57 protein-coding genes and 1 pseudogene are annotated in these 56452 nt (G+C 75.8%); 24 read left to right on the top strand and 34 right to left on the bottom strand.

Annotated elements, in window-relative coordinates:
- The first annotated feature begins 283 nt into the window (after window positions 1-283).
- Window positions 284-2794, top strand: coding sequence for an HAD-IC family P-type ATPase (locus LY71_RS10725; RefSeq protein WP_106277563.1), 2511 nt, complete (start codon window positions 284-286; stop codon window positions 2792-2794).
- Window positions 2795-2797: 3 nt separating this feature from the next.
- On the opposite strand, the gene LY71_RS10730 is transcribed toward LY71_RS10725, so the two are convergent.
- The gene (locus LY71_RS10730) at window positions 2798-3382 is read right to left on the bottom strand and encodes an AAA family ATPase (protein WP_170121309.1); all 585 of its coding nucleotides are present in this window, start codon (window positions 3380-3382) and stop codon (window positions 2798-2800) included.
- A gap of 185 nt (window positions 3383-3567) precedes the next feature.
- Here LY71_RS10730 and LY71_RS10735 point away from each other — a divergent pair, with 185 nt between their 5' ends.
- Complete coding sequence (locus LY71_RS10735) at window positions 3568-3858, top strand: DUF1540 domain-containing protein (RefSeq protein WP_106277242.1); 291 nt, start codon at window positions 3568-3570, stop codon at window positions 3856-3858.
- 37 nt (window positions 3859-3895) lie between these two features.
- Here LY71_RS10735 and LY71_RS10740 read toward each other — a convergent pair whose 3' ends face one another.
- Both LY71_RS10740 and LY71_RS10745 read right to left on the bottom strand, forming a co-directional pair.
- Complete coding sequence (locus LY71_RS10740) at window positions 3896-4252, bottom strand: hypothetical protein (protein ID WP_245887826.1); 357 nt, start codon at window positions 4250-4252, stop codon at window positions 3896-3898.
- 233 nt (window positions 4253-4485) lie between these two features.
- On the bottom strand, window positions 4486-5067 hold the full coding sequence (locus tag LY71_RS10745; RefSeq protein ID WP_106277246.1) for a hypothetical protein: 582 nt from the start codon (window positions 5065-5067) through the stop codon (window positions 4486-4488).
- 298 nt (window positions 5068-5365) lie between these two features.
- On the opposite strand from LY71_RS10745, the gene LY71_RS10750 reads away from it, so the two are divergent.
- Window positions 5366-6097 carry a PadR family transcriptional regulator gene (locus LY71_RS10750; protein WP_106277248.1) on the top strand — a complete coding sequence of 244 codons (732 nt, stop codon included), beginning with the start codon at window positions 5366-5368 and terminating at the stop codon, window positions 6095-6097.
- 48 nt (window positions 6098-6145) lie between these two features.
- On the opposite strand, the gene LY71_RS10755 is transcribed toward LY71_RS10750, so the two are convergent.
- The 4 genes from LY71_RS10755 to LY71_RS10770 form a co-directional block, all read right to left on the bottom strand.
- Window positions 6146-7468 (bottom strand): ATP-dependent 6-phosphofructokinase, encoded by a 1323-nt coding sequence (locus tag LY71_RS10755; RefSeq protein ID WP_106277250.1) that lies wholly within the window; start codon window positions 7466-7468, stop codon window positions 6146-6148.
- A 58-nt stretch (window positions 7469-7526) separates the two neighbouring features.
- Window positions 7527-9056, bottom strand: coding sequence for an L-piperidine-6-carboxylate dehydrogenase (gene amaB, locus LY71_RS10760; protein WP_106277252.1), 1530 nt, complete (start codon window positions 9054-9056; stop codon window positions 7527-7529).
- Window positions 9057-9074: 18 nt separating this feature from the next.
- Window positions 9075-10232: an NAD(P)/FAD-dependent oxidoreductase gene (locus LY71_RS10765; protein WP_211297260.1), complete on the bottom strand. Its 1158-nt coding sequence runs from the start codon at window positions 10230-10232 to the stop codon at window positions 9075-9077.
- A gap of 195 nt (window positions 10233-10427) precedes the next feature.
- Complete coding sequence (locus LY71_RS10770; protein ID WP_106277254.1) at window positions 10428-11066, bottom strand: cysteine hydrolase family protein; 639 nt, start codon at window positions 11064-11066, stop codon at window positions 10428-10430.
- A gap of 100 nt (window positions 11067-11166) precedes the next feature.
- On the opposite strand from LY71_RS10770, the gene LY71_RS10775 reads away from it, so the two are divergent.
- Both LY71_RS10775 and LY71_RS10780 read left to right on the top strand, forming a co-directional pair.
- Entirely contained in the window at window positions 11167-12129 is a 963-nt protein-coding gene (locus tag LY71_RS10775; RefSeq protein ID WP_106277256.1) for a quinone oxidoreductase family protein, read from the top strand.
- Complete coding sequence (locus LY71_RS10780; RefSeq protein WP_211297261.1) at window positions 12126-13787, top strand: CocE/NonD family hydrolase; 1662 nt, start codon at window positions 12126-12128, stop codon at window positions 13785-13787. Before LY71_RS10775 ends, LY71_RS10780 begins: the two co-directional genes overlap by 4 nt.
- 169 nt (window positions 13788-13956) lie before the next feature.
- On the opposite strand, the gene LY71_RS10785 is transcribed toward LY71_RS10780, so the two are convergent.
- From LY71_RS10785 to LY71_RS10805, 5 genes are read right to left on the bottom strand one after another with little or no spacing between them, the layout of a single operon-like run.
- On the bottom strand, window positions 13957-15171 hold the full coding sequence (locus LY71_RS10785) for an ABC transporter substrate-binding protein (protein WP_245887827.1): 1215 nt from the start codon (window positions 15169-15171) through the stop codon (window positions 13957-13959).
- 29 nt (window positions 15172-15200) lie between these two features.
- Window positions 15201-16451: a branched-chain amino acid ABC transporter permease gene (locus tag LY71_RS10790; protein ID WP_106277260.1), complete on the bottom strand. Its 1251-nt coding sequence runs from the start codon at window positions 16449-16451 to the stop codon at window positions 15201-15203.
- Entirely contained in the window at window positions 16444-17334 is an 891-nt protein-coding gene (locus LY71_RS10795) for a branched-chain amino acid ABC transporter permease (protein WP_106277262.1), read from the bottom strand. The genes LY71_RS10790 and LY71_RS10795 overlap by 8 nt, the downstream gene beginning before the upstream one ends.
- Window positions 17331-18317 carry an ABC transporter ATP-binding protein gene (locus LY71_RS10800; RefSeq protein ID WP_245887828.1) on the bottom strand — a complete coding sequence of 329 codons (987 nt, stop codon included), beginning with the start codon at window positions 18315-18317 and terminating at the stop codon, window positions 17331-17333. Before LY71_RS10800 ends, LY71_RS10795 begins: the two co-directional genes overlap by 4 nt.
- Window positions 18305-19120: an ABC transporter ATP-binding protein gene (locus LY71_RS10805; RefSeq protein ID WP_245887829.1), complete on the bottom strand. Its 816-nt coding sequence runs from the start codon at window positions 19118-19120 to the stop codon at window positions 18305-18307. The genes LY71_RS10800 and LY71_RS10805 overlap by 13 nt, the downstream gene beginning before the upstream one ends.
- Before the next feature lie 264 nt (window positions 19121-19384).
- Here LY71_RS10805 and LY71_RS10810 point away from each other — a divergent pair, with 264 nt between their 5' ends.
- From LY71_RS10810 to LY71_RS10825, 4 genes are all read left to right on the top strand, one after another.
- Entirely contained in the window at window positions 19385-20977 is a 1593-nt protein-coding gene (locus LY71_RS10810; RefSeq protein ID WP_106277264.1) for an acyl-CoA synthetase, read from the top strand.
- A gap of 40 nt (window positions 20978-21017) precedes the next feature.
- Window positions 21018-22301: a polyhydroxyalkanoate depolymerase gene (phaZ, locus tag LY71_RS10815; protein ID WP_245887830.1), complete on the top strand. Its 1284-nt coding sequence runs from the start codon at window positions 21018-21020 to the stop codon at window positions 22299-22301.
- 79 nt (window positions 22302-22380) lie between these two features.
- Window positions 22381-22884, top strand: a complete 504-nt coding sequence (locus LY71_RS10820; RefSeq protein WP_106277574.1) for a VOC family protein — start codon at window positions 22381-22383, stop codon at window positions 22882-22884.
- Window positions 22885-22928: 44 nt separating this feature from the next.
- Window positions 22929-23333 carry a hypothetical protein gene (locus LY71_RS10825; RefSeq protein WP_106277268.1) on the top strand — a complete coding sequence of 135 codons (405 nt, stop codon included), beginning with the start codon at window positions 22929-22931 and terminating at the stop codon, window positions 23331-23333.
- Between the two features lie 13 nt (window positions 23334-23346).
- On the opposite strand, the gene LY71_RS10830 is transcribed toward LY71_RS10825, so the two are convergent.
- The 7 genes and pseudogenes from LY71_RS10830 to LY71_RS10855 all read right to left on the bottom strand — a co-directional run bounded on the left by LY71_RS10830 (window position 23347) and on the right by LY71_RS10855 (window position 29813).
- On the bottom strand, window positions 23347-24849 hold the full coding sequence (locus tag LY71_RS10830) for a mannitol dehydrogenase family protein (protein WP_106277270.1): 1503 nt from the start codon (window positions 24847-24849) through the stop codon (window positions 23347-23349).
- Between the two features lie 34 nt (window positions 24850-24883).
- Entirely contained in the window at window positions 24884-25999 is a 1116-nt protein-coding gene (locus LY71_RS10835) for an ABC transporter ATP-binding protein (RefSeq protein ID WP_106277272.1), read from the bottom strand.
- A gap of 26 nt (window positions 26000-26025) precedes the next feature.
- Entirely contained in the window at window positions 26026-26184 is a 159-nt protein-coding gene (locus LY71_RS24670) for a hypothetical protein (protein WP_245887831.1), read from the bottom strand.
- Window positions 26185-26300: 116 nt separating this feature from the next.
- A pseudogene (locus LY71_RS24675) lies at window positions 26301-26507 on the bottom strand (alcohol dehydrogenase catalytic domain-containing protein); the annotation flags it as partial.
- Between the two features lie 24 nt (window positions 26508-26531).
- Window positions 26532-27425 (bottom strand): carbohydrate ABC transporter permease, encoded by an 894-nt coding sequence (locus LY71_RS10845; protein WP_106277275.1) that lies wholly within the window; start codon window positions 27423-27425, stop codon window positions 26532-26534.
- A complete protein-coding gene (locus LY71_RS10850; RefSeq protein ID WP_106277277.1) occupies window positions 27422-28387 on the bottom strand; it encodes a carbohydrate ABC transporter permease in 966 nt (321 codons plus the stop codon). Before LY71_RS10850 ends, LY71_RS10845 begins: the two co-directional genes overlap by 4 nt.
- Before the next feature lie 70 nt (window positions 28388-28457).
- The gene (locus LY71_RS10855) at window positions 28458-29813 is read right to left on the bottom strand and encodes an ABC transporter substrate-binding protein (protein WP_245887832.1); all 1356 of its coding nucleotides are present in this window, start codon (window positions 29811-29813) and stop codon (window positions 28458-28460) included.
- 164 nt (window positions 29814-29977) lie between these two features.
- On the opposite strand from LY71_RS10855, the gene LY71_RS10860 reads away from it, so the two are divergent.
- Both LY71_RS10860 and LY71_RS10865 read left to right on the top strand, forming a co-directional pair.
- Window positions 29978-30925: a sugar-binding transcriptional regulator gene (locus tag LY71_RS10860; RefSeq protein WP_106277281.1), complete on the top strand. Its 948-nt coding sequence runs from the start codon at window positions 29978-29980 to the stop codon at window positions 30923-30925.
- A gap of 64 nt (window positions 30926-30989) precedes the next feature.
- The gene (locus LY71_RS10865; RefSeq protein ID WP_106277283.1) at window positions 30990-31787 is read left to right on the top strand and encodes a phosphotransferase; all 798 of its coding nucleotides are present in this window, start codon (window positions 30990-30992) and stop codon (window positions 31785-31787) included.
- On the opposite strand, the gene LY71_RS10870 is transcribed toward LY71_RS10865, so the two are convergent.
- From LY71_RS10870 to LY71_RS24470, 6 genes are read right to left on the bottom strand one after another with little or no spacing between them, the layout of a single operon-like run.
- The gene (locus tag LY71_RS10870; RefSeq protein ID WP_106277285.1) at window positions 31780-32961 is read right to left on the bottom strand and encodes an FAD-dependent monooxygenase; all 1182 of its coding nucleotides are present in this window, start codon (window positions 32959-32961) and stop codon (window positions 31780-31782) included. The genes LY71_RS10865 and LY71_RS10870 overlap by 8 nt on opposite strands.
- Window positions 32958-33203 (bottom strand): helix-turn-helix domain-containing protein, encoded by a 246-nt coding sequence (locus tag LY71_RS10875; protein ID WP_106277287.1) that lies wholly within the window; start codon window positions 33201-33203, stop codon window positions 32958-32960. Before LY71_RS10875 ends, LY71_RS10870 begins: the two co-directional genes overlap by 4 nt.
- Window positions 33203-33682 carry a DUF2975 domain-containing protein gene (locus LY71_RS10880; protein WP_106277289.1) on the bottom strand — a complete coding sequence of 160 codons (480 nt, stop codon included), beginning with the start codon at window positions 33680-33682 and terminating at the stop codon, window positions 33203-33205. Before LY71_RS10880 ends, LY71_RS10875 begins: the two co-directional genes overlap by 1 nt.
- A gap of 21 nt (window positions 33683-33703) precedes the next feature.
- Window positions 33704-34753, bottom strand: a complete 1050-nt coding sequence (locus LY71_RS10885; RefSeq protein WP_106277291.1) for a 1-acyl-sn-glycerol-3-phosphate acyltransferase — start codon at window positions 34751-34753, stop codon at window positions 33704-33706.
- 1 nt (window position 34754) lies between these two features.
- The gene (locus LY71_RS10890) at window positions 34755-35618 is read right to left on the bottom strand and encodes a patatin-like phospholipase family protein (protein WP_106277293.1); all 864 of its coding nucleotides are present in this window, start codon (window positions 35616-35618) and stop codon (window positions 34755-34757) included.
- Between the two features lie 12 nt (window positions 35619-35630).
- Window positions 35631-35765 carry a hypothetical protein gene (locus LY71_RS24470; RefSeq protein WP_281261600.1) on the bottom strand — a complete coding sequence of 45 codons (135 nt, stop codon included), beginning with the start codon at window positions 35763-35765 and terminating at the stop codon, window positions 35631-35633.
- Between the two features lie 162 nt (window positions 35766-35927).
- Between LY71_RS24470 and LY71_RS10895 the strand changes: the two genes are divergently transcribed.
- Both LY71_RS10895 and LY71_RS10900 read left to right on the top strand, forming a co-directional pair.
- Complete coding sequence (locus tag LY71_RS10895; RefSeq protein WP_106277295.1) at window positions 35928-36950, top strand: zinc-dependent alcohol dehydrogenase family protein; 1023 nt, start codon at window positions 35928-35930, stop codon at window positions 36948-36950.
- A gap of 5 nt (window positions 36951-36955) precedes the next feature.
- Complete coding sequence (locus tag LY71_RS10900; protein ID WP_245887833.1) at window positions 36956-37789, top strand: HAD family hydrolase; 834 nt, start codon at window positions 36956-36958, stop codon at window positions 37787-37789.
- Window positions 37790-37809: 20 nt separating this feature from the next.
- On the opposite strand, the gene LY71_RS10905 is transcribed toward LY71_RS10900, so the two are convergent.
- Window positions 37810-38373: a DoxX family protein gene (locus tag LY71_RS10905; RefSeq protein ID WP_106277297.1), complete on the bottom strand. Its 564-nt coding sequence runs from the start codon at window positions 38371-38373 to the stop codon at window positions 37810-37812.
- A 223-nt stretch (window positions 38374-38596) separates the two neighbouring features.
- Between LY71_RS10905 and LY71_RS10910 the strand changes: the two genes are divergently transcribed.
- Complete coding sequence (locus tag LY71_RS10910; RefSeq protein ID WP_106277578.1) at window positions 38597-39355, top strand: SDR family NAD(P)-dependent oxidoreductase; 759 nt, start codon at window positions 38597-38599, stop codon at window positions 39353-39355.
- 22 nt (window positions 39356-39377) lie between these two features.
- Here the strand turns inward: LY71_RS10910 and LY71_RS10915 are convergent, their stop codons facing one another.
- Window positions 39378-40004, bottom strand: coding sequence for a sensor histidine kinase (locus LY71_RS10915; protein ID WP_106277299.1), 627 nt, complete (start codon window positions 40002-40004; stop codon window positions 39378-39380).
- A gap of 165 nt (window positions 40005-40169) precedes the next feature.
- On the opposite strand from LY71_RS10915, the gene LY71_RS10920 reads away from it, so the two are divergent.
- The 4 genes from LY71_RS10920 to LY71_RS10935 all read left to right on the top strand — a co-directional run bounded on the left by LY71_RS10920 (window position 40170) and on the right by LY71_RS10935 (window position 44869).
- Window positions 40170-40895 (top strand): enoyl-CoA hydratase/isomerase family protein, encoded by a 726-nt coding sequence (locus LY71_RS10920; protein WP_106277301.1) that lies wholly within the window; start codon window positions 40170-40172, stop codon window positions 40893-40895.
- A 157-nt stretch (window positions 40896-41052) separates the two neighbouring features.
- The gene (locus LY71_RS10925; protein ID WP_106277581.1) at window positions 41053-43281 is read left to right on the top strand and encodes a malate synthase G; all 2229 of its coding nucleotides are present in this window, start codon (window positions 41053-41055) and stop codon (window positions 43279-43281) included.
- Window positions 43282-43334: 53 nt separating this feature from the next.
- Window positions 43335-43763 (top strand): GlcG/HbpS family heme-binding protein, encoded by a 429-nt coding sequence (locus tag LY71_RS10930; protein WP_106277304.1) that lies wholly within the window; start codon window positions 43335-43337, stop codon window positions 43761-43763.
- A gap of 83 nt (window positions 43764-43846) precedes the next feature.
- Complete coding sequence (locus LY71_RS10935; RefSeq protein WP_106277306.1) at window positions 43847-44869, top strand: ABC transporter substrate-binding protein; 1023 nt, start codon at window positions 43847-43849, stop codon at window positions 44867-44869.
- A gap of 34 nt (window positions 44870-44903) precedes the next feature.
- On the opposite strand, the gene LY71_RS10940 is transcribed toward LY71_RS10935, so the two are convergent.
- Genes LY71_RS10940 through LY71_RS10955 form a run of 5 tightly spaced genes read right to left on the bottom strand, consistent with a single transcriptional unit; the run spans window position 44904 to window position 48275 of the window.
- On the bottom strand, window positions 44904-45236 hold the full coding sequence (locus tag LY71_RS10940) for a GYD domain-containing protein (protein WP_106277308.1): 333 nt from the start codon (window positions 45234-45236) through the stop codon (window positions 44904-44906).
- Window positions 45237-45247: 11 nt separating this feature from the next.
- A complete protein-coding gene (locus tag LY71_RS10945; protein ID WP_106277310.1) occupies window positions 45248-45862 on the bottom strand; it encodes a tryptophan-rich sensory protein in 615 nt (204 codons plus the stop codon).
- Window positions 45859-47223, bottom strand: coding sequence for an SRPBCC family protein (locus LY71_RS10950; protein WP_146146103.1), 1365 nt, complete (start codon window positions 47221-47223; stop codon window positions 45859-45861). The genes LY71_RS10945 and LY71_RS10950 overlap by 4 nt, the downstream gene beginning before the upstream one ends.
- On the bottom strand, window positions 47211-47798 hold the full coding sequence (locus LY71_RS23110) for a hypothetical protein (RefSeq protein WP_146146104.1): 588 nt from the start codon (window positions 47796-47798) through the stop codon (window positions 47211-47213). Before LY71_RS23110 ends, LY71_RS10950 begins: the two co-directional genes overlap by 13 nt.
- A 9-nt stretch (window positions 47799-47807) precedes the next feature.
- Window positions 47808-48275, bottom strand: coding sequence for a hypothetical protein (locus tag LY71_RS10955; RefSeq protein ID WP_106277314.1), 468 nt, complete (start codon window positions 48273-48275; stop codon window positions 47808-47810).
- A 206-nt stretch (window positions 48276-48481) separates the two neighbouring features.
- Between LY71_RS10955 and LY71_RS10960 the strand changes: the two genes are divergently transcribed.
- Complete coding sequence (locus LY71_RS10960; protein WP_146146105.1) at window positions 48482-51760, top strand: ATP-binding protein; 3279 nt, start codon at window positions 48482-48484, stop codon at window positions 51758-51760.
- On the opposite strand, the gene LY71_RS10965 is transcribed toward LY71_RS10960, so the two are convergent.
- Window positions 51721-52158, bottom strand: a complete 438-nt coding sequence (locus LY71_RS10965; protein ID WP_146146106.1) for a hypothetical protein — start codon at window positions 52156-52158, stop codon at window positions 51721-51723. The genes LY71_RS10960 and LY71_RS10965 overlap by 40 nt on opposite strands.
- A 130-nt stretch (window positions 52159-52288) precedes the next feature.
- On the opposite strand from LY71_RS10965, the gene LY71_RS10970 reads away from it, so the two are divergent.
- From LY71_RS10970 to LY71_RS10985, 4 genes are all read left to right on the top strand, one after another.
- A complete protein-coding gene (locus tag LY71_RS10970) occupies window positions 52289-52942 on the top strand; it encodes a chemotaxis protein CheB (RefSeq protein ID WP_106277321.1) in 654 nt (217 codons plus the stop codon).
- Between the two features lie 68 nt (window positions 52943-53010).
- Window positions 53011-53742, top strand: coding sequence for a Crp/Fnr family transcriptional regulator (locus tag LY71_RS10975; RefSeq protein WP_106277323.1), 732 nt, complete (start codon window positions 53011-53013; stop codon window positions 53740-53742).
- A gap of 68 nt (window positions 53743-53810) precedes the next feature.
- A complete protein-coding gene (locus tag LY71_RS10980; RefSeq protein ID WP_106277325.1) occupies window positions 53811-54575 on the top strand; it encodes an esterase/lipase family protein in 765 nt (254 codons plus the stop codon).
- 32 nt (window positions 54576-54607) lie between these two features.
- Entirely contained in the window at window positions 54608-54913 is a 306-nt protein-coding gene (locus LY71_RS10985) for a hypothetical protein (protein ID WP_106277583.1), read from the top strand.
- Window positions 54914-54994: 81 nt separating this feature from the next.
- Here LY71_RS10985 and LY71_RS10990 read toward each other — a convergent pair whose 3' ends face one another.
- Entirely contained in the window at window positions 54995-55903 is a 909-nt protein-coding gene (locus tag LY71_RS10990; protein ID WP_170121310.1) for an SDR family oxidoreductase, read from the bottom strand.
- 155 nt (window positions 55904-56058) lie between these two features.
- Here LY71_RS10990 and LY71_RS10995 point away from each other — a divergent pair, with 155 nt between their 5' ends.
- The gene (locus tag LY71_RS10995) at window positions 56059-56331 is read left to right on the top strand and encodes a hypothetical protein (protein ID WP_146146107.1); all 273 of its coding nucleotides are present in this window, start codon (window positions 56059-56061) and stop codon (window positions 56329-56331) included.
- The last annotated feature ends 121 nt before the right edge of the window (window positions 56332-56452 follow it).

A 56452-nucleotide genomic window follows, 5' to 3' on the forward strand; every position in this document is an offset into this window, starting at 1 on the left:
CTGCGGAGCGAATGGTCTTCGACAACCACGTGCGTTCCGCAGAGGCGCCCCCATGTCAACACTCAGTTGCTGCGAGCAACCCACATAACGCGCCTGAGGCCTCCGCCTGAGGCCTCCGCCCGCACCGCAGCGTGTCCTCCCTCACCGCAGCGCGTCCGACCTGACCGCCCACCGTCGGGGAGGACACGCGACGATCAGGTCACCTGATCCCGGACCCGGCCCGCCCGGGGTCCAGCGGCCCGCCGCCGTGCCCGGCTGCGCGGCGCCTGTCAGGGTGGCCGCCGTGCAGTCCACCGGCACCACCGACCGAGCCGCGGGGACCTGGGGCCTGACCGCCGCCGAGGCGCAGGCCCGACTCCGCCGCGGCGAGGGCAACACCGCGCCGCGCGGGTCCAGCCGCGGCTACGCGCAGATCCTGCGGACCAACGTCTTCAACCTCTTCAACACGATCCTGTTCACCATCGGTGCGGCCCTGCTGGCGCTGGGCCGCTACAGCGACGCGGTCACCAGCGTCGGCCTGGGCCTGGTCAACGCCGCGATCAGCGCCGTGCAGGAGATCCGCGCCAAGCGCAAGCTCGACCGGCTGCAGCTGCTCTCCCGCGGCCGGGTCACGGTGGTGCGCGACGGCCGCGACGTGGAGGTGCTCCCCCACGAGGTGGTCCGCGGCGACGTGCTGCACGTGCGCCCCGGCGACCAGGTCGTCGTCGACGGCCCGCTGCTCGAGGGCGCCGTCGAGGCCGACGAGTCGCTGCTGACCGGCGAGTCCGACCCGCAGCCCAAGCGCTCCGGCGACGACCTGCTCTCGGGCAGCTTCGCCGCCGGCGGCGAGGGCTGGCAGCTGGCCCGCGACGTCGGCGGCGCCAGCTACGCCAGCCGGCTGACCGCCGACGTCCGCCGGGTGAGCACCGACGCCACGCCGCTGCAGCGGCGGATCGACTTCGTCGTCCGGCTGGTCATGCTGCTCGTCGCGCTGATGAGCGCCACCATCCTGCTGCAGGCCGCCCTCGAGGGGTTCTCCGTGGAGCGGGTCGTGCAGACCACCGCGGTGCTCTCCGGCCTGGTGCCCTACGGGCTGTTCTTCCTCGTCGCGCTCGCCTACACCGTCGGCGCGGCGGCCAGCGCCCGCGACGGCGCGCTGGTGCAGCAGGTCAACGCCGTGGAGTCGATCAGCAACGTCGACGTCGTCTGCACCGACAAGACCGGCACGCTCACCACCGGCCGGCTCACCCTCGCCGAGGTGGTGCCCGTCGGCCCGCTCCCGCAGGAGGAGGTGGCGCGGCTGGTCGGGACGGCGGCCCGCAGCACCGCCGCGGGCAACCTCACCTCCACCGCGCTGGCCGCCGCGCTGCCCGGGCGGCAGTGCCCGCTGCTCGAGGAGGTGCCGTTCTCCTCGGCGCTGCGGTGGAGCGCGGTGCGCACCGACGACGGCGTGCTGGTGCTGGGCGCGCCCGAGTCCCTCACCCCGGCCATGCCCGGCGCGGCGCTGACCGACGCCGTCACCGCCCGGACCGCGCAGGGCCTGCGGGTGCTCGTCGCCGCCCGCCCGGTCGACCCGGCCGCACCCCTGCGCGACGACGGCGGCCGGGCGCGGCTGCCCGCCCTGGAGCCGCTGGCGCTGGTCGTCCTGGCCGACGAGCTGCGTCCCGGCGTGCCCGAGACGGTCGCCCGCTTCGCCGCCGACGGCGTCGACCTCAAGGTGGTCTCCGGCGACGACCCGCGCACCGTCGCCGCGCTCGCCCGGCAGGCCGGGATGGGCGCCGGCGACCCGGTCTCCGGCGCGGAGCTCGAGGCGCTGTCGGACGCCGAGCTCGACGCCCTGGTCACCCGCACCGCCGTCTTCGGCCGGATCGCGCCGGAGCAGAAGGAGCGGCTGGTCGACTCGCTGCGCCGCCAGGGCCGCTACGTCGCGATGATCGGCGACGGCGTCAACGACGCGCGGGCGCTCAAGCGGGCGCAGGTCGGCGTGGCGATGCGCAGCGGCAGCGCGGTCACCCGCGACGTCGCCGACATCGTGCTCACCGAGGACGCGATCGGCGCGCTGCTGCCCGCCCAGCACGAGGGCCGCCGGATCATCACCGGCATCGGCACCTCGATGCAGGTGTTCCTCGCCCGCGTGGGCACCCAGGGCCTGGTGATCGTCGCGGTCACCATGCTGGGGCTGGGGTTCCCCTACTCCCCCGCGCAGGTCGGGCTGACCCTGCTGACCGTCGGCGTCCCGACGCTGTTCCTCACCACCTGGGCGCGGCCCGAGCGCCCCGACCCGCAGCTGCTGACCTCGCTGTGGCGCTTCGTCGTCCCGGCGATGGTGGTGACGGCGGCCGGGGGCGTCGCCGTCTACGCCACGCTCTACACCGCGCTGATCGACGTCGTCGGCACCGCCCGGACGCCGGAGGAGGTGGTCGCCGACTTCGAGAGCTACACCGGCGTCTCGTCCTCCGACGTCGGCTTCGCCGAGGCCGCGGCCACCATCGGCGCCCAGACCGGGCTGTCGACCTTCGTGTCCTACGCGGCCTTCCTGCTCATCCTCTTCCTGCGCCCGCCCAACCGGTTCTTCGCCTCCTGGACGCGCCCGGACGGCGACCGGCGGCCCGCGCTGCTGGTCGCCGGTCTGGTCGTGGCGTTCACCGGGCTGCTGTTCGTCCCGGTGCTCACCGACTACTTCGGCCTCACCGACGCCGCCGAGCCGGTCTTCGCCACCGTGCTGCCGGCGCTGGTCCTGTGGTTCGCCGTGCTGACCGCGGTCTACCGGTTCCGGCTGCTCGAGCGCGCGCTCGGTCTCCCGCCCGCAGGGTGAGCGTCAGCCCCGGATGCGGCCCAGGACGTCGTCGAGGGTGAGCCGGCGGGCCGCCTCGCGGTCGACGACGAGGACGTCGTCGGGGCCCTCCGGCCCGGCCGCCTCGGCGCGCGCCTGCTGCTGGCGCGCCCAGCGGCTGGCGTGCCCGCGCATCCGGCGCGCCGAGATGGCCCGCCCGCGCTCGCGCTGACCGGCCGCGGCCTCCTCCGGCGTGGTGTCCAGCAGCACCAGCCGCACGGCCCGCCCGGCCCGGTGCGCGGCCCGCAGCACCACCGTGCGCCACGCGGTGCTGGTCCAGGGATCGGTGAGGACGACGACCGGGGCGGGGCCGGCCAGCGCCCGGAGCACGGCGACGCGGTGCACGGCGTGCACCAGCGGGCGCAGCAGCGGGTACGGCAGGCCGGCACCGGCCAGCCGCTCGGCGACGTGCTCGGAGTCCACGGCGGTCACCCCGGGCACCTCGCGGTCGAGCACCTGCCGCAGCAGCGTCGTCTTGCCGCTGCCCGGCAGCCCGCCGATCACCACGAGCGCGGGGCCGTCGGCCGCGGCACCGGGCGTGCCGGGCACCGGGACCTCATCGGTCGACACGGTTCTCTCCCACCTCCCGAGGGCCACCGCCGGGTGGCCGACCCGGAGGGTGCCGGAGCCCGGCCGGGGCCGTCGAGAGGTCAACGCGCACGGCCCCCCGGACGTGCCCACAGGGCGGCGTCCGTGCAGGTCAGGCTAGCCTTCCTTGGCTGGCGGGCCCTCCGGGGGCGTGCCAGCCTGGTGCCATGACCTCTCTCCAGGACATGCCCCAGGTGCAGGACTGTGCGGTCAGCAGCTGTTCCTACAACGCCGAGCACCAGTGCCACGCGGGGGCAATCACCGTGGGCGGTGACCACGCCCACTGCGGCACCTTCGTGGAGATCAGCTTCCGCGGCGGTCTCGACCGCAACGGCATGGTCGGTGCCTGCCACCGCTCCGACTGCGTGCACAACGACAAGCTCGAGTGCACCGCCCCGGGGATCCGCGTCGGCCCCGAGGCCGACGCCGCGGACTGCCTGACCTACCAGGCCCGCTAGTCCCCGCGCGCAGGCCGGGCCGTCGGCCTGCGGCAGGTCAGGACGCCAGCAGGTCGGCGCCCAGCGGCTCGTGGACGAGCCCGCCGGCCGGGTCGGCGCGCAGCGCGCCGTCGGCGACGGCGAGCGCGGCCACGGGGTCGGCGTCGTCGACGAGGACCGCGCGACCGGCGGTGGCCACCGGCCGGAGTGCGGCGAGCAGCCGGCGGCGCTCGGGGGCGGCCAGGCCGTCGGTGAAGCGGTCGACGAGCACGATGGTCGCGTCCTGCGCGGCGACGGCGTCGATCGCCTCGAGGCGGTCGACCACGTCCTCACCGGCCCGGGCGGCCAGCCGGTGCACCCGCACCGACGCGTGCCCGGAGGCGCAGCGCCCGCTGTCGTCGTCCAGCGCGGTCATGACCCGGCTCCTGGCACCGTCCGGTCCCAGCAGCACAGTCACGTCGCCGACCGGCAGTCGCAGCCCCACGCACGCCTCCTCGGATTGCAGTGAGGCGAGCCTAACCTCAGCGGACGGATCGGTCCACTCCCGTCCGCCCCCCACCGCCCACGGACGACCCGGACGACGGCGACGGCGCCACCCGGGGTGCGGGCGGCGCCGTCGGCCCGTGCTGCTCGGGTCAGGGGCGGCGGTCAGTCGTCGTCGCCGTCGCGCCAGTGACCCCACGGACCGCGCGGGCCGCCGTCGGCGTCGGCGTCGTTGACCCGCTCGGTGATCCAGGTCTCCAGCTCGGCGGAGCGCTCGTCGGCCTGCTCCTGGGTGAGCCGGCCCTCGGCCACCGCCTCGTCGAGGTGCTCCTGCGCGGCCGCGGTGAGCGCGGCGACCAGGTCCTCGACGGCCACGCCCTGGTCCTCGGCCACGCTGGCGAGGCTGGCGCCGTCGGCCTGGAGCGCGGTGCGCAGGTCCTCCTCGCTCAGGCCCAGCGTCTCGGCGGCGACCTCCAGGCCGAAGCCGCCGTGCCACCCGTACCCGCCGTGGCCGCCGAAGCCGGCCTCGCTCAGCGTGGTGGCCACCTCGTCGGCCTGCTCCTGGCTGATCGAGCCGTCGTCGACCAGGCCGGAGAGGGCGTCGCGGATGCGGTCCTCGGCGGTCGCGCTGTCGGTCGTGCTCTCGGTCGTCGTGGGCTCGTCGTCGGCCATCGCGGGCACGGCGAGTCCCAGGCCGGTCAGGGTGAGCGCACCGGCGGTGGCGGCGAGGACGATCTTCTTGCGCACGGGTCACTCCTAGTCCGGACAGCCGGTCCCTCCGGCCTACACCTCTGAGGATCGACCGCTTTCCTGTGATGCACCTGGGAACGGGCCGCTCCCCACCTGTGACTGTGCGGTTCCGCTCCGCCACGCCTGCGCGGGTCAGTTGGGGATAACGGTTCATGGACCGGCGACCGGACGAGCCGGCGCTGCGCCCGGCTGCGCCGTTCGTGCCTCGCTCATGCCGCCCGCACGGCGAAGCTGGACGAAGGGCATGTAGCGATGTATCGTTAGCGTCATCCGATACGACACAGGAGGTCCTGCGATGTTCTCGCACCCCTTCCCCGGAGGCCGGCAGCCCGGCCCGCGCCGCGGCTTCCGCGGTCCTCACCACCACCCCCGCGAGGGTGGTCCGTTCGACGCTCCCGGCGGCTTCGGCCCCGGCGGCCCCGGCGGCCCCGGCGGCTATGGCGGCTTCGGTCCCGGCGGCGGCTTCGGCCCCGGCGGCCCCCCCGGCGGCCCGGGCGGTCGCCGCGGCTTCGGCCCCGGCGGTCCCCGTGGTGGCCGGCGCGGCCGTGCCCCGCGGGGCGACGTCCGCACCGCCGTCCTGCTGCTGCTCACCGAGCAGCCGATGCACGGCTACCAGCTCATGCAGGCCATCGCCGAGCGCAGCGGCGGCCGCTGGACGCCCAGCCCCGGCGCGGTCTACCCCACGATCAGCGCGCTGGAGGACGAGGGCCTGGCCACCGTCACCGCCGAGGCTGGCCGCAAGCTGGTCACCCTGACCGAGGCCGGCCGGCAGCACGTCGAGGAGCGCCGCGGCAGCTGGCCCGACCCGTTCGGCGGCGCTGCCGACGGCACGGCCGGGCCCGACCTGCGCGGCCTGCTCGAGCAGGTGCACGGCGCCGTCCGCCAGGTGTCGCGCACGGGGTCGGAGGCGCAGCTGACCGCCTCGGCCGCCGTCCTCGCCGAGGCCCGTCGCGCGCTCTACCTGCTGCTCGCCGAGGGTCCCGACGACGCCGCGGCAGCCGGCCCGGCCGGCCCGCCCGCGACGTGAGCCGCACGGGACACCGCTCCGGGGGCTGAGCTCCCGAAGCGGTGCCGGTCAGCCGAAGCGGACCGGCTGGCCGGTGGCCTCGAGCACCGACATCCACAGGTCGCCGAGCGGGTCGACGTGGTTGCGGCGGCTGACCGCCAGGGCCATCGGGATGTGCACGAACCGCCGCCGCCGGCGCGCCACGATCACCTCGGTGCGCCCGGCCATCGCCGCGTGCACCGCGGCGTGCGCCAGCCGCAGGCAGTAGGCGCTGTCGTAGGGGTTGGCCGGCACGCTGCGGATGGCGTAGCTCGGGTCGAAGTAGCGGACGTTGTTCTCCACGCCGTGCGCGTCGAGGTGCTCGACGATCTTGCGGCGCAGCAGCCGGCCGATGTCGCCGAAGCGGACGTTGCCCGAGGCGTCGCGGCCGGGCTCCTCCCCCTCGACGTGCTCCTGGCCGGCGCCCTCGGCGACGACGACGACCGCGTGCCCGCGCTCCTGCACGCGCTGGCGCAGGTTCTCCAGGAACCCGTGCTCGCCGTCGAGGGCGAAGGGCACCTCGGGGATGAGGACGTAGTCGGCGTCGTCCTTGGCCAGGGTCGAGTAGCAGGCGATGAAGCCCGAGTGCCGGCCCATGAGCTTGACCAGCCCGATGCCGCCGGGGGCCGAGCGCGCCTCGACGCTGGCGGCGTGGATCGACTTGGTGGCCTCCGACATCGCCGTCTGGAAGCCGAAGCTCTGGTCGATGTAGGGGATGTCGTTGTCGATCGTCTTCGGGATGCCGACCACGGCCACCTTCAGGCCGCGCCGCTCCACCTCGGCGACGACGTCCATCGCGCCGCGGATGGTGCCGTCGCCGCCGATGACGAACAGGATGTTGATGTTGAGGCGCTCGAGCGCGTCGACGATCGCCTCGGGGTCCTGCTTGCCGCGGGAGGTGCCGAGGATCGTGCCGCCCTCGTCGTCGATGTGCATGACGACCTCGGGCGTGAGGTCGAGCACGTCCTCGCCGAACTCGGGGATGAACCCCCGGTAGCCGTTGCGGAAGCCGACGATCCGCCGGACGCCGTAGTGCCGGGACAGCTCCAGCACCAGCCCGCGGATGACGTCGTTGAGGCCGGGGCACAGCCCGCCGCAGGTGACGATCCCGACCCGGGTCTTGGCCGGGTCGAAGTAGATCTTCTTGCGCGGGCCGCCGGGCTCCAGGCTGGGCAGCTGCTCGAGGGGCACCCCGCGGGCGCCGGCCATCGACAGCGTGTCGTCGAAGAGGATGCGGTCCTCCTCGACGACGGAGTGCTGCGTCGTCTCCCGGGAGCCGAGCCGCGGCGCCAGGGGCGAGTCGATGCGGCAGGGGCCCAGCGTGCGGACGGCGAGGTCCGCGGAGACGACCATGGGGAGGACGGTCCCACACGGACCCAGTCGTCATGACGACTGGGTCCGGATGGGCGCGTCAGATCGGGAACTCCACGCCCTGCGCCAGCGGCAGCTCGCCGGAGTAGTTGATCGTGTTGGTGGCCCGGCGCATGTACGCCTTCCACGCGTCGGACCCGGACTCGCGGCCGCCGCCGGTGTGCTTCTCCCCGCCGAAGGCGCCGCCGATCTCCGCCCCGGAGGTGCCGATGTTGACGTTGGCGATGCCGCAGTCGGAGCCGTCGGCGGCCAGGAACCGCTCGGCCTCGGCCTGGTCGGAGGTGAAGATGCTCGACGACAGGCCCTGCGGGACGTCGTTGTTCAGCGCCACGGCCTCCTCCAGGGTGCGGTAGGGCAGCACGTAGAGGATCGGCGCGAACGTCTCCTGCCGGACGACGTCGGTCTGCGCGGGCATGCGGACCAGCGCGGGCTCGGCGTAGTAGGCGTCGGGCGCCTCCTCGGCCAGCCGCCGTCCGCCGCCGGCGACGACCTCGCCGCCCTGCTGCCGGGCGGCCTCCAGCGCGTCCTGCATCGCCTTGTGGGCGGCGTCGTGGACCAGCGGGCCGACCAGCGTCCCCGGGGCGATCGGCGAGCCGATCGGCAGGTTGCGGTAGGCGGCGGCGACCCGCTCGACGAGCGCGTCGATGACGTCGACGTGCGCGATGACGCGGCGCATCGTGGTGCACCGCTGCCCGGCGGTGCCCGCGGCGGAGAAGACGATCCCGCGGGTGGCCAGGTCGAGGTCGGCCGACGGGGTGACGATCGCGGCGTTGTTGCCGCCGAGCTCGAGCAGCGAGCGGCCGAAGCGGTCGGCGACCCGCGGGCCGACGACCCGGCCCATGCGGGTGGACCCGGTGGCCGACAGCAGCGCGACGCCGGGCGAGTCGACCAGCGCCTCGCCGACGTCGGCCCCGCCGAGCACGACCTGGCTGAGCCCGGCCGGCGCGCCGGTCTCGGCGATCGCCCGGTCCAGCAGCGCGGCAGCGGCCAGCGCCGACAGCGGGGCGAGCTCCGACGGCTTCCACACGACCGGGTCGCCGCAGACGAGGGCGACGGCGGTGTTCCAGGACCAGACGGCGACCGGGAAGTTGAAGGCGCTGATGACGCCGACGACGCCGAGCGGGTGCCAGGTCTCCATGAGCCGGTGACCGGGGCGCTCGGAGCTGATGGTGCGCCCGTAGAGCTGGCGGGACAGGCCGACGGCGAACTCGCAGATGTCGACCATCTCCTGCACCTCGCCGGCCGCCTCGGAGGTGATCTTGCCGACCTCCAGGCTGACCAGGGTGGCGAGGTCGGCCTTGTGCTCGCGCAGCAGCTCGCCGAGGCGGCGCACGAGCTGGCCGCGCACCGGTGCCGGCGTCGTCCGCCAGGTGCCGAACGCCTCCCCGGCGCGGGCGACGGCCGTCTCGACGTCGGCGGCGGTGTCCCAGCGGACCGAGGCCAGGGGGGTGCCGGTCAGCGGCGAGGTCACCGGGTGGTCACCGGCGACGGCGTCGAGGTCGACGCCGCAGCGTCCGGCGGCCTCGCGGGCGAGGGTCCGGAGCTCCTCGGCGGTGGGCAGGCTGGTCACGTTCTGCGGTCCTCCGTGTCAGACGATGTTCAGTTCCGGGCGGGCGCCCGCGGTGGCGAACCGCCGGACGTCGAGGCCGGCGACGTCCACCAGCGTCTCGCGCCCCAGGTACAGGTCGCGCACCACCTCCCCCACCGCCGGGCCCATGAGGAACCCGTGCCCGGAGAAGCCGGTGGCGTACAGCAGCCCCTCGACCTCGGCGGACCGGCCGATGAGGGCGTTGTGGTCGGGCGTCATCTCGTAGAGCCCGGCCCAGCCGCCGGTGATGCCCACCGACGCCAGCGCGGGCGCCCGCCGCTCCACCGCCTCGCCCAGCCGCGGGAGCCACGCCTCGGAGCGGGTGAGCCGGAAGCCGGGCGTCTCGTCGGGGTCGGACATGCCCATGAGCACACCGGCCCCCTCGCGGTGGAAGTAGAAGGAGGTGGCGAAGTCGATGGTGAACGGGGTGTGCGGGTCGAGCCCCGGCACGGGCTCGGTGACCAGGATCTGCCGGCGCAGCGGCTCCACCGGCAGCTCGATCCCGGCGAGGCGGCCCACCTCCGCCGACCACGGCCCGGCCGCGACGACGACGGCGTCGGTCTGCACCCGCCCCGCCCGGGTGCGCACCCCGGTCACCTGCCCCTCGGCGACGTCGATCCCGGTGACCGCGCAGTGCGGCACGAGCGTGGCACCGGCCTGGCGGGCCGCCGCGGCGTAGCCGAGGACGACCGACTCCGGCGTGCAGTGGCCGTCGGTGGGCGACCAGGCGGCGGCGAGCAGGCCCTCGCCGGCGACGAGCGGGGACAGCCGCTGCGCCTCGGCGACGTCGACCACCCGGCTGGGCACGCCGAGGTCGTTCTGCAGCGCGACCGCGGCGGTGAAGTCCTCGACCTCCGCGGGCGTCGACAGCAGGAAGAGGTAGCCGACCTGGGCGAAGTCGACGTCCTGGCCGAAGCGGGCCGGGAAGTCGCGGAAGGTCTCCAGGCTGCGGGCGCCCAGGGTGACGTTGACCGGGTCGGAGAACATCGCGCGCACCCCGCCGGCCGCCCGGCAGGTCGAGCCCGAGCCGAAGGAGTCGCGCTCGAGCAGGACGACGTCGCGCACGCCGGCGCGGGCCAGCTCGTACGCCGTCGCCAGGCCCACCACTCCCCCGCCGATCACGACGACCGACGCCGAGGGCGGCAGCTGCGGGCTCATCGGGGTCCTCCTGGCCGGACGCGGGTGCGGGAGCCCATCCTGCGGGGCGGGCGGCCCGCCGCACCAGGCCCCGGGAGCGTGGCGTCCGGCCGCCGTCGCCGTCCACGCCGTGTGCACGCACCGCGGACCGGTGGCGCCGCGGCCGACGGCACGGGCACACACCGCGGACGCCGGCGGAGGCTCACCCGCCGGACCTCACCCGCCGAACGCGGCGACGACCTCGGCGGCGGTGCAGCGGTGGGACAGCAGGCTGTAGTCGAGGCCGGCCAGCGAGCGGCGGGCGGCGTCCTCGTCGACCACCCCGCAGGCGTCCTCCACCACCACCGGGAGGAACCCGAGGTCGGCGGCGTGCCGGGCGGTGGGCTCGATGCCGATCTCCAGTACCGCACCGACCAGGACCAGGGTGGTCACCCCCCGGTCGCGCAGCACGGCCTCCAGCGGCGTCCCCACCAGCGCCGACATGCCCAGCTTGTCGAACACCGGCTCGCCGTCGGCCGGCGCGAGGTCCGGGGTGATCTGCGTGTGCTCGGCGTCCGGCGGGAAGGCGGCGGTGACGGCGTCGGCGCGGTCCCGCCGCTGCCAGGCCATCGCGGTGCGCAGCGCGGCCACGCCCATGTGCGAGGGCGGCAGGGACACGTGCCGCACGTACAGCACGGGGACGCCGGCCGCGCGGGCCGCGCGCAGCACGTCCGCGATCCGCCCGGTCAGCGCCCCGCGGTCCCGGACGTGGGCCAGGATGCCCACCTGCGCGTCGTAGACGAGCACGGCGCTGGCCGCCGGCCGGCACATCTCGGCGACCGTCTCGGGGACGTCGACACCGAAGGCGCGCTGCACCGCACGAGCCTGGCAGCCCCCGCCGTCGAGTACCAGGCCCGGCGGCCCGGTGGTAGGCACGGGACGAGGGCCCGGACCCGGGCCGACCCGAGGAGGCGACGTGCAGGCAGTGGTCTACGAGCGCACCGGCGGACCGGAGGTGCTGACCGTCCAGGACGTGCCCGACCCCGAGCCCCGCGACGGCGAGGTGCTCGTCGACGTCGAGGCGGTGGGCGTCAACTTCCGCGACGTGTACGAGCGCGAGGGCCGCCCGCCCTACACGGCGTCCCCGCCCGCGGTGGTCGGCGCCGAGGGTGCCGGGCGCGTCGTGGACACCGGGGAGCGGGTGGCCTGGCTCAACGTGCCGGGCAGCTACGCCGGGCGGGTGGCCGCCCGGCGGGGCGCGCTGGTGCCGGTGCCCGACGGGGTGAGCTCGGAGCTGGCCGCCGCCGTCATGCTGCAGGGCTGCACCGCGCACTACCTGGCCGCCGACTCCCACCCCGTGGCCGAGGGCGACTGGGTGGTGGTGCACAGCGCCGCCGGCGGTGTCGGGCTGCTGCTCACCCAGCTGGTGCGGCTGCGCGGCGGGCACGTGCAGGCCACGACCTCGACCGAGGAGAAGGCGGAGCTGGCCCGGGGCGCCGGCGCCGACGAGGTCGTCGTCGGCTACGACGGCTTCGTCGAGCGGGTGCGCGAGCTCTCCGGCGGCGAGGGCGCGGCCGCGGTGTACGACGGCGTCGGCCGGACCACGTTCACCGCGGGGCTCCGGGCGCTGCGGCCCACCGGCCGGATGGTCCTGTACGGCGCCTCCAGCGGGCAGCCCGAGCCGCTGGAGCTGCAGCAGCTGGCCGCGCACGGCTCGGTCTACGTGCAGCGCCCGACGCTGGCCACCTACACCCGCACGCCGGAGCTGCTGCGCGAGCGCGCCGGCGCGGTGCTCGGCCTGGTCGCCGCCGGCCGGCTCGACGTGCGCATCGGCGCGCGCCTGCCGCTGGCGCAGGCCCGCCGGGCGCACGAGGACCTCGAGGGCCGCCGGACGACGGGCAAGGTGCTGCTGTTCCCCGGCGGGGGCGGCACCGCGTGAGCGTGCTCGCGCGGCTGGGCGGTCTGCTGGCCGACGCGGCGCTGGGATTGCCGCTGCGCGCGACGGCCTACACCGTCGAGCGCGACGTCGCCGTGCCGATGCCCGACGGGGTGGCGCTGCTCGGCGACCACTACCGACCCGCCGCCGCCGACGGCCCGCTGCCCGTCGTCCTCGTCCGGCTGCCCTACGGCCGCGCCGGCGTGTTCGCGCACGCGTTCGCCGCGCCCTACGCCCGGCGCGGGTTCCAGGTGTTCGTGCAGTCCACCCGCGGCACGTTCGGCTCCGGCGGGCTGTTCCGGCCCTTCACCACCGAGCACGAGGACGGCCTGGCCACCCTCGCCTGGCTGCGCGCACGACCGTGGTGCGACGGCCGGGTGGCGATGACCGGCGCCAGCTACTTCGGGCACACCCAGTGGGCGGTGGCGCCCTACGCCGACCCGCCGCTGGTGTCGGTCTCCCCGCACGTCACCGCCGCGCAGGTCACCCGGGCGTTCTACGAGCACGGCGCGCCGATGGTCGAGAACGCGCTGGAGTGGTCGGTCGCCATCGGCCGCCAGGAGGCCGGCGGGCTGCCCGGGCCGCTGCGCCCCCGGCTGCGGGCGCGCGTCCAGCGGGCGCTGCGCGCGCTGCCGCTGCAGGCCGCCGACACCGCCGCGGTCGGCGCACCGGTGCCCTTCTGGCGCGACTTCACCGGTCACGCCGCTCCGGGCGACCCGTTCTGGAACGTCGCCGACCACCACGGGGCCGACCTGACCCGGATGCCCCCGGTGAGCATGGTCACCGGCTGGTGGGACCTCTTCTGCGCCGCCCAGCTCGCCGACCACGCCCGGCTGCGCGCCGCCGGCGTCCCGGTACGGATCACCGTCGGCCCCTGGCTGCACGGGGACCCCGCCGAGCTCCGGACCGCCCTGCGCGACGACGTCGCCTGGCTCGGCCACCACCTCCACGGCGCCCCCGCCCCGCAGGGGCTCCCGGTCCGGCTGTACCTGCAGCGGGCCGGCACCTGGCTGGAGTCGCAGAGCTGGCCGCCGCCGGGCAGCCGGCCGGTCGCCCACCACCTCCGCGCCGGCGGCCGGCTCACCGAGGAGGCCGAGGCCGGCGACGCCCCGCCCGGCCGGTTCACCTTCGACCCGGCCGACCCGACACCCACCGTGGGCGGGCCGCTGCTGGTGCGGCCGGGCGGGCAGGCCGACAACGCCGCGGTCGAGGCCCGCGACGACGTCCTGGTGTTCACCGGGCCCGTGCTGTCCCGCGACGTGGACGTCGTCGGGCACGTGCGCGCCCGGGTGCACGTGCGCCCCGAGCACGAGCACGCCGACGTCTTCGTGCGGCTCTGCGACGTGTCCCCGGACGGGGTCTCGCGCAACGTGGTCGACGGCGTCCGCCGGCTCGACCCCCGCACCGTGCCGGCCGCCGACGTGACCGTGGGCGAGGACGGCGTGCTGGCCGTCGACGTCGAGCTGTTCCCCACCGCCTACCGGTTCCGCGCCGGCCACCGGCTGCGGATGCAGGTCGCCGGCGGCGCGTTCCCGCGCTTCGCCCGCAACCCCGGCACCGGGGAGCCCTTCGCCACCGCGACCACGGGCCGCCCGTGCCGCGTCGAGGTGCACCACGACGCGGCACACCCCTCGCGCGTGGAGCTGCCCGTCCTGGGCTGACCCGCCCCGCACGCACGACGGCGCCCCCTCCGACAGGAGGGGGCGCCGCTACGTGACCTGCTGGAACGGCCCCCGTGCAGGGACCCGGCCCGAGCACGGTGACGTGCTGGAACGGCCCCGCTGCAGGGTCCCGCCGCGAGCGTGCGAGTGGCGGGGGGCAGCGGGGTCCTTACCCGGCGAGGTCGCCGGCCAGCTCGCCCTCGAACGCGTCCTGCACGACCTCGGCACCGCCGGGGACGTCGGCCGGCCGCAGGATGAAGCTCTGCGTGCTCGGCGAGACGCCCGGCTCGAACGCCTCGATCGGCACGATCAGGCCGCCGGTGTCGACGTTCTCCAGCTCGCCGAACGCGGCGACGACGCCCTCACGGGTGAGGTCACCGTTCTCGCACGCCGCGTCGAGGGTCTGCTTCATGACGTCGCCCATCGCGTACCCGAAGATCGCGCCGAGGCTCGGCGTGGTGTTCGGGTAGGCCGCCTGGTACTCCTGCAGCAGCTCGGGCTCGGCGTCCCACGCGGTGATCGGCGAGGACACGTACAGGTGGTCCTTGAGCCACTGCGCCGAGGGGCCCTGCAGCAGGCCCGGCGCGAACACCGGGTTGCTGCCCAGGATCGGCACGTCGAGGCCCTGCGCCTGCGCCACCGCGGCCGCCGAGGCGGTCTGCGGGGGCGCGACGGTCAGCACGATCGCGTCGACGCCCTCGGAGGCGAACTGGGTGATCTGCGCGGACATGTCCTGGTCGGTGGACTTGATCTGCGCCGGGATGACGGTGAGGTCGCGGGCCTCGGCCACGGCCTCGCTGCCGGCCAGGCCGTTCTCCCCGTACTCGCCCTCGAAGTAGATGTGCCCGACGGTGGCGCCGTCCTGCAGCAGGCCCTGGTCGAAGAGGTACTGGTAGCCGTTGGCCAGCTCGACGTCGTAGGTGGCGCCCAGGACGCCGGTGCCGGGGATCTCGGTGAGCGTGCGCGCCCAGGCCGACGGGAAGTTGACGATCGAGTCGCTCTCGTACTCCGGCGCGAGCGCGGTGTTGATCGGCGAGCCGATCGTCTGCTGCATCGCCAGGATGTTGGGCTCCATGCCGGAGTACAGCTGCACGCCGTTCTGCGGCACGTAGTTGGTGTCCTGGACGTCGAGCTCGACGTCGTAGGTGTCGCAGACCTGGTTGTCCTGCCAGTACAGCGTGTTGCCGTTGGTGATGTCGGTGCCCAGCGCGGCGAACACACCGGTCAGGTCGGTGAGCACACCGAGCCGGATGGTGGTGCCCTCGATGCCGACGTCGGTCGTGACCTCCCCCTCGGAGCCGCCGCCACCACCACCGCCGCCACCGCTCTCCGGTGCCTTGGTGCTGCAGCCGCTGACCGCCACGGCGGCGGCAGCGGCCAGCACGGTGGCCCCCCGTAGACGCTTTCCTGCTCTCATCTGGTGCTGCTCCCTTGGGCTGGTGGATCGGACGGGTCGGGGACGGTGGTGCTCGACGCCGAGGCCGGACCGGCGCTCGGGGATCCGCTGCCGGGACCGCGGGCGGACCCGCGACCTCGGCGGCGGAAGCGGTTGGCGAACCCGGCGAGGCCGCCGGGCTCGAAGAGGACGACGAGGATGATCGCCAGGCCGAACAGGTAGCGGGCCGCGATGCCGGCCGCCACGCCGCCCTCGCCGGGGGCGCTCACCAGTGGCAGCACGTCGGCGAACTGCTGGAACACCAGGGGCAGGGCGGTGACGAAGGCCGCGCCCAGCGCCGCGCCGGCCACCGAGCCGAGGCCGCCGAGCACGATCATCGCCAGGTAGAGGATCGAGACGGTGAGGCCGAAGGACTCCGGCGCGATGCTGCCGATGCTCAGCGCGTACATGACCCCGGACAGGCCCGCGTACATGGAGCTGACCAGGAACACCCGCGCCTTGTAGGCCTGCACGTTGACGCCCATGACGGAGGCGGCCACCTCGCTGTCGCGCAGCGTCTGCAGCGCCCGGCCGGGCCGGCTGCGCAGCAGGTTGCGCGCGAAGAGGTAGGCGAGCAGGGCCAGGACGAGGCCCAGGTACCACAGCCGCTCGGCCGCCCGGAACGGGACGCCGAGGACGAACAGCTGCGGGTCGTCGTTGCCGAAGCTGAAGCCGAACAGCGAGAACTCCGGCACCGAGCGGCCGTTGAACCCGCCGGTCACCGGCGTCCAGGTGTTGAGCACGTGGACGCCGATGAACACCAGACCCAGCGAGGCGACGCCGAGGTAGATGCCGCGCAGCCGGGCCGCGATCGGGCTGAACAGCAGCCCGGCGAGGCCGGCGAGCAGCACGCCGACGACCATGCCGACGATCGGCGGCAGCTCCAGGCCACGCAGCGCCGCCCGGGTGCCCAGGCCGCCGGACTCCCCGGAGATGTAGGTGTAGCTGACCGCGCCGACCGCGAGGAAGAACGCGTGCGCCAGCGACAGCTGCCCGGTGGTGCCCACCAGCAGGTTCAGGCCGATGGCGCCGACGATCGCGCCGGCGACGGCGAAGCCGGTGCGCAGCCAGAACTCCTCCACGTACAGCGGCAGCGCCAGCAGCACGACGAGCAGGGCCACCAGCAGCAGCGGCTTGAGCAGCCGCGCCGGGGACCGGCGGGACGCCGACCCGGGAGGAGGTGCCGACGCGCGGCCGGCGCCGGCCGGCGCGGAGAGGGTGTCAGACACGTGTCAGCTCCTTGGTCCCGAACAGGCCGGAGGGACGGACCAGCAGCACGATGATCATCACGACGTAGGGCGCGACCTCGCCGAACCCGCGGCCCAGGAACGACAGCTGGTCCTGGTAGCCGGCCGCCATCGCCTCGGTGATGCCGATGAGCAGCCCGCCGACCAGCGCGCCGCCGGTGGAGTCCAGGCCGCCGAGGATCGCGGCCGGGAAGGCGCGCAGGGCGACGGTGTAGGCCGCCGCGCTGACACCGGGGGTCGGGGCGCCGACGAGGAACAGCGCGGCGACGGCGGCCAGGACGCCGGCGACCACCCAGGCCAGCGCCGAGACGCGGCCCTGGCGGATGCCCATCAGCGCCGCGGCCTCGCCGTCCTCGGCCGAGGCGCGCATGGCCACGCCCCAGCTGGAGTACTTGAAGGCGACGAAGAAGGCGATGATCAGGACCCCGGCGACGCCCATCGCGATGAGCCGGTTCTCGCTGATGCCCACCCCGCCGATGCGCACCGAGTCCCCGCCCCACGGGTGCGGGACGTTGAGGATGTCCGGGCCGATCTGCCGGATGAGCTCGGTGAGCAGGATGATGTCGACGCCGATGGTGACGATGGCCAGGCTGATCACCGGGGCACCGCGGAGCCGGTTGATGATGAACCGCTCCACCAGGATCGCCGCCACCGCGGTGACCAGGACGCCGACCAGCACCGCCGGCAGGAAGCCGAGGCTGTCCGACAGCCGGGCGATCGTGTAGGCGCCCAGCAGCAGCAGCGAGCCGTGCGTGAAGCTGACGACCTCGCTCGCCTTGAAGATGATCACGAAGCCCAGGGCGATGAGCGCGTAGATGGCGCCCAGCGAGATGCCGTTGAGCAGCAGGGACAGGAACTGGGTCACGGCCGGCTCCCCGGGACGTCGGTGGCGTGGTCTGCGGTGCCGTGCGCGGTGCTGCCGTGCGCGGTGCTGCCGTGCGCGGTGCCGCCGTGCGCGGTGCCGCCGTGCGCGGTGCCGCCGTGCGCGGTGCTGCCGTGCGCGGTGCCGCCGTGGGCGGCGGCGGCCTCGGCCGGGTCGACGTCGGTGCCCGAGCCCAGGTAGGCGCGGATGACCTCGGGGTCGGACTGCACCTGCGCCGGGGTGCCGTCGGCGATGCGGCGGCCGAAGTCCAGGACGGTGACCCGGTCGGCCAGCGACATGACCATCCCCATGTCGTGCTCCACGAGGATGATCGAGATCCCCAGCGCCGAGCGGATCTCCCGGATCGCGTCGGCCATCCGCACGGTCTCCTGCGCGTTCATGCCGGCCACCGGCTCGTCGAGCAGCAGCAGCCGCGGCTCGATGCACAGCGCGCGGGCCACCTCGACCCGCTTCTGGTCGCCGTAGGACAGCACGCCGACCGGGGTGTGCAGCTTGGGCCCCAGGTCGAGGAACTCGGCGATCTCGCGGATGCGCTCGCCGTGCACCTTGCCCTCGCGGGTGGCGCGCGGCAGCCGCAGCCCGGAGGAGAGGAAGCCGGCCTTGGTGAGGTGGTGCCGGCCGAGCATCAGGTTCTCGGCGACGGTCTGGGCGCCCGACAGCGCGATGTTCTGGAAGGCGCGGGCCACACCGACGCCGGCGATCTGGAACGGCCGCATGGTGCTGAGGCGGGCGTCGCCGAAGCGGACCTCGCCCTCGGTGGCCTTATAGACGCCGGAGAGGACGTTGAACAGCGTCGACTTGCCGGCGCCGTTGGGCCCGATGACGGCGTGGATGCTGCCCGGCTGCACGGTGAACGAGACGTCGCTGAGCGCCTTGATGGCGCCGAAGGCGACGCTGACGTGCTCGACCTCGACCGGGGGGACGTCGGTGCGGGCCTCGGCCGCCGGCGCGCTCACGCCGTCCACCGCGACAGGCTGCGCAGCGGCGCGCGGTCGGTGCGCTGCTCGGGGGCGTCCCCGGTGTGGCCGAGGTAGAGCCGCTGCACCTCGTCGGTCTGCGCGAGCTCGCGGGCGTCGCCGGACAGCGACACCTTGCCGACGTCGAGGACGTAGGCGCGGTCGGCGACGCCGAGGGCCATGGTCGCGTTCTGCTCGACCAGCAGCACCGCGGTGCCCTGCCGGTTGATCTCGGCGACCACCTCGCCGATCTGGCCGATGACCCGGGGTGCCAGGCCCAGGGAGGGCTCGTCGAGCAGCAGCAGGCGGGGGCTGGCCATCAGCGCGCGGCCGATGGCGAGCATCTGCTGCTCACCGCCCGACAGCAGCCCGGCGCGCTGGGCGGCCCGCTCGCGCAGCACCGGGAACAGGTCGTGGACCCGGGCGACGGCCTTGGCCTTGGCGCCGCGGTCGCGGTTGCCCATGCCCCCCGCGCGCAGGTTCTCCTCCACGGTGAGCCGGCCGAAGATCCGCCGTCCCTCCGGCACCTGGACGACGCCGGCGCGCACGATCTGGCCGGCGTCGCGGCGGGTGAGGTCGAGGTCGCCGAAGCGCACGGAGCCCGCGTCGACGCGGCCCTTGTGCAGCCGCAGGGTGCCCGAGATGGTGCGCAGCAGCGTGCTCTTGCCGGCGCCGTTGCTGCCCAGGACCGCGACGACCGCGCCGTCGGGCACCTCCATGGACACGCCACGGACGGCCTCGACGGCACCGCCGTAGGTGACCTGCAGCGAGTCGACGGTCAGCACGGTGCGACCGGAGGTGATGTGCAGCACATGCGGCGGAACGATAGGCGGCAGGTCAAGGCCTGTCGGGTACCGACGGCCCGACTGTGACCACTCGGTGATACGAGACGGAACGGTCTGATTCCTTCAGCGCCGCGGACGTGTCCGCACCACACTGCCGGGGCCACTCCTGCGGGTGGCGTCCACATTGTCCGGGGCCCCCGGCCGTGTCAGGACCGGTCGGTCGCTCGACGGCAGGTGTCCGCGGCTGCTACACCCGCACCCCCGGGACCGACGGCGGCGAAGGAGCCCCCCGTGTTCGACGACCAGCTCACCGCGACCATCGCCACCGCCCGCGGGCACGCCCTCGGCGACCTGCTGCACCGCTCGGCGGCCCGCACGCCGGGCAGGACCGCGCTGCGCTTCGGCGACCGGTCCTGGACCTATGCGGAGCTCGACGCCGTCGCCAACCGCACCGCCCACGCGCTGGCCGACCGGGGGCTGGCGAAGGGCGACCGGGTGGCGCTGCTGTCGCACAACGACGACGGCTACGTGGTGCTCACCTTCGCGCTGGCCCGGCTGGGTGCCATCGCCGTCCCGGTGAACTTCATGCTGCAGGCCGGTGAGGTCGCCTACGTGCTGGAGCACTCCGGCACGGTCGGCGTCGTCGTGGAGGCCGCGCTGCTGCCGGTGGCGCAGGAGGCGCTGCGGCTGTCCGGCCGCGACGGCGACGTCCGGGTGCGCGGCGTCCTCGCCGGCGGGGACGCCGCGCCGCCGGAGGGCTGGGAGGCCTACGAGACCTGGACGGTGCACGCGGACGCCTCGCCCCCGGAGGTGCCGGTGGCCGACGACGACGTCCTGCAGCTGATGTACACCAGCGGCACCGAGTCGCGGCCCAAGGGCGTGATGATGACCAGCCGCAGCCTGGTCAGCCAGTACGTCAGCTGCGTGGTCCACGGCCGCTACACCGCCGACGACGTCGCGCTGCACGCGCTGCCGCTGTTCCACGTCGCCGCGCAGCACTGCTTCCTCAACCCCAACCTCTACCTGGGCGGGACGAACGTGGTGCTGCCCGGGCCCGACCCGGCCACCGTGCTGGAGACGGTCGAGCGCGAGCGGATCACCAGCCTGTTCTGCCCGCCGACGGTGTGGATCGGGCTGCTGCGACACCCCGACTTCGACCGCCGCGACCTGTCCTCGCTGACGAAGGGCTACTACGGCGCGTCGATCATGCCGGTGGCCGTGGTCGAGGAGCTGTCCCGCCGGCTGCCCGGGATGGCGCTGTTCAACTTCTACGGCCAGACCGAGATGTCCGCGCTGGCGCTGGTCCTCTCCCCCGAGGACCAGCTGCGCCGGCCGGGGTCGGCCGGCACCGCGGTGGTCAACAGCGAGACCCGCCTCGTCGACGACGAGGACCGCCCGGTGGGCCCCGGCGTGGAGGGCGAGATCGTGCACCGCAGCCCGCACGCCACGGCCGGCTACTGGAACGACCCGGAGAAGACAGCGGAGGCCTTCCGCAACGGCTGGTTCCACAGCGGCGACCTCGGCGTGGCCGACGAGGACGGTTACGTCACCGTCGTCGACCGCAAGAAGGACGTCATCAAGACCGGCGGGGAGAACGTCGCCAGCCGCGAGGTGGAGGAGGTGCTCTACCAGCACCCCGCCGTGGCGGAGGTCGCCGTCTTCGGCGTGCCGCACCCGCGCTGGATCGAGGCCGTGGCCGCCGTGGTGGTCCCCCGCGAGGGGCAGCCGGTGCGGCCCGAGGAGCTGGTCGCCTTCTGCCGCGAGCGCCTGGCCGGGTTCAAGGCGCCCCGCCACGTGGCCCTGGCCGACGCCCTGCCGAAGAACGCCAGCGGCAAGATCCTCAAGCGCGACCTGCGGACGACGTACGCCGACCTGGCCGGATGAGCGCGCCGATCGGGCTCCCGTCGCCTACCGTCGGCCGGGTGTGGTCCCGACCACACCCGACACCCAGGAGGACCCACCCGTGCTCTACACCGCCTACGAGTGGCAGCAGCGGCTGACCGCACCGGCCCGGACGACGTCCGCGCTCACCGCGCGGGCGCTGGAGGCGCTGCCGGCGCCGCTGGCCGGGCTGCCCGGGCCGCGCCGGCTGCGGGCCGCCTGCCGGGTGCTGGCGGAGGCGCGCCCCACCCACGTGCGGCCCGAGTGGGGCATCGACGCCGTCGACGTCGACGGGCGCAGCGCCGAGGTGGTCGTGGAGCCGGTGCTGTCCACGCCGTTCGCCGACGTGCTGCACTTCGGCAAGCCCGACGTCGCGGGTCAGCCCCAGGTGCTCGTCGTCGGGCCGATCTCGGGGCACTTCGCCACGCTGCTGCGCCCCACGGTGCGGACCCTGCTCGCCGACCACGACGTCTACGTCGTCGACTGGCACAACGCCCGGGACGTGCCGCTGGCGGCCGGCCGCTTCGGCCTCGACGAGTACGTCGACCACGTGCTGGCCGCGATGCGGCACCTGGGCCGCGACACCCACGTGCTGGCCGTGTGCCAGCCCGCGCCCCTGGTGCTCGCCGCCGTCGCGGTGATGGCCGCCGCCGGCGACCCCGCGCAGCCGCGCAGCCTGACGCTGATCGCCGGGCCGATCGACACCCGGGTCAACCCCAACCGCGTCAACGCCGGCGCCGGCCGGCACCCGATCGAGCGCTACGAGCGGCTGCTCACCACGACCGTGCCCGCCCGCCACGCCGGCGCCGGCCGCCGCGTGTACCCCGGCGTCACCCAGCTGACCGCCTTCATGTCGATGAACCCGCGCCGGCACGTGCGCGCCCACTTGCAGATGTACCGCTCGATGGTGGCCGGCGACGAGGCGGCCGCGGCCACCACCCGCGCCTTCTACGAGGAGTACGGCGCGGTCATGGACGTGCCGGCCGAGTTCTACCTGGAGACGCTGCAGCGCGTCTTCATGGAGCACGACCTGCCCCGCGGCGTGTTCACCTGGCGCGGGCAGCCGGTGGACCCCGCCGCGATCACCGACACCGCGCTGCTCACCGTCGAGGGCGCCCAGGACGACCTGTGCTCCCCCGGGCAGACCGAGGCGGCGCACGCGCTGTGCACCGGCATCCCGGCCGAGCGGCACCACCACCACCTGCAGCAGGGCGCCGGCCACTACGGCGTCTTCGCCGGTGCCCGCTGGGAGGCCGAGATCTACCCGGTGGTCCGGTCGTTCGTCGCGGCCAACGAGGACGCACCCGTGGCGGCGCACGCCCGCTGACCCGCACGCCTGCTCGGCCGGGCCGGTGTCCTGCGACGATCGCCCGCACGACACCGGCCCGACCGAGGAGACCCCCGCGATGACCGCGACCGCACCCGACCCCACCGCCCGCGAGGCCGAGCGGGCCCGCATCCGCGCCGCCCACCTGCGGCCCGCCGGGGAGCGCCCGCCCTCGACCGCCCGCGGCCTGCACCACACCGCGCTGATCAGCAGCGACGTGGAGGCGACCGTGCGCTTCTACCAGGACGTGCTCGGCTTCCCCCTGACCGAGCTGATCGAGAACCGCGACTACCCCGGCTCCTCGCACTTCTTCTTCGACATCGGCCACGGCAACCTGCTGGCCTTCTTCGACTTCCCCGGCCTCGACGTCGGCCCCTACGCCGAGGTGCTCGGCGGGCTGCACCACATGGCGATCAGCATGGAGCCGCAGCGGTGGGAGGAGCTGGTGGCCCGGCTCGCCGACGCCGGCGTCCCGCACGAGGTGCACAGCGGCGTCTCGGTGTACTTCCGCGACCCCGACGGCGCCCGCATCGAGCTCATCGCCGACCCGCTCGGCGAGATGTACGGCTCCGACGTGCTCTGAGGCGTGCCAGGAGTGCTCTGGGGTGCCGTGCGGCGGGACCGTCGGTGGCGCCGGGCAGGATCGCCGGCGTGGTGGCCTTCTTCCTCCCCCGGGCGAGCGACGACGAGCAGGCCGAGCGGCTCTACGAGGCGCTCGCCGAGTTCGCCGGCTGCGCGCCCGCGCCCCCGGGCCGGCGGGTGCGCTCGATCACCTTCTCCGCCGACGGCGCCGAGTGGGTGGCCGAGGTCGGCGCGGAGCTGCGCGGCCGGCGGACGACGCGGCTGCTGCGCCGCGGTGAGCTGCTCGAGCACACCGAGACGCTGACCTCGCCCACCCGCGTGCTCGCCGTCTACCCCGGCACGCCGCACGTGGTGGTCACCGACGCCGCGCCGATCACCGGCGCGACCTCGGAGTGGGCCAACCCGTTCACGGCCCGGCCCGACGAGGTCGTGCTCTTCGACGCCGGCTGAGGCTCCCGAGGGCTCACCCCCCGCCGGTGACCGCGGGCACGGTGCCGGCGACGACGTCCTCCACGGTCGCCCGGGCGCCGCGCTCGTACAGCGACGCCAGCGCCGCCCGGTACGGCGTGGTGAACCGCGGGTCGTCGACCAGGTCGCCGAACAGCTCGCGGTCGGCCAGGAAGGCCAGCGGGTCCTCGCGCTGGCGGCGGGCGTTGGCCGCCAGCCGCGCGCTGCGCCGGTCGGCGACCGGGATCGGGGCGCCCTGCTCGTCGACACCCTCGGAGTAGCGGGCCCAGCCGGCCACCACCGCGGCCGAGCGGGCGACCTCGCCGCCGTGGGCCAGGTTGTCGCGCACCACCGGCAGCAGCCACTTGGGCAGCCGCTCGGACCCGTCGAAGGCCAGCCGGGCCAGGGTGTCGCGGATCGCCGGGTTGGCGAACCGCTCGATGAGCTCCCGGCGGTAGGCGTCGAGGTCGATGCCGGGCACCGGCAGCAGCGTCGGGGTGGCCTCCTGCTCCATGTAGCCCAGCAGCAGCCGCTGGAACAGCGGGTCCTGCGCCGCCTCGTGCACCAGCCGGTACCCGGCGAGGGTGCCCAGGTAGGCCAGCGCCTGGTGGCCGGCGTTGAGCAGCCGCAGCTTCATCCGCTCGTAGGGCTCCACGTCGGCCACCACCTGGACGCCGGCCTGCTCCAGCGGCGGCCGGCCGAGCGGGAAGCGGTCCTCGAGCACCCACTGCACGAACGGCTCGCACACCACCGGCCAGCCGTCCTCCACGCCGAAGCGCTGCGCGACGTCGGCGCGGTCGTCGTCGGTGGTCGCCGGGGTGATCCGGTCGACCATCGAGTTGGGGAAGGCCACCTCCCGCTCCACCCACGCGCCGAGGTCGGGGTCGCGCCGGGCCGCGTAGGCGGCGAAGCTGCGCCGGGCGACGTCGCCGTTGTGCTGCACGTTGTCGCAGGACACCACGGTGAACGGCGCCAGCCCACGGTCGCGGCGGCGCACCAGCGCCTCGGCGAGCAGGCCGAACCAGGTCGACGGCGTCGCCCCGGGCACCAGGTCGTGGGCGACGCCGGGGTCGGCCGGGTCGAACCGCCCGGTGACCGGGTCGAGCGCGTAGCCGCCCTCGGTGACCGTCAGCGAGACGATCCGCGTGGTCTCGGCCGCCATCTTCTCGACCACCGCGTCGGGGTCGTCGGGCGCGAGCAGGTACTCCACGATCGAGCCGACCACGCGCGCCTCGGCGGACCCGTCGGGGTGGCGGACGACGAGGGTGTAGAGGCAGTCCTGGGCCGCCATCACCTCGGCCATGGCGCGGTCGGCGGGCAGCACGCCGACCCCGCAGATCCCCCACTCCTCCCCCTGACCGGCCGCGAGCAGCCGGTCGAGGTAGAGCGCCTGGTGGGAGCGGTGGAACGCGCCCACCCCCAGGTGCACGATGCCCGCCCGCACCCGGGAGCGGTCGTAGGTCGGCACCGGCAGCGAGCCGGCGAGGGCGGGCAGCGTGGCGGCGGCGAGCGGTGGCACGGGGGCCTCCCGGGAGGGTGGGGTGGGCGCGGCGTCAGGCGGCGGGCAGGCGGCGGCCGGACGACGGGGAGAACAGGTGCTCCCGGCCCGGCTGGATGCGCAGGTGCACCCGCTCCCCCTTGGCCGGCGGCCGGGTGGGGTCGACGCGGGCGATGATGCTGTCGCTGAGCGTGCCGGAGTCCGGGGGCAGGTCGGGCAGCGAGCCGTGCAGGAACGCGTCGGAGCCCAGCTCCTCCACCACGGTGACGTCGACCGGGAAGGCGCCGGGCTCGCCCTCGCCGACCAGCTCCAGCGACTCCGGGCGGAAGCCGGCCACCACGGTGCGCGCGCCCTCCGCCGACAGCGCGCTCAGCGCCGCCGTCGGCACCGGGATGCGGGCCCGGCCGAGGACGGCGTGCCCGTCGTCGAGGGTGAACTCCGCGAGGTTCATCCCCGGCGAGCCGATGAACCCGGCGACGAACACGTTGGCCGGCTCCTGGTAGAGCCGCAGCGGGGTGTCGCACTGCTCGAGCACGCCGGCCCGCAGCACCGCCACCCGGTCGCCCATCGTCATCGCCTCGACCTGGTCGTGGGTGACGTAGACCGTCGTCGTCCCCAGCCGGCGCTGTAGGGCGGCGATCTGGGTGCGGGTCTGCACCCGCAGCTTGGCGTCGAGGTTCGACAGCGGCTCGTCCATCAGGAACACCTGCGGATCGCGCACGATCGCCCGGCCCATCGCCACCCGCTGCCGCTGCCCGCCCGACAGCGCCTTGGGCCGGCGGTCGAGGAACTCCCCCAGGTCGAGGATCCGCGCCGCCTCGGCCACCCGCTGCGCGATCTCCTCGCGGCTGCGGCCGGCGATCTTCAGCGCGAAGCCCATGTTGTCCGCGACCGTCATGTGCGGGTAGAGCGCGTAGCTCTGGAACACCATCGCGATGTCGCGGTCCTTGGACTTCAGGTGGGTGACGTCGCGGTCGCCGATGCGGATGGCGCCGCGGTCGACGTCCTCCAGGCCGGCCAGCATCCGCAGCGACGTGGACTTGCCGCAGCCCGACGGGCCGACCAGCACGAGGAACTCGCCGTCGGCGATCTCCAGGTCCAGCGAGTCGACGGCGGGCCGGTCGGCGCCGGGGTAGATGCGGCTGGCGGCGTCGTAGGTGACCGAGGCCATGGGTCTCTCCTCCTGCGGGACGGGGGTCAGGGGCCGGGGCGGCACGCCCAGAGGCCCACTGACAGCGGCTCGAGCAGCGCGGCGGCGGCGTCGCCCGGGCCGTCGGGCACCGGGTGGGCGAAGGCGGCGTGCACGACGACGTACTCGGCGAGCGCGCCGTCGACCGGCGGGGTGGCGAAGCGCACGCCCGGGCAGAGGTCGTAGCGGCCGGCCAGGCACTGCGCGCAGGCAGGTCGGGCACGCCGGGCTCGACCGACACCGGCTGCCCGACGGCCGGGGCGGCCACGATCGGGCCGAGCGCGACCACCTCCCCGGCCGCCTCGTGGCCGAGCACCAGCGGGGCCTCCACGACGGGGCGGCCGATCCGCCCGTGGTCGTGGTGGTGGGTGTCGGAGCCGCACACCCCCACCGCGGTGACGCGGACGAGCACCTCGCCCGGGCCCGGCTCGGGGACCGGGCGCTCCTCGACGACGACGTCGCCGGGGCCGCGCAGCACCGCGGCGCTCACGGCACGGCCCTCACGGCACGGCCCTCACTTCACGGCGCCCAGCGACAGGCCCTGCACCAGCTTGTCCTGCGCGGCGAACCCGGCGATGAGCACCGGCAGCGACACCACGAACGCCGCGGCGCACACCTGGGCGAGGAACAGGCCCTGGCTGGTGACGAAGCCGGTCAGGTACACCGGCGCGGTCTGCGCGACGGTGCCGGTGAGGGTGCGGGCGAGCAGCAGCTCGTTCCAGCTGAAGATGAAGCAGATCAGCGACGTGGCCGCGATGCCCGGCAGCACGATCGGCGCCACCACCCGGCGGAGGGTGAGCAGCAGCCCCGCGCCGTCCATCGACGCCGCCTCGAGGATCTCCACCGGCACCTCGGCGAGGAAGGAGCGCATCATCCACACCGCGATCGGCAGGTTCATCGCGGTGTACAGGACGATGAGCAGCCAGATGTTGTCCAGCAGCCCGCTGAACTGGGCGAACAGGTAGATCGGCAGCAGGCCGGCCACCACCGGCAGCATCCGGGTGGACAGGAAGAAGAACAGCACGTCGGTCCACTTGCGCACCGGCCGGATCGACAGCGCGTACGCCGCCGGGATGGCCAGCAGCAGCACGATCACCGTGGACACCACGCTGGCGGTCAGCGAGTTCAGCAGCGAGGGCCAGGGGTTGGCGCCGGTGCCGATGCCGAAGAAGGACCGGTAGCCCTCCAGCGTGAGCGGGGCGAGCACCGACGGCGGGTTGGTCGCGGCGTCCTGCTCGCTGTGGAACGACGTCAGGACCATCCAGAGGACCGGCAGGACGAACAGGATCCCGATCAGCCAGGCGAGCAGGGCGAGCAGGGCGCCGCCGCGGGGCTTGCGCGGCCGGCGCGGCTCGCCGCCGGGGGTGCGGGTGGCGGCGACCGGGGCGACGTCGGTGACCGAGCTCATCGCGCGTTCTCCTCCTGGAACAGCGTCGAGACCGTCCGCAGCGCGAGCGTGGCGATGACGATCGTGCCGATGACCACCACGACGCCCGCCGCCGACGCCCGGCCGTAGTCGTGCGCCTGGTAGAAGGTCTGGTAGATGACGTAGGGGAGGTTGGCGGTGCCCAGCCCGCCGGACGTGATCGTGAAGACCGCGTCGAAGTTCTGGACGATGTAGATCGACCCCAGCAGCGCGCCCAGCTCCAGGTAGCGGCGCAGGTGCGGGAACGTCATGTAGCGGAAGACCTGCCAGCTGCTCGCGCCGTCGATGCGCGCGGCCTCGATGACGTCCAGCGGCCGGCTCTGCAGCCCGGCCAGCAGGATCAGCATCATGAACGGCGTCCACTGCCAGACGAGCGCGATCTCGACCGAGACCAGCGGCGCGGTGGTGATCCAGTCCGGCTGCGGCGCGTCCTGCGACCCGAACAGGCGCCAGATCGCGGTGAGCGTGCCGTTGAGCAGGCCGTACTCGGGGTTGAACAGCGCGTGCTTCCACAGCAGCGCCGCGGCCACCGGGACGACGAGGAACGGCGTGATCATCAGCGTGCGCACCACGCCGCGGCCGCGGAACTGCCGGTCGAGCAGCAGCGCGATGCCCAGGCCCAGCAGCAGGCTGACCAGGACGACGACCACGGTGAGCACGACCGTGGTGAGGATCGCCTCGCGCATGTTCACGTCGGTGAGCACGCTGGCGTAGTTGCTGAAGCCGGTGAACCCGCGCTCGTCGGGGTAGTAGGCGTTCCAGTCCATGAACGACACGACGAGCGTGACGACGAAGGGCAGCTGCGTCACCACGATCGTGAAGACGAGCGCCGGCAGCAGGGGCGCGCGGCGGGCCCAGTCCGACGTGCGCCGCAGCGCCCCGGAGGGCGGCGGGGGCGGCGGTGTCCCGACGTCGTCGCGCCTGCGCTCGATGGTCGTGCTCATGGCCGCTCCTCCCCCTCGCGGGCCGGTCCGGGGCCCGCGGTCTCACCGGTCCGGGTGGCGGGTCGCCCGCTCATCCCGACTCGCGCTCGCGGTAGCGCTCGGCGACGTCCTCGGCCAGGTCCTGGCCCCGGGCGAGCGCCTCGTCGACGGTTATCTGGCCGGCGATCGCCGAGCTCACGTCCTGCGACACCTGCGTGGCCAGGTCCGGGAACTCGGGGATGCCGAGGAACTGGATGCCGGGCGCCGGCCGCGGCTGCACGCCGGGGTCGTCGGGGTCGGCGGCCTGGATGGCGGCCAGGGTCGGCTCGGCGAACGCGGAGGCCTCGGCCAGGTAGTCGGGGTTGCTGTAGGTGGAGGCCCGCTTGCCGGCGGGCACCCGCGACCAGCCGAGCTCGGCGCCGACGAGCTCCTCGTACTCCCGGCTCGAGGCCCAGGAGACGAACTCCCACGCGGCGTCCTTCTTGGTGCTGGCCTGCTGGATGGCCCAGGACCAGGCGTAGAGCCACCCCGAGCTGTCGGTCTCGACCACCGGCGCGGGCACGTAGCCCATCAGGCCCTTGACCGGTGACCCCTCGGCCTCCAGCGAGCCGGCCGCCGAGGTGGCGTCGTACCACATCGCGGCGTTGCCCTGGACCACGTTGTTCAGGCACTCGGTGAACCCGGCCTGGGGTGCGCCGGTCTCGCCGTGCGCGCGCACCAGGTCGACGTAGAACTGCACCGCGTCGCGGAACTCCGGGCTGTCGACCTGCGGCTCCCAGTCCTCGGTGAACCAGGTGCCGCCGAAGGTGTTGACCACGGTGGTCAGCGGCGCGAAGACCTGCCCCCACCCGGGCTGCCCGCGCAGGCAGATCCCGGCCATCCCCGGTTCGACGCCGTCGACCGCGGCCGCGATCTCGGCGACCTCCTGCCAGGTCGGGTCGGCCGGCATCTCGATGCCCGCGGCCTCCAGCACGTCGGTGCGGTACATCAGGAAGGAGGACTCGCCGTAGAACGGCTCGCCGTAGAGCCGGCCGTCGTCGCCGGACAGCGACGCGGTCAGCGGCGCGAGGACGTCGTCCTGGTCGAACCCGGTGTCGGCCTCGACGTAGTCGTCGAGCGGGGCGATCCACTCGCTGCGGGCGTAGATCGGGATCTCGAAGTTGCTCAGCGTGGCGACGTCGTACTGGCCGGCCTGGCTGGAGAACTCCTGGCTGATCTTGTCGCGGACGTCGTTCTCCGGCAGCACCGTGTAGTTGACCGTGATGCCGGTCTCGGCGGTGAAGTGCTCCGCGGTCAGCTGCTGCAGGTCCTCCATCTGCGGGTTGTTGACCATCAGCACGTTGATCGTGTCGGGCCCGCCGGCGCTGGGGCCACCGCCCCACCCGGCGCACCCGCTCACCCCCAGCGCCACCACCACGGCCGCGACGGCGGCGGGAGCAGGTCGCACGTGTCCGGACACCGGCGTCCCCCCATCCCGGTGACCCATGTCGCTCGTTTGAGCGAGGTGTCACTCAGATGTGTGTGGCGTGAGTCTCACCGGCACCGGACCCTGCGTCAAGGCGTTGTGCCACAGTGAGCCGCGCGGTGCTCAGATGAGCAGCAGGAGGGGTCATGGCGGAGGACCACGTCGGGCCGGCCGGGATCGTGCTGAGCGCCTCCATCGCGCGCCGCTACTACCTCGACGGCCGCTCCAAGGTCGAGATCGCCGACGAGTTCGGGCTCAGCCGGTTCAAGGTGGCCCGGCTGCTCGACGCCGCCCGCCGCAGCGGCCTGGTCCGCATCGAGATCCGCCACGAGGGCGGCATCGACGTCGACCTCTCCGTCCGGCTGCGCGACCGCTACGGCCTGCAGCACGCCGTCGTCGTCGACACCCCGGACGACGACGACGCGTCGCTGCGCGGCCACCTGGGCCGGGCCGCCGCGGGGCTGCTGGCGGAGGTGGTCACCCCCGACGACGTGCTCGGGCTGGCCTGGGCGCGGGCGGTGAGCGCGATGGCCGAGGCGCTGCCGCCGCTGCCCGGGACGCCGGTGGTGCAGCTGACCGGGGTGCTGTCGGTACCCGGCGGCCCCGACACCTCGGTCGACGTCGTCCGCGGGGTGGCCCGGGCCTCCGGCGGCACGGCGTACGTGTTCTACGCGCCGTTCACCGTCCCCGACGCCGCGACCGCCGCCGCCCTGCGCCGGCAGCCCGAGGTCGCCCGGGCCTTCGCCCAGCTCCCGCACGTGACCCGGGCGGTCGCCGGCGTGGGCCTGTGGGCACCCGGCCAGTCGACGCTGTACGACGCGGTGTCCGAGGAGGACCGCGCGGCCCTGGACCGGCTCGGGGTGGTCGCCGACGTCTCGGGCGTCTTCCTGTCCGCCGACGGCGAGCCGGTCGCGACCGGGCTGGCCGACCGGATGATCGGCATCGGCGCCGAGCAGCTGCGGCAGATCCCGGAGGTGCTCGTCCTCCCCTACGGCACGGCCAAGGCGCCCGCCGTCCGCGCCGCCCTCCGCAGCGGCCTGGTCGGTGGCATCGTGACCCACACGGCCCTGGCCCACGCCGTGCTCGGCGACTGAGGCCCGGCGCCGCCCGTCGGGTCCGCCCGGCCGGTCCCGCCCGACGAGTCCCGCGAGGAGGCCAGTGCCCGGGCACCAGGAGCGCGAGGTCCCGCTCGAGGGGGGCACCACCAACCACGGGCGGGTGGTGCGGGTCGGCGACACCGTCCGCCGGCCGCTGCGGCCCTCCAGCCCGGCCACCCACGCGCTGCTCGAGCACCTGGAGCGGGTCGGGTTCCCCGGGGCGCCGAGGTTCCTCGGGATCGACGAGCAGGGCCGCGAGGTGCTCAGTTACGTGCCCGGCCGCGCGGCGACCGCGCCGCACCCGGCGGAGGCGCTCACCGACGCGGCGCTGGTGAGCGTGGCGCACCTGCTGCGCGACTACCACCGCGCGGTCGCCGGCCTCGACCCCGCGCCGCACCCCTGGCCGGCGTCCCCGCCCCCGGACTTCGCCGGCGAGCTGGTCAGCCACAACGACGTCAACCTGGACAACGTCGTCTTCCGCGGCGGACGGGCGGTCGCCCTCATCGACTTCGACCTGGCCAGTCCGGGCAGCCGGCTGTGGGACGTCGCCTGTGCCGTCCGGCTGTGGGCGCCGCTGCGCCCCGACCGCCACATCGACGACGCCCGGCGGGGGCGGGCGCTGCGCCGGCTGCGCGTGTTCGCCGACGCCTACGGGCTCGACGGCGCCGGCCGCGACCGGCTGGCGGCGGCGGTGCTGGCCAACCACGAGTGGTGCTACGACGTCGTCACCACCGCCGCCGCCAACGGCCACGCCGCCTTCGCCCGCTACTGGTGGGCCGGGGGCGCCATGCGGCGGGCCGCCGAGACCCGCCAGTGGTACCTGGACTCGGCCGACCTGCTGCGCGACGCGCTCAGCTGAGCCCGGCGCCGGCCGCGGCCGGGCGGGGTGCGACCCGGACGGGCCGGGCGTCGGGGAAGGACCGGTCGCCGAAGAGCACCCGGCGGGCCGCGGCCCGCCCGGGCGGCGTCCGCAGCAGGGTGAACGCGGCCGCGGCGACGGCGGGCGTGCGCACCTGGGCCAGCCCCCGGCGCAGCGCCAGCCGGCCGCGGAAGGCGGCGCGCAGCGCGGCGCCGTCGTAGGCCGCGAGCGCGTCGGGCCGGCCGGTCCGCAGCGCCTCGTCGAGGACGTCGGCGGCCAGGTCGGACAGCCGCAGGCACGGGTCGAGGCCGCCGGCGGTCAGCGGGGACACCGCGCCGGCCGCGTCGCCGACGAGCAGCCCGTCGGCGCAGCCGATCCGGCGCAGCAGGCCGCCCACCGGGATCGGGCCGCCGCGCCGCTCCACCTCCGCCGGGCGCGGGAGGCCGGCCAGCCCGGGCGCGGTGGCGGCGAAGCGGGCCAGCGTGCGGCGCAGGCCGCCGGGGAAGCGCTCGGCGTACCCGGCCACGCCGATGTGCGCGTGCCGGCCGTCGTCGACCACCCAGGCGAGGTAGCCGGGCGCCAGCGAGGGGTCGAGCACGCAGTGGAACGCCGGGGGGAGCCCGCGGTCGGGAACGGCGGAGACCTCCTCGGCGCCGACCAGCAGGTGCCGGTTGCGGTCCAGGCCCAGGTCGCGGGCGACGTGCGAGCGGGCGCCGTCGGCGCCGACGAGGAAGCGGGCCCGCACCCGGGCCGGCCCGCCGGGACCCACCAGCAGGGACACGCCGTCCCGCCGGCCGGCGTAGCGGGTGCCCAGTGCCAGCCGCACCCCGGCGCGCACCGCGGTGCCGGCCGCGGCGGCGTAGAGCGGGCCCATGTCGCCCACCCGGTACTCGTCGCGCTCGCTGACCAGGGTCACCGGGCGGCGCAGCCCGGGCGGGTGGAGCACCACCCGCCGGATCGGCGGCCCGAGGCACTCCGGCGGCAGGGCGAAGTCGTCGAGGGTCTTGCGGACGAAGATGCCGGTGGTCCGCACGGCGCCGGCCAGCGCGGGCCGGCGCTCGGCCAGCAGCACGGAGTGGCCGGCACCGGCGAGCCGGGTGGCGGCGTGCAGCCCGGCCAGCCCCGCGCCGACGACCAGGACGTCGACCTCCTCGCCGACCGGGCCCCGGCTCACCGGGCCGCCTCCTGCACCGGGTGCGGCGCCTCGTGCTCGTCGGGGACCCACTCGAGCAGGTCGCCGGGCTGGCACCCGAGCACCCGGCACATGGCCTCCAGCGTGCTGAACCGGACGGCCTTGGCGCGGCCGTTCTTCAGCACCGCCACGTTGGCCGGCGTCAGCCCCACCCGCTCGGCGAACTCCCCCACGCTCATCTTGCGACGCGCCAGCTCGACGTCGATGCGCACGACGATGGCCATCAGATGACCGCGTCCAGGTCGGTCCGCAGCGAGGTCGCCTGCCGCAGCAGCGCCCGCACGACCACGATCAGCAGCCCGAGCGCACCCACCCCGGCGACCGCCAGCAGGAGCAGCAGCGGCAGGCCGGGGTCGTCCGCGGTGAGCAGCACACCGGCGGTCACGACCGCCAGCACGGCCCAGCCGGCACCGATGGCCCCGAGGACGAGGTCCACCCAGCGCGAGGCGCCGTCGCTGAAGATGCGGTCCTGCTCGAACAGGGTGAGCAGCTTCGCGGTGGCCACGACCACCACCTGCGCGCAGACCACCCAGAAGACCGTCACCGCGGTCAGCGGCCACCGCAGGTGGGCGAGGTCGGGACGCTCCTCGGCCAGGTGCGCGAACTGGCCGGGCAGCGACACGGTCTCGAGCACGACCAGCAGCCCGAAGATCAGGACGAGGAGGACGCGGAGCGGGACGACGGCCCGGCGAGCGGTGACCACGAACCGATCGTCGATGACTACCTATCGAGAGTCAATAGATTGTTGCCGCGTGTCGTCCGACGTCGCGCTGATCCACTCGTCGATGGTGGCCCACCAGCGGTAGAGCCAGTCGGTCAGCTCGGCCTCCTCCCGCGGCACCTCCGCGGCCGGGACGAACCACCAGCGCAGGTGCAGCGTCTTGTCCACGGGCAGGCCGCGCCAGACGTCGCGGACCGTGCTCAGGTGCTCCAGCCCCGTGTGCGCGACGAGGACGACGTCGGCGTGCGGGGCCGCGCGCAGCGCCGCCGCCACCCCGCCCGGGCGCGGCGGCAGCAGGTGGCGCATCGCCTCGGCCCGGCGCGCCGCTGCCAGCAGCCCGCGCTCGCGCAGCCGCCGCAGGGCCGTGACGCGGCGCTCCGGGGTCACGTTCGCGCCCTCCGGGAAGATCAGCAGCGCGTCCTCCTCGCCGAGGTCGCGGGCCAGCTCGGCGATCGCGGCCTCCGCGCGCTCGCCGGCGCCCGGTCCGGAGGAGACGAAGGTGCTGGGCAGCCGGTTGAGGTAGACGTCGATCAGTGGGTCGGCCTGCAGCAGGTCCTTGAGCACGATCCGCGGCCGGCGCAGGTGGTCGCGGTTCATCAGCGTCTGCACCAGCAGGAACGAGTCACCCGGGCCCGCGTGGCGGGACAGCACCACCATGGCGTTCGTCGAGCCGGGCACGCCGTCGTCCAGGGGTGACCACGACTCGCCGTCGGTGACCAGCCGCAGCGCGAACAGCCGCTGCGCCGCCCGCACCAGCGCGTCGAGCAGCAGCCGCAGCACCGTGTAGTGCGCCGCCCGGAACGCCGGTGTCGCCAGCCGCCGGCCGAGGCCGCTGGCCAGCCAGAGCACCGCCGCGGCCGCGAGCCCGGCCACCTCCAGCGCCAGGTAGACCAGGCCGAAGCCGAGCAGCCGCAGGGCGCGCAGCCTGCCGGGGAGGAACAGCGAGGCGACCAGCGCGACCACGACGAGGACGGGCAGCAGGGCGACGGCGAGCACCAGCGCGCCGATCAGCAGCGGGCCGGCGACCCTCCGGACCCGGCGGGGTGGCAGCACCTCAGACCCCTCCCTCCGCGGCGATCCGGTCCAGCAGCTCCCCCGTGGCGGCGCGCGCCCGCTCGATGCGGCCGGGCACCGCGGAGAAGTCGCGGTAGCGCAGGGTGCCGGTGCCCGGTGGCGCCGGGTCGCCCGCGGGCAGCACGTGCACCGTGACCCCCTCCGGGAGCGTGGCCAGGTCGGCGGCGTACCGGTGCCGCCGGGCGATCTCGAAGGCGACGGTGGCCACCTCCCAGGGGCGGGCCGGCGGGCGCAGCGGGCGGTCGATCCGCCCGACGTGCAGCACGTAGACCGTGCTCGCGCCGAGGGCGACGGCGCGGCCGACCGGGATGCTGTGCACCAGCCCGCCGTCGAGGTAGTGCTCGCCGCCGAGCCGCACCGGCGGCAGCAGCCCGGGCACCGCGCAGGAGGCGAGCACGGCGTCGACGAGCGGACCGTCGGTGAACCAGTGCTCGGCGGCCCGCTCGATGCTGGCCGCGACGCACTGGAAGGGGACCTGCAGGTCGGCGAAGGTCGGCACCGGCAGGTGGCTCTCGAGGAGCTCGCGCAGCGGCTCCCGCGGGTGCAGGTGCGTGCGGGTGCGCACCAGGGTGCCCACCCGGGCGAACACCGAGCCGGCGAACACCCCCTGGCCGGCGAGCTGCTCCCACACGGCGCGCAGCCGGTCGACCGCGGCCGGGCCCGGGTCGGCGGCGACGACGGCGCCGTTGATCGCGCCCACCGAGGTGCCCACGACCAGGTCGGGGCGGACGCCGCGCTCGAGGAGGGCCTGCAGCATGCCGACCTCGGCCGCGCCGAGCACGCCCCCGCCGCCGAGGACGAACGCCGTGCCACCGGTCGCTCCCGGACGCGGTGGTGACGCCATGGCCGCATCGTGTCACGCGGCCCCGGCGCCCCCGACCCGGTCGTCCCCCGGCGCGGGCCGGGCACCCGGCAGCGACCCCGCTCGCCCGGGCGCGGTCCGGGCGCGGCGGGTGCCGAGCAGGTCGCGGATCCCGGCGCGCCCGTCCACCCTCGACGGTACGGCGGCCCGCCGCGGGAGGGAGGTCGTGGCGGTACCCCCGACGGACCCGACCCCCCACGCGGGCCCCGGCCGGGGTTCCGTGGGAGGGACCGGCCGGCCGGTTCCTCTCCGAGGGGCCCGGCCGCAGGTCCGACAGAGAGGAACAGCACCGTGCGAGGAACCGTCCTGTACGCCCCCGGCGACGTCCGCGTCGAGGACCGCCCCGACCCGCGCATCGAGCAGCCCACCGACGCCGTCATCCGGCTGGCCGCGTCCTGCGTGTGCGGCTCGGACCTGTGGCCCTACCGCGGCATCGAGCCCGTCGACGGCCCCTCCCCCATGGGGCACGAGTACGTCGGCGTCGTCGAGGAGGTCGGCAGCGAGGTCACCACCATCAGGCCCGGCCAGTTCGTCGTCGGCTCCTTCTTCGCCTCCGACAACACCTGCGAGATCTGCCGGGCGGGCTACCAGACGCACTGCGTCAACCGGCAGCCCGGCGCGCCCACCGGCGCGCAGGCCGAGTACGCCCGCATCCCGCTGGCCGACGGCACCCTCGTCGCCACCCCCGACACCCCCGCCGACGACCTGGTCCCCGGGCTGCTGGCCGCCTCCGACGTGCTGGGCACCGGCTGGTTCGCCGCCGTCGCCGCCGAGGCCGGCCCGGGCAGGACCGTCGCGGTGGTCGGGGACGGCGCCGTCGGCCTGCTCGGCGTGCTGGCCGCCCGCCGGCTGGGCGCCGAGCGGGTCGTCGCCTTCAGCCGGCACGCCGACCGCCAGGCGCTGGCGCGGGAGTTCGGCGCCACCGACGTGGTGACCACCCGCGGCGACGAGGGGGTGGCGGAGGTCAGGGAGCTCACCGGTGGCCTGGGCGCGCACTCGGTGATCGAGGCCGTCGGCACCCAGGAGTCGATGCTGCAGGCCATCCGCGCCACCCGCGCCGGCGGGCACGTCGGCTACGTCGGCGTCTCCCACGACGTCTCCCTGCCGGGCGAGGAGCTGTTCTCCTCCGGCGTGCACCTGCACGGCGGCCCCGCCCCGGTGCGCCGTTTCCTGCCGGAGCTGATCGACCTCATCTGCGCCCGGCAGATCGACCCCGGCCGCGTCTTCGACCTCGAGCTGCCCCTCGACCAGGCGGCCGAGGGCTACCGGGCGATGGACGAGCGCCGCGCGATCAAGACCCTGCTGCGCCCCTGAAGGAGGTGCACGCGACGCCGGTCCACAGCGGGAGCGAGCCGTCGCGGCTGACCGTCGCGCTGGTCCGGTCCACCCCCGGCGCGCGCACGCACTGGAGCACGTGGTCGCTGCCCGAGGGCGCGACCGACCGCCGTCCTGACCCCCGCACCGTGGAGGAGGCGCACGTGGAGCAGCACCCGCGGGGCGCGCTCGTGACCTTCGACCTGTTCAGCGCGCTCGTGGACTCCCGCGCCGGCGGGTCGGCGGTGTTCGCGGACCTCGCGCGACGCCGCGGATGGCCGCTCCCGGGCGAGCGGGTCTACGACGTGTGGGACCGGCGCAACAAGGCCTCCCAGCGCGACCTCACGACATGGGTGCCGTTCACCGAGCACTCGCGGCGCGCGCTCGCGGGCGCCTACGCCGAGCTGGGTCTCGCCGGCGACGCGGGCGAGGACGTCGGGCTGCTCCTGGGCAGCGTGGGCGACTGGCCGCTGTGGCCCGACGTCGCCACCGGCCTGCCGGCCGTCGCCCGGCAGCGGCGCACCGGCGTCCTGTCCAACGTCGACGACGCCGTGTTCGCCCGCACCCGCGTCGCCGCGCTGGTCCCGGACGCCGAGGTCCTCACCTCCGAGCGGCTGGGCGCCTACAAGCCCGCGCGGGAGATCTACCGCCGCGCCCGTGAGCAGGCCGGCGAGCTCGTGCACGTGGCGACCTCGGCCCGCGACGTGCGCGGCGCCCTGGAGGCGGGGATCCCGGTCGTCCGCCTGCGCCGCCCGGGACACCACCTGGACGCGGACGGTCCTCCCCCGGCGGTCGAGGTCGACGACCTGCACGCGCTCCTCGCGGCCCTCCGCGGCTGAACCCGCGGGGGCCGCCGGGCTCAGGCGCCGGCGGTGGTGGGGTCCCCGGCGGTGTCCTCCGGCGAGGCCGTCGCGGCCGGGGCGGCGGTGACGCCCGGGCGGCCGCGGCGGCCGAGCTCCACGGTGAGGAAGGACGTCGCCACCCCGGTGGCCAGCGCGGCGAGCGCCCAGGCCGGCCCGCGCCGCTCGATGCCCAGCGCGTGGTCCAGCGACAGCTCACCGGGCCCGGTCTCGGCCAGGGCCGTCACCGCACCGATGAGGACGGCGTTGTACTCCCAGCCTCCGTTGGCGTTCCACGGGCCGTTGGGCAGGTGCACCTTGCGGATGGCGGTGGTCATCACGCCGGTGATCGCCGAGGCGGCCAGCGGCGTCGCCAGCCCGGCGGCCAGCAGGGCACCGGCGGCGGTCTCGGTGGCCCCGGCGAGCGTGGCGTGCACCTTCGCCGGCCGCATCTCGAGCGCCTCCATCATGCCCTCGGTGCCGGCCCGGCCCGGGCCGCCGAACCAGCCGAACAACTTCTGCGTGCCGTGGCCGACGAAGAGCCCGCCGATGAGGAGCCGGGCTCCCAGACGTCCGATGGTCATGTCCCCTCCCGGGGTTCCGGTGCGTGGGGACAGCCTGCCCGACCGCGGCACGCCTGTCTGCCCGCGCCCGTCCGCCGCCCACGCGGCCGGCGGCGCCGGCCTCGACGCCGGACCACCCGGCCCGGTGCGGGGCCGCGACCGGCCCCGGGACCGCGGCCGGGCCGCGATACTCGCCCCCCACCCACGGGGCACGACCCCGATCCCACACGAGGAGGCGATCGCCGTGGGCCAGCTGGACGACGCGGTGGCCGTGATCACCGGAGGCGAGAGCGGCATCGGGCTCGCCTGTGCCCGGCTGTTCACCCGGGAGGGCGCCCGGGTGCACCTGGTCGGCATCCAGGAGGGGAAGCTCGAGGAGGCGGTCGACCAGCTCGGGTCCGACCGCGCCTCGGCCTCGGTCGCCGACGTGACCGACGAGCAGGCGGTCCACGACGCCGTCGAGGCCGGGTTCGAGCGCTTCGGGCGCCTGGACGTGCTGCTCAGCAACGCCGGCATCAGCGGCGCGGTGGCGCCGATCGTCGACTACCCCGGCGACGTCTTCGCGCGGACCCTGGCGGTGCACGTCACCGGCGCCTTCCACGTCCTCAAGCACGGGCTCCCCCGGCTGACCGACGGCGGCAGTGTGATCATCACCTCCAGCGTCGTCGGCCTCATGGGGTTCGCGCAGGCCAGCGCCTACGTCGCCGCCAAGCACGGTCAGGTGGGGCTCATGCGGGCGGCGGCGAAGGAGGTCGCCGCCCGCCGGATCCGGGTCAACACCCTGCACCCCGGCCCGACGTCGACGCCGTTCCAGGACGCCATCGAGATGGCCGCGACCGGCCTGCCGCAGGCCCAGGCCGCCGAGGTCTTCGACGGCATGATCCCGCTGGGCCGGCACACCACCGTCGAGGAGATCGCCCAGGCCGCGCTCTACCTCGCCTCGGACGCCAGCGCCATGGTCACCGCCAGCACCTTCACGATCGACGGCGGGCTCAGCGGCTGACGAGGGCCGCCCCTCCCGCGGGTCAGCTCCCGCTCCCCGTGCCCGCGCCCGCGGGGACCGGGAGCGACACGACCACGACGGACCCCCCGGCGGCCGGCAGCTCCAGTCGCACCGTGCCGCCGGCGGTCCGCACCGCCTCGGCGGAACGCACCAGGTCGTCGGCGGTGACGGGTGTCCCCCGGCCGCCCCGGTCGCCCGGTGGCGGGGTCAGCACGACCAGCAGGTCCAGGTCCGACGGCGACCAGGTGAGCGACACCGACAGCGTCCCGGACCCCCGCGCGGCCGCCAGCACCTCTCCCAGCACGCACCGGACCGCCGCCTCGCCCTCCGGTGACAGCCGCTGCTCCGGGCCGGCGGCGGCGAACCGGACCGAGCCCCCGGAGGCGCGGAAGCCGCCCAGCAGGTCGGCCAGCGCGACGGAACCGGGGTCCTCCGCGACCGGCTGGGACCTGCTCGCACGCAGCGCGTCGACCACCGCACCGCTGGACCGGGTCAGGCCGCGCAGCGCCCGCGCGGCGGCCACCGGGTCCTCCCGGACCAGGTGCTCGGCGGCGCGTGCCCGCGCGTGCACCAGGGCGGCCTCGCGGACGAGGGCGCCGTGCGCGTCCCCGACGTCGAGGGCGCCGGCGGCGTACTGCTGGACAGGCATGGGGGCTCCGTTCCGTGGGCTTCCGTCGGGCGGCCGGTGCGGGTCCGGCGGATCGGGGCGGGGACTGCGGGCAGCCCCTGCCGGCCGGCGGTGACACCCGGGGAACGACCCGCACCGCGGATCGGGTTCCTGGTGCCGGTTCCCGGGGGCGTGGAGGATGACCGGGTGCTGGCCATCGAGGACCGCGGTGAGGTCACCGTCCTGCGCATCGAGCACGGGCGGGTCGGCGCCCTCGACGTGGAGCTGCTGGAGGCCCTCACCGAGGCGGTCACCGCCTCCGACCGGGCGCTGGTGGTCACCGGCAGCGGCTCGTCGTTCTCCGCCGGGGTGGACCTGCGCCGCATCCTGGACGGCGGCCGGCCCTACACCGAGCAGCTCCTGGCGGCGCTGTCCCGCACGTTCCGCGCCGTGTTCGACCACCCGCGGCCCACGGTCGCGGCGGTCAACGGGCACGCGATCGCCGGCGGGTGCGTGCTGGCGCTCGCCTGCGACCTGCGGCTGCTGTCCGGCGGGCGGGTCGGGCTGACCGAGCTGGTGGTCGGCGTCCCCTTCCCGACGCCGGCCCTGGAGATCGTCCGGCACGCGCTCGGGCCCCGGGCGGGCCAGGTGCTGCTCGGCGCGCGGACCGTGGACGGCGAGCGGGCGCTGTCCCTGGGGCTGGTCGACGAGCTGACCGCGCCCGACGAGCTCCTGCCGCGGGCGGTCGCGGTGGCCACCGAGCTGGCCGCCCGGTCACCGGAGGCCTACCGGCTGGCCAAGACCGCGCTGCACCGGCCGGCGGACGCGGCGATCGAGGCAGCCGGGGACGACGCAGCCGTCACGGCCGGCTGGACCTCCGACGACACGCGGCTGCGCATCGAGGCCGCGCTGGCCGCGCTCGCCCGGCGCTGAGAGCGCCACCCCGGACCGACGCGGGCCGATCCGGCCGTCGTCGTGGGGTGCTGCTCCTGGCACTAGCGTCCCGGGAGGTGCAACCGCGGTCTGCACCGGGCAGGAGACGGCGAGAGCGGGACGGGTTCCCGACACGACAGGGACGAGGGTGGAGATCGTGAGTGAGGCAACCGCTACCGGTGGACTGCAGGTCGACCCCGCACTGCGCGACTTCGTGGCCGACGAGCTGCTGGCCGGGCTCGACCTGGAGCCGACGTGGTTCTGGTCGACCCTCGCCGAGCTGAACAGGCGGTTCTCGGGGCGGGTCACGCAGCTGCTGGCCCGCCGCGACGAGCTGCAGCAGCAGATCGACGACTGGCACCGCGAGCACGGCGCCGGCGACGTCGAGGCGCTGGAGGCGTTCCTGACCGAGATCGGGTACCTGCTGCCGCTGGAGGAACCCACGGTCTCGGTCACGCGGGTGGACCGGGAGATCGCCGAGGTGCCCGGCCCGCAGCTGGTGGTGCCGGCGACCGTGCCGCGCTACGCCCTGAACGCCGCGAACGCCCGCTGGGGCTCGCTGTTCGACGCCCTCTACGGCACCGACGCGCTCCCGACCGAGCACGAGCTGGCTCCCGGCTACGACGAGCGCCGCGGCGCGCAGGTCATCGCCGAGGCCGACCGCCTGCTCGACCGCTTCTTCCCGCTCGCCGAGGGCAGCCACGCCGACGTCCTCGCCTACCGGGTGCCCTCCCCCGGCGAGCTCGCCGTCGACACGTCCGCGGGCAGCACCGGTCTGGCCGACCCGGCGCAGTTCGCCGGGCACCGACCCGGGGACGGCGACCGGCCGGCCGCGGTGCTGCTGCGCCGCAACGGGCTGCACCTGGAGCTGACGGTCGACCCGTCGACGCGGGTGGGGACCCAGCACCACGCGGGGGTGTCCGACGCCGTCCTGGAGTCCGCGGTGAGCACCATCGTGGACCTGGAGGACTCGGTCGCCACGGTGGACGGACCGGACAAGGTCGGCGCCTACCGGACCTGGCTGGGGCTGCGCACCGGCGAGCTGACGGCGACGTTCGGCAAGGGCGGGAAGACGGTGACCCGCGAGGTCCACGGCGACCGCACCTACGTCGGGGCCGACGGCGGGGAGCTCACCCTGCCCGGCCGGTCGCTGCTGCTGGTGCGCAACGTCGGGCACCACATGCGCCTGGACGCCGTCCGCACCGCCGACGGCGAGCCGATCCTCGAGGAGGTCCTCGACGCCCTCGTCTCCGCGACCGCCGCGCTGTACGACCTGCGCGGGCAGGCGCGGTACAGCAACACCCGGACCGGCAGCGTCTACATCGTCAAGCCCAAGATGCACGGCCCGGACGAGGTGTCCCTGTCGGTGGAGCTGCTCACCGCCGTCGAGCAGGCGCTCGGCCTCGAGCCCACGACGCTCAAGATCGGCATCATGGACGAGGAGAAGCGGACGTCGGTCAACCTGGAGGCCTGCATCGCCCGCGCGGCCGACCGGGTCATCTTCGTCAACACCGGCTTCCTCGACCGCACCGGCGACGAGATCCACACCGACTTCGAGGCCGGCCCGGTCGTGCGCAAGGACGACCAGCGCTCGCAGACCTGGCTGACCACCTACGAGGACCGCAACGTCGACGTGGCCCTGCGGGCCGGGTTCGCCGGGCAGGCGCAGATCGGCAAGGGCATGTGGGCCAAGCCCGCCGCCATGCGCGAGATGCTCGACACCAAGGGCGGGCACCCGAGGGCCGGGGCGAACACCGCGTGGGTCCCCTCGCCGACCGCGGCCACGCTGCACGCGCTGCACTACCTGGAGACCGACGTGCTCGCCGTCCAGGAGGAGCTCAGGAAGCGTCCGCTGGCCGACCGGCGCGGCCTGCTCGTGCCGCCCGTGCTCCCCGACGGCGGCGCCGGCCTGCCCGAGGACGGCAAGCGCCACGAGCTGGAGACCAACGCGCAGTCGATCCTGGGCTACGTCGTCCGCTGGGTGGGGCTGGGCATCGGCTGCTCGACCGTCCCGACCCTCGAGGGCGTGGGCCTGATGGAGGACCGGGCGACGCTGCGGATCTCCAGCCAGCAGATCGCGAACTGGCTGCACCACGGGCTGGTCGAGGAGGACCAGGTGCGCGAGACCTTCGCCCGGATGGCGGCGGTGGTCGACGAGCAGAACGCCGCCGAGCCGGGCTACCGGCCGATGTGCGCCGACCTCGACGGCAGCCCGTCGTTCCAGGCCGCGCTGGACCTCGTGTTCTCCGGGCGGCGGGAGCCGAACGGCTACACCGAGCGGGCGCTGACCACCTGGCGGCAGCGGGCCAAGGCGACCGAGGGCGGCGAGGAGGCCCAGGCCCGCGAGGCCGTCGTCGCGGACGGTGCGCCGAGCCCGGCGTCCTGAGCACGGTCCCGTCCCCGACGCCCACCACCCGTCCCCGACCCGGAGGAGCCGCCATGGCCATCGACCTGCAGACCGCCCGCACCGTCATCGAGGGAGCGCGGGCCGCCGCGCGCGACCAGGACCTCAAGCCGCTGACCGTCGTCGTCCTCGACGCCGGTGGCCACGTCGTCGCCGCCGAGCGCGAGGACGGGTCGTCCACCAAGCGGTTCGAGATCGCGTTCGGCAAGGCCCACGGGGCGATCGCGCTCGGCCTGGGGTCCCGGGCCCTCATGGCGCGGGCCGAGCAGCAGCCGTACTTCATCGCCGCCGCGACCGCGGCGGTCGGGGGCTCGCTGGTCCCGGTGCCGGGCGGCGTGCTCGTCCGGGACGGGTCCGGGACGCTGCTCGGCGCCGTCGGGGTCTCCGGGGACACCTCCGACAACGACGAGGCCGCCGCCGTCGCCGGCATCGAGGCGGCCGGGCTGCAGGCGCAGCCGGACTGAGCGCCGAGGCCCGGCCGGGGACCGCCGCGTCCCCGGCCGGGCCTCTGGGACCCCGCTGAGTGAGGGAAGGCTAACCTCACCACATGTCGAAGAGGTCGTCCCTGCCGCGCCCGTCACGTCCCGCCGTCCCCCTCGCCGTCCTGGTCCTGACCGCGGGGCTGACCGCCTGCGGCGGCTCGGCGGACGACGGGTCCGCGGCGGCCGCGGAGACGTCCCCCGCGCCGGGCTTCCCGGTGTCCGTCGAGACCAGGTTCGGCACGACCGAGATCCCCGCGGAGCCGCAGCGCGTGGTCACCGTCGGCTTCAACGACCAGGACTTCGTGCTGGCCCTCGGCGTGACCCCGGTCGGCGAGCGCGAGCTCCTGGGCGACTACGACGCTCCCACCCGCCCCTGGGCGCAGGAGCTGCTCCCGGCGGAGGAGATCCCGACCGTGGGGGGCGCGGAGATCGACGTCGAGGCCGTCGCCGCCCTGGAGCCCGACCTGATCGTGGGCGTGTACTCCTTTCTGGACCAGGCGGTCTACGACCAGCTGTCGGGCATCGCGCCGACGCTCGCCCAGACCGACGAGTACGCCGACGGCGCCACCCCGTGGCAGGAGCAGACCCTCCTGATCGGGAAGGCGCTCGGCCGCGAGGACGAGGCGCAGCAGCTCGTCGACGACGTCGAGGACCGGTTCGCCCAGGCGGTCGAGGAGAACCCCGACTTCGCCGGCAGCTCGCTCGCCGTCGACCTGACGGGCGTCGGCTCTGGCCACTACCTGCTCGGCGCCGACGACCTGCGCACCCAGTTCTTCTCCGACCTCGGCTTCACCGTCCCCGACGCCAGCACCGACGTCAGCCTCGAGCGGCTGGACCTGCTGGAGGCCGACGTGCTGGCGGTCAACGGGTACGACCGGGCCGACGCCGACGCCGACGCGCTGTTCTCCGCCCTCGACGTGGTGACCCAGGACCGCACGGTGCTGCTCGGCGGCTACGACGGGGACGTGTCCGCCGCGCTCGGCTTCGGCAGCCCGCTGTCGCTGCCCTATCTGCTCGACGAGGTCGTGCCGGCCCTGGCCGCCGCGGCCGACGGCGACCCGTCCACCGCGGTGCCGGTCCTCGGCTGAGGGTCCAGCGCGCCGGGGCCGGCTCGCCGCGGGGTCAGGTCCCGGGCGGCCGGAACGCCGTGCGGACCTCCCTCGCCCTGCCCAGGACGGTGAGCAGCTGGTCCTGGTCGAGCAGCTGGTGGGTCTCCAGGTGTCCCAGGGCGCCGCTGCTGAACGAGGTGACGCTCACCGCGGCGGCGGTCTCGGCGTCCGGCGCCTCGAGGAGCACGAGACCGTCGTGCCCGCCGAGCATCCAGTACAGCGCCTCCAGCCGGCCGCCGGCGGCCTCCGCCGCGGCCCGCACGGCGGCGGTGCGGTCCCCCGGCTGGTCGATCATCCGCGACCACGTCTCCGCGGTGTAGGAGAAGAACACGACGAACCTGGGCATCTCCGGCCTCCTCACGGACACCGCCGCTGGTGTCCGTGATCCGACCAGCCCGGTCCGGGCGTGTCCAGGGTCCTCGGGCCGTGCGGAGCGCCGCACGGCCCGAGGACCGGCACCGCGACCGGGGCGCCCGCTCGTCGGTCCCCGGTGGCCGGAGGGCGCGTCCGCCCGGGTGCCGGGTTCAGCCGCCAGAGACGGTGGGTCCAGGGCAGGTCGTAGAGCAGGACGTAGGCCGTGTACGGGGCCAGGACCCGGCGCGAGGGGACGTCGCCGGCCACCGAGTGCTGCAGCGCCAGGAGGGGGACGAGGAACCCGCACACCCCGACGAAGCCCGCACGGGTGCTCCGTCGACCGAAGAAGACCCCGTTCCAGGCCTCGTTGGCGACGAGGACCGCCAGGCTCCACGCGGTGCTCCGGGCGTCGCGGCGGTCGATGCTCCGCGCGAGCACCGAGCCGACGACCCCGTAGTACAGCGCCCCCACGCCCAGGAACCCGGTCATCGGCAGCTGCCAGCGCGGAGCGTCGAGGCCGCGGAACCAGGCCATCGCCGGCTCCCCGACGAAGGCGTTCCCCGCGACGGCGGCCGCGCCCGTGCAGGCGCCCGCCCGGAGGACCGACCGCCGCCTCATGCCGGGCCCGACCCCGTCCCGGCCCGCGTGCGCGCGGGCTCCTCCGCCCGCTGCTTGAGCGCCTCGTTCATCGCTCCGAAGGCGGGCAGGGTGCCCCGGTCGAGCGACGCGGCGAGGAACGGCACCAGGACGCCCCGGAACGTCTCCTGCTGGACGAGGCGGGTACCGCCGGCGTGCGGCCGCAGCAGGAAGGCGTGCTCGGCGTCCATCAGCCCGGGCACCCCCAGCCGGCCGCGCCACCGCAGCTCCCGGCCGGCGGCGACCTCGACGAGCCGGGGCCGCAGGGTCATCGCCCGGCCGCCGACCGGCTGCATCCTCAGGGTCAGCCGCCGGCCCGGACCGACGACCCCCTCCGCCGCCACGATGAACGGGTTCCACGCCGGGTAGGCGGCGAGGTCGGTGAGTACCTGCCACACCCGTTCCGGGGTCGCCCGGACGTCGACCTCCGCGGACAGCTCCTTGACCATGACCTTCTCCTTCCGTGGGGTGGGGGACGTGCACGGGCGGACGTGGCCCAGCCGGCCACGGGTGGCGGCCACGACGACCAGGCCGAGGGCCGCGGCTGCCAGCAGGTGCACCGGGCCCACCGCCTCGCCGGCGTACAGCCGGGGCAGCAGGCCGGGACCGCCGAACCCGCTGCCGTCGGTCGTCGCGTTCCCGGCCGCGTGGACCAGGCCGACGACGAGCAGGCTGCCGGTCCGGTTGGCGACCCAGCCCTGCAGGAAGCGGAACGGGACCGCGGCCGCGGTGAGGACCAGCAGGACGGCGATCCCGCCGAGCCAGCCGTTGCCCGCCGCCAGCGCGGCGTGCTGCAGCGCGAACAGCGGGCCGGTCGCCAGCGCGGCCCGCACCGGTCCGTGCCGGTGCTGCAGGCGGGTCTGGAGGAAGCCGGTCCAGGCGACCTCCTCCGCCCAGTTGGTGGTGAGCAACCCCAGGACCAGCTGCACGAGCAGCCCGGAGACCAGGGCCGCGGCGAGCGCGCCGCCGCTCCCCTGCGGCATCCCGAGCAGGACCACCGCGGTCGCCGCGGACGCCGCCGGGACCACGACCAGGGCCAGGCCGTACCAGCGCAGCGGCACCCGGACCCGGACCGCGCGGTCCCACAGCGCGCGCACCCCGGCCCGCCCGTCGACGACGCGGGTCACCACGACCGCGGGGAGCAGCAGTCCGACCAGGTTGGCCAGGACGACGAACGGTGCCGTGGGCAGGTCGACGTCGAACCAGGCGCGTGCGACGACGGGCTGGAAGGCGATCGCCTGCCCGACGGGGAAGGACCACGCCAGGAAGGCGGCGACCGGGTGCCGGCGGACGAGGCCGACCAGCCGGTGCTCCCGGGCGGCGGGCGCGCTCACCGCGGCCATGACGTCGTCCCCGCCGGTCCCGAGGGACCCGACGACCCGACGAGCGGGGCCGGGGGCTCCGCCGCGGGGTGCACCCGGCGGGACCGAAGCCGCCGCACCCCCCAGAGGACGGCGGCGTTGCAGACCAGCAGCCCGACCAGCGCCGGTGCGGTCATCGCCCATCCCGTGCCGTTCCCCACGACCACGCCCCACAGCAGCTTCCCCCCGGCCATGAGGTCGAGGAGCACCAGACCCCAGACCACCGAGCGGCGCCAGAAGGCCAGGCAGTACGCGCCGAGGGCGAGCGGTGCCAGCAGCGACGAGGCGACCTTCGGGAGGTCCCAGGGCCCGGTGAGCCACTCCCGCTCGAAGTCCAGGAACTCCAGCACCTGCGGGTCGGGCCGCGCGGGCGCCGGGAACCAGAAGACGCTGGTGGCCAGGGCGACGAGGGTGCCGGCGATCCCCCAGCCGCTGCGCCGGTGGGCGGACCAGGCCAGCGGGATCAGGAACAGGGGCCGGACGTACCAGCTCAGCACGTTGGCGTGCCGGTCGAACGCCCAGTCGCCGAACCCGGCGAGGAGCTGCGGGACGTCCACGACGCTCTCCTAGGGACGGGTCGGCGCGGGGGTGCGGGGGTCGGTCCGCGGTGCGGTCGGTGCAACGGCGGCGGGCAGGCGGAGCGTCAGGACCAGCAGGGCGACGGCGGCGAGGCTGGTGGCGGCCAGCGACGCCGACTGGAGGACCTGGTCGGTCGTGGTCGGCAGCACCGACACGTGCACCTGGTGGTAGAGCTGGTGCGGGAGGTCCTGCACGACCACGGCCAGGCCGACGGCGCGGGCGACCCAGACCACCCCGGTGAGCAGGGCGACGAGCGCGACGGTGCCGACGGCGAGGTTGCCCAGGCCGACGTCGCGGAGCAGGTGCTCGTTGTAGGGACCGTCGGGGCTGACCCAGGAGTGTCCCCACCCGGGGAAGTCGGCGTGGAAGGACGCCGGGAAGGCGGCCTGCCAGAGACCGATCCCGAGTCCGAACAGGGCGAACCACCCCAGCAGGGCCTTGACGGCGAGACGCATGCGGGCCTCCGTGGCGAGGGGATCCGGGGAGCCGGTGCGGTCCCCGACGTCCCGGGGGGACCGTCGCGCCGCGCCCTTGACGGATCGTGGGCGTCCGCTTGACGGGGCCCCGGGCGAGCGCGTCGCCGAGGCCCGGAGCGGCGGCCGTCGCGGGGCAGGATGGTCCGACGGCGAGCCGGGCCGGGGGCCGGAGAGGCGGGTGGACGGTGCAGTTCGACATCCTCGGGCCGCTGCAGGTGCGTGACGCGGGGCGGCCGCTGGCCCTCGGGCGGCCGAAGCAGCGCGCCGTGCTGGCCATCCTGCTGCTCTCCGCGGGCACGGTGGTCTCACTCGACCGGCTGGTCGAGGAGCTGTGGGGCCCGCAGTCGCCGCCGCAGGCCCTCGCGTCGGTGCAGGCCTACGTCTCCCACCTGCGCCGGCTGCTCGAACCGCAGCGTGCACCCGGCACCCCGGCGACGGTGGTCGTGAACCAGGCGCCGGGCTACCGCATCGTGGTGGACCCCGGCGACCTCGACGCCGCCCGCTTCGAGGACCTCGCGCGGACGGGGCACGAGCTCCTGCGGCAGGGCGAGGCGCCGCGCGCCGCGGACGCCCTCGAGCAGGCCCTCGCGCTGTGGCGCGGACCGGTCCTGGCCGACCTCGCCGACGCGCCGTTCGTGCAGGCCGAGCGGGCCCGGTTGGACGACCTCCGGCTGACCGCGCTGGAGGACCGGCTCGGGGCCGACCTCCGCCTCGGCCGGCACGCCCGCGTCGTCGCCGAGCTCGAGCGGCTGACGGGCGAGCACCCGTTCCGGGAGCGCCTGCAGGGACTGCGCATGACCGCCCTCTACCGCTGCGGGCGGCAGGCGGAGGCGCTGCAGAGCTACCAGCAGTTCCGCGCACAGCTGCGCGAGGAGCTCGGCCTGGACCCCGGCCAGGCGCTCCGGGACCTCGAGCGGGACGTCCTCCGCCAGGCCCCGGCACTGGACTGGACCGCGGCGTCCGCCGACCCGGCGGCCGCACCCCGACCCGCTCCCGCCGCGGCGCCGGACCCGCCCCGCTCTCCCCTCCCTCCCGCCGCCGGCGCGGGCGCCGCGGCCCCCGGGAGCCTGGTGGGGCGCGACGCGCACCTGCACGTGGTCGACCGGGCGCTGGCCGGGACGGCGACCGGCCGGGGGCGGGTCGTCCTGGTGGCCGGCGAGCCCGGGATCGGCAAGACGCGACTGGCCGAGGAGGCGACCCGGCGCGCCCGCGGGTCCGGCGTCACGGTGGCCTGGGGCCGGAGCGACCAGGACGCCGGGGCCCCGCCCTTCTGGCCCTGGACCCAGGTGCTGCGCGCCCTGCTCGACGACGGGACGGGCGGGCCCGGCGTCGACTCCGCCGAGCTCGCGCGGATCCTGCCGGGACCGGGGGGCGGGGAAGCGCGGGACGCCGCACCGGTGGTGGACCCAGAGGCGTCCCGGTTCCGCCTGTGCCAGGCGGCCACCGCCACCCTCCTGCGGCTGGCGCGGGGACGGCGGCTGCTGGTGGTCCTCGACGACCTGCAGTGGGCCGACGTCGCCTCGCTGCGGCTGCTGGGCCACCTCGCCACGACGCTGGCCGACGCCCCCGTCGTCGTGCTGGTGACCTACCGGGACCGGACCCTCGACGGCGGCGAACCGCTCGCCGACACCCTCGCGGACCTGGCCCGCACGGCTCCGGTGGACCGCCTGGAGCTGACCGGCCTGGCGGTCCCCGACGTGGCCCGGGTGATGGCCTCGCACCTCGGCACCGACCCCGACGACGGGCTGGTCCGGCTGGTCCGCGACCGCACCGGCGGCAACCCGTTCTTCGTCCTCGAGGTGCTCCGCCTGCTCGGCAGCGGCGGCCGGCCGGAGCGGACGGCGGGCGAGGCGGCGTCGCTGGTCGCCCAGGAGGTCCCGGCGGGCGTGCGCGACGTCCTCCGCCGACGGCTCGGCCGTCTGCCCGACCAGATCCGCACCGTGCTGCTCGTGGCCGCGGTGGTCGGCCAGCAGTTCGACCTCGACGTCGTCCGTGCCGTGACCGGGCTGGACGACGACGACGCGCTGTCCGCGGTCGAGCTGACCGTCTCGGCCGGCCTCGTCGTCGAGGACCCGGCGACCGTGGGCCGGTTCCGCTTCGCGCACGCGCTGGTCCGCGAGGCCATCTACGGCGAGATCAGCCGCGCCCGACGGGCCCGGCTGCACGCCCGGGTGGGACAGGCGCTGCTGGACCGACGCGGCGGCGACGCGGACTCCGTCCTCCAGCTGGCCCAGCACTGGTGGCTGGCCGCCCCGGTGGTGGGCGCGGAGCGGGCGGTCCCGCACGTCGTCGCGGCGGCCGAGCTGAGCCTCGACACCTTCGCCCACGAGGAGGCCGAGCGGCAGCTGCGCCGCGGCCTGGACCTCCTCGCCGCCGCGGCGCCCACCCGCGACCGCGACGCCTCCGAGCTGGCCGTCCGGCTGCGTCTCGGCAGGCTGCTCGTGCAACTGCACGGCAGCGGCTGCGAGCACGCGCGGGACCACTTCGGCCGGGCACGCGAGCTGGCCGGCGAGCTCGGGGACCGGCCGGCCCTGCTCACCGCCTGCCGCAGCCTCTACGAGGTGGCCTTCGCCCGCGCCGACCACTCGGCCGCCGCCGCCCTCGCCGAGGTCATGCTGGACCTCGCCCGGAGCGGGGACGACCCGGCCGCGCTGGTGGGAAGCCACCTGGCGCTGGGGCGCACCCTGTGGTCCCAGGGCCGGCTGGCCGCCGCCAGGGACCACCTCGAGCAGGGGCTGCGGGTGGCGGGCCCGGTGGACGGCCGCGAGTTCCTGCCGCCGCGGATCGTGCTGCAGCTGCAGCTGGCCGCGGTGCTCACGTCCCTCGACGAGCCGGACGCCGGGATCGAGCTGCTGTCGACGGCCGTCCGGGACGCGCGCGGTGGGTCCCCCTTCGTGCAGGCCCTCACCCTCACCGGAGCCGCCCTCGTCTCCGCCATGCGCCGCGATGCCACGGCGGCGCGCCGGTGGGCCACCGAGACGTTGGAGCTCGTGGAGCGCTGGAACCTGCCCTGGCCGGCCGGGTACGCGGCCGTGGTGCTGAGCTGGGTGCACGCGGTCGAGGACGATCCCGTGGCCGCGATCCCCGCGCTCCGGGAGCACCTCGCGCGGACCGAGGCCGGTGGCACCCAGCACCTGCTCGGGTGGGGCCTGGGCCTGCTGGCCGAGGCGCACCTGTGCGCCGGGGAGCCGCTCGAGGGCCTGCGCCTGCTCGACGACGCGCTGGCCCGGGTCGCGCGCACGGGTGAGCGCTCCTACGAGTCCGAGCTGCACCGCCTGCGGGCGCTGTGCCTGGCCGCGCTGACACCACCGCGCTCCGAGGAGGCCCACGGTGCGCTCGAGCGGGCGGCCGCCGTCGCTCGCGAGCAGGGGTCGGCCGCCCTGCTGCGGCGCGCCGCCGAGACGTGCCGCGCGGTCGCCGGACGTCACAGCGGCAGCTGCGACCACCCCGGTGCGCAGCCCTGACCTCGCTCCCCCGGGACGAAGCCGGCCCGGATCAGCAGCGCGGCGACCCGCCGGTCACGCGGTGGCGGCGCGGTCAGCAGCTCGACGCCCGCTGCCCGCAGGGCATCGGCGACCTCGCACACCAGCCGGGGTCCCAGGGAGGGGTCCCGGTGGGCCGCGGACAGGGCCAGCCCGCACACCCGGGCCGTCGTGCGCCCGAGGGAGCGGACCACCGCCACCCCGGCGAGGCCGGTGCCCTCCGTCGCGGTCAGGTCGCACAGGCCGAACCAGACGCAGGTCGGCTCGTGGTCGTCGAGGCGGCAGGGCGGCAGCAGCCGTGCGGCCTGCCGGCGGTCCGGGTCCGTGTCGAGCCGCCGGAAGACGATGCCGGCCGGGGAGCCGCCTGGTGTCGCCGTCATCGCCCCTCCCCGGCCGTCCGAGTACCGGTCGAGGGTGCCTCCGCCGACCTTGACGCCCGCGTGACGCCGGTGGCCGGACACGCGCAGCGGTGCTGTGTCCGGTACCTGACACAGGGGTACCGTCGACCGGGTGGGCACGCGCTCCCTCCCCGACCGGGACCACGGCTTCGACGTCGTCGCGCTGGCCGCCAGCGCCGGCGGAGTCCGGGCCCTGCGCACGGTCGTGTCGGGGCTGCCCGCGGACTTCCCGGTGCCGGTCCTGGTGGTGCAGCACCGCGGCGCCGGCACCCCCGAGCTGCTCAGCGAGGTGCTCCGGGCCCGGGCGGCCCTGCCGGTGCGCACCGCCACGTCCGGACCGCTGCTGCCCGGGGTCACCGTGCTGCCGGCCGGGACCACCGCGGACCTCCGCCCCGACGGCCGGCTGACGCTCCGGGCCTGCCCGACGGGCAGGACCGCGGACGACCTCCTCACCGGCGCCGCGGCCGCCTTCGGACCGCGGGTGCTGGCCGTGGTGCTGACCGGACGGCTGTCCGACGGCGCGGCGGGCGTGCGCGCGGTCCGCCGCGCCGGTGGCCGCGTGCTGGTCCAGGACCCGGACGACGCCGAGGCACCGGGCATGCCCAGCGCGGCCCTGGCCACCGGCTGCGTCGAGCACATCCTCCCCCTGGACCTCGTGGCACCGGCACTGGTGGCGTACGCGATGGCTCCCGGCGCCGCGGACCTGCTCGCCGTCCCCCTCCCGGCGTGGGCCCGCCTGGGCCCGCGTCCGTCCGTCCCGGCATGACGTGGGGCCCCGAGGGGTAGCTCCTCACGGCCCGGAGCAGACGGGCCGCCCGTCCCGAGGAGAGGCACGTGCCCACGCCGGCCGCCAGCACGCAGCCCCACCCGCGACGCAACCTCCTGCTCGGCGCGCTGCCCGAGGACGAGTACCGCCGGCTGCAGCCTGCGCTCGAGCCGGTGGAGCTCGACGTCCGCCAGCAGCTGTACGCGCACGGCAAGCCGATCGAGCACCTCTGGTTCCCCGTCGACGCCGTCCTGTCGCTGCTGGCTGTCGTCGAGGGCGAGGCGGCGATCGAGGTGGCCACGATCGGTCACGAGGGCCTGGGCGGTCTCCCCGCCTTCCTCGGGACCACCGAGAGCCCGCACGACACCTTCTGCCAGATCGCCGGCACGGCCGTGCGCCTGGCGACGGGTGAGCTGCGCCGGTTCCTGGGGCAGGACGGCGCGCTGCACGACGTGCTGCACCGCTACACCCTCGCCACGATGATCCAGCTGGCGCAGAACGTGGCGTGCAACCGCCTGCACACCACCGAGGAGCGCTGCGCCCGCTGGCTGCTGCAGACCCGCGACCGCGTCGGCGCCGACGAGTTCACCCTCACCCAGGAGTTCCTGGCCCAGATGCTCGGCGTGCGGCGGGGCACCGTCTCGCTCACCGCCGGCGTGCTCCAGCAGGCCGGCGTCCTCCGCTACACCCGCGGCAGGATCACCGTCCTGGACGCCGACGGCCTCTACGAGGCGGCCTGCGACTGCTACGACGTCATCCAGTCCGAGTACCGACGCGTCATGGCTGCGCCCGAGGCCTGACCACGCCGGGGCGGGGGGGGTGGACGGCCCGCGGGTCGGCGCCTCCCCGTGCCGTGGATGCTGTCCCGGTGCCTCCCGTCCCACGCCGTCCCCCAGCGGCCGCCCTGCTCACCGAGCCGCCGCGGGCGGGTCTGGACGCCGCCGCCCTGGCGGCTGCCTGGCCGCTGCTCGCGGCCGCCCGCCGCGGTGACGGGCACCCGGTGCTGGTGCTGCCGGGACTGCTGACCGGCGACCCCGCCACCGCGGTGCTCCGGACCGCGCTGCGCGCCCTGGGCCACCACGTGTCCGGCTGGAGCCTGGGCCTCAACCGGGGCCCGACGGGCCGCGTCGTCGACACGCTGCGCGCCCGGCTCGAGCGGCTGCACCGGACCTCGGGACGGCGGGTCAGCCTGGTGGGCTGGAGTCTCGGGGGGCTCTACGCGCAGGAGCTGGCCCGGGCCGCGCCCGGCAGCGTCCGCGGGCTGGTCACCCTCGGCACGCCCGTGGTGCGATCGGCGCCCTGGGTCCGCACGGCGTCGCGGATCGTCGACGGCGGCACCCGCCTCCTCCCCGGGGCGGCAGCGCTGCCCCGGCCGTGGGCCGAGCGCGGCTCCCTGCGCGTGCCCGCGACGTCGGTCTACACCCGGGCCGACGGCATCGTGCACTGGTCGTCGTGCCGGTACGAGGTCCGCCCCCGGCGGGAGAACGTGGAGGTGCGCGGCAGCCACCTCGGCCTCGCCACCAACCCGGCGGTCCTGTGGCTGCTGGCCGACCGGCTGGGGACGCCCGAGGGTGCCTGGACGCCCTTCCGCCCCCCGCCGGGACTGGGTCTGCTCTTCCCCCGCCGTCGATGACCGGCACCCGCCGGGTCGGGCACCCTCCCGGCGTGGACCCCGAGCAGCTGCTGCGGACGGCGGCCGACCGGCTGGACGCGCTGGCCGCCCGCACGACCCCCGGCGACTGGCGGACCGCCGGACTGCTGGCCACGCGCCCCGAGGTGGTCGCGCACTCCCCCGACGGGAGCACGCGGCACGTGGCCGAGGCGCGGGCCGGGACCGCGGCCTGGATCGCGACCCTCTCCCCCGCGCTGGCCGCGCCGCTGGCGGGCTGGCTGCGCGCCGCCGCGACGCACGACCCGGTCGACCCGGCGGCCGAGGCGTTCGCCCGGGCCCTGCTCGCGCGGCTGGGGTGACCGGACCGGGTCGCCGCAGCCACGGCGGCCACGGGAGGTCGCCCGCACCGCTGCCGCCCTCCGCACCCCCGCCGTCGCGGGTCAGCCGGTCGTCCTGCCGGCGGCCAGGGCGGCGATGAGATCGGACGCCGGCCGCGGCCGGATGCCCATCGCGGAGAGGGCCTCGGGCCCCGGGTAGGAGGACACGTCCATCGACACCGCGATCCCGAGGCCGGTGGCGAGCTCCGGTGCGCGTCGCCGCAGCGCCCGGGCGCCGGCCGCGAGCACCGGCCGGGGCACGACCACCCGGCGGAAGCGCGCGCCGAGCGCCCGTTCGAAGGCGTCGACGACCTCGTGCCGGGTCAGGGGCTCGGGACCGCCGAAGTCGACCGACCCCGGCGGGTCGGCCATCGTGGCCACCCGCACGCACGCCTCGGCCACGTCGTCCTCGGCGACGTAGGGCACGGGGTTGCGGCCGCGGCCGAGGACGATCGCCCGGCGCGCGTCCGGGCGGATGCCGACAGCCGGGGACAGCCACACCTCCTGGAACGCGGCCGGCCGGACGACCACCGACCGCATCCGGGAGCGCTGGAGCAGTTCCTCGGTGGCCTTCTTCGCCGCGAACAGCGGCACCAGGTCCGCGGTGGCCTCGTCGCCGGTCAGCGCCGACACGAAGACGAAGCGCTCGACTCCGGCGGCCTCGGCGGCGCGGACGAGCGAGGCGGTGCCGTCCCGGTCGACCCGGCCGATGGACACGTCCCTCGCCCCCGGCCGCCAACGGCCCACCGCGTTGGCGGTCGTGAGGACCGTCCGCACACCGGTCACCGCCCGGGCCAGGCCGCCCGGCTCGGTGAGGTCTCCGGCCACGACGTCGGCGCCGAGCCCGGCCAGTGCGCTGCCGTCGCTCGTGGGGCGGACCAGCGCCCGGAACGGCACCCCGGCTGCGGCCAGTCGGGCGGCGATCCGGCCGCCCAGGGAACCGGTCCCTCCACAGATCAGCAACTCCGGCACGTCGACCCCCTCGGGAAGAGCACCAGCCAGGCAGGACCGCCCCGCCGTGTCAACGGGCCGGTCGCGGGCGCCGAGCGCCCGGGAGCCCAGTGGCCGGCCGTCCGAGCGGCAGGGCACGGCGGCCACCCGTGGGCGGACGCACCGCACGCGTGCGGGTGACCGGCCCGAGCGGCCGCATGGTCCGGCGGCCGGCCGGGCAGCCACCGGCGGTGGAGGACGACTGGAGATCACTGCTCGACGACCTGCCGATGGAGCAGCGCCTGAAGGCGATCGCCGTCTACGAGCTGGCGAGCGATCGAGCGGCCGGACAGCCGGTCGAGACGGCGGCCGCGACCCTGCGCGCGGCAGCCACGGCCGAGGGGCTGGACGACGGGCACCCGTGGATCCGGGCGGCCGCCGCACGCATCAGCGCGGAGCAGCGCCCGTGACCCGACCCGCCGGCTGACCGGGCGCAGGTCGACGTCGTCACGGCCGATCCGCCGCCGGTCGGCGGGGCGTGTCCCGGTGTCCGCGGGGGCGACCGACGACGTGGCGCACGGCGCCGGCGGG

The sequence above is a fragment of the Geodermatophilus tzadiensis genome (assembly GCF_003002915.1).
Taxonomy (GTDB): Bacteria; Actinomycetota; Actinomycetes; order Mycobacteriales; family Geodermatophilaceae; genus Geodermatophilus; species Geodermatophilus tzadiensis.

What these genes read in the sequence shown, in the direction of transcription:
- LY71_RS10735 (WP_106277242.1), top strand. Translation starts at nt 3,568, where the DNA reads ATGACCTCTCTCCAGGACATGCCCCAGGTGCAGGACTGTGCGGTCAGC.
- LY71_RS10740 (WP_245887826.1), bottom strand. Translation starts at nt 4,252, where the DNA reads ATGACCGCGCTGGACGACGACAGCGGGCGCTGCGCCTCCGGGCACGCG.
- LY71_RS10750 (WP_106277248.1), top strand. Translation starts at nt 5,366, where the DNA reads ATGTTCTCGCACCCCTTCCCCGGAGGCCGGCAGCCCGGCCCGCGCCGC.
- LY71_RS10755 (WP_106277250.1), bottom strand. Translation starts at nt 7,468, where the DNA reads ATGGTCGTCTCCGCGGACCTCGCCGTCCGCACGCTGGGCCCCTGCCGC.
- LY71_RS10765 (WP_211297260.1), bottom strand. Translation starts at nt 10,232, where the DNA reads ATGAGCCCGCAGCTGCCGCCCTCGGCGTCGGTCGTCGTGATCGGCGGG.
- LY71_RS10820 (WP_106277574.1), top strand. Translation starts at nt 22,381, where the DNA reads ATGACCGCGACCGCACCCGACCCCACCGCCCGCGAGGCCGAGCGGGCC.
- LY71_RS10835 (WP_106277272.1), bottom strand. Translation starts at nt 25,999, where the DNA reads ATGGCCTCGGTCACCTACGACGCCGCCAGCCGCATCTACCCCGGCGCC.
- LY71_RS10845 (WP_106277275.1), bottom strand. Translation starts at nt 27,425, where the DNA reads ATGAGCTCGGTCACCGACGTCGCCCCGGTCGCCGCCACCCGCACCCCC.
- LY71_RS10850 (WP_106277277.1), bottom strand. Translation starts at nt 28,387, where the DNA reads ATGAGCACGACCATCGAGCGCAGGCGCGACGACGTCGGGACACCGCCG.
- LY71_RS10860 (WP_106277281.1), top strand. Translation starts at nt 29,978, where the DNA reads ATGGCGGAGGACCACGTCGGGCCGGCCGGGATCGTGCTGAGCGCCTCC.
- LY71_RS10875 (WP_106277287.1), bottom strand. Translation starts at nt 33,203, where the DNA reads ATGGCCATCGTCGTGCGCATCGACGTCGAGCTGGCGCGTCGCAAGATG.
- LY71_RS10890 (WP_106277293.1), bottom strand. Translation starts at nt 35,618, where the DNA reads ATGGCGTCACCACCGCGTCCGGGAGCGACCGGTGGCACGGCGTTCGTC.
- LY71_RS10905 (WP_106277297.1), bottom strand. Translation starts at nt 38,373, where the DNA reads ATGACCATCGGACGTCTGGGAGCCCGGCTCCTCATCGGCGGGCTCTTC.
- LY71_RS10915 (WP_106277299.1), bottom strand. Translation starts at nt 40,004, where the DNA reads ATGCCTGTCCAGCAGTACGCCGCCGGCGCCCTCGACGTCGGGGACGCG.
- LY71_RS10930 (WP_106277304.1), top strand. Translation starts at nt 43,335, where the DNA reads ATGGCCATCGACCTGCAGACCGCCCGCACCGTCATCGAGGGAGCGCGG.
- LY71_RS10935 (WP_106277306.1), top strand. Translation starts at nt 43,847, where the DNA reads ATGTCGAAGAGGTCGTCCCTGCCGCGCCCGTCACGTCCCGCCGTCCCC.
- LY71_RS10940 (WP_106277308.1), bottom strand. Translation starts at nt 45,236, where the DNA reads ATGCCCAGGTTCGTCGTGTTCTTCTCCTACACCGCGGAGACGTGGTCG.
- LY71_RS10945 (WP_106277310.1), bottom strand. Translation starts at nt 45,862, where the DNA reads ATGAGGCGGCGGTCGGTCCTCCGGGCGGGCGCCTGCACGGGCGCGGCC.
- LY71_RS10950 (WP_146146103.1), bottom strand. Translation starts at nt 47,223, where the DNA reads ATGGCCGCGGTGAGCGCGCCCGCCGCCCGGGAGCACCGGCTGGTCGGC.
- LY71_RS10955 (WP_106277314.1), bottom strand. Translation starts at nt 48,275, where the DNA reads ATGCGTCTCGCCGTCAAGGCCCTGCTGGGGTGGTTCGCCCTGTTCGGA.
- LY71_RS10965 (WP_146146106.1), bottom strand. Translation starts at nt 52,158, where the DNA reads ATGACGGCGACACCAGGCGGCTCCCCGGCCGGCATCGTCTTCCGGCGG.